Consider the following 56102-nt stretch of genomic DNA (forward strand, 5'->3'; position numbering starts at 1 on the left):
CGCGGGAACGCAGCGCGCCGAACGCAAGCACCAGCGCGAGGCCCACGAGCGCCCACCGTTCGAGGTGACGGCGCAAGAGGAAGAGCGAGATCACGGCCGCGAGCGCGGCGGGAAGTGGCGCGCGTGCCAGGGCGGAACCCGCCGCGAGCGCGAGAGCGGTGAGCAGCAGCTTGTCGGTCACGTACCGCGATGCAGCAATCGCCGGGCCGCCCTCGAATCGGCCGGAATTCCGCGCGATCGCTCACCCAACACCCTGGCGCCGCCATGGCGGGCCCCGGCGCCCGCCACCTTGGCGAAGGCGCGTCACGCGCCCTCTCCCCTACGTGATGCAATCGGATTGCAGGATTCCGCGCCGCGTAAAACGCACGTGTCGCGCTGCATCGACGCACAGAGAACGCGTGCGCGTCCGGAGTCGCCTTCCTACAATGGCGCCTCCTTCGCGCGTGCTCTCCCGATCCGTCGTGGTGCACGCGCCTGCCGCTCCCTGGAGGTCGCCGATGTCCCCGTGTCCGCCCCGCGCTCGTTTTGCCTTGTTGTTTGGCGCTCTCGCGCTCATCGCCGGCTGCGGCGACGTGTCGCAACCTGCGCCCGAGGGCGCCGTCGGAGAAGCGGAGCTCGACATCAGCGGCGGCTATGCGGATGACAAGGACACCGCGGTCGTCGGGATTTACGCGACGAACCTCGGCGGCATCTGCACCGGCTCGCTCCTCGCGCCGAACCTGGTGCTCACGGCGCGCCACTGTGTGTCGCAGATCAACAACAACGAAGGCACCGTCGAGTGCGGCGTCACCAAGTTCGCTCCCCCCGCCGCGCCGAGCAGCTACCTCGTCACGACCGGCCCCGAGCTCTCCCAGGATCCCTCCGCTTACCGGGCCACGAAGGAGGTCGTGCTCCTTCCCGCAGGCGACGACTTCTGCGGTCAGGACCAGGCGATCCTGATCCTCGCGGAGAACATCCCCGAGGCGGAAGCGAAGCCGCTCGTGCCCCGCGTCGACGAGCCGCTCGTCAACGGCGAAAAATACTCCGCGATCGGGTTCGGCGCGACGGACGGCGCGGGCAACGGCGCGGGCGCGCGTCGCCGCCGCGACGACCTCACCGTCACCTGCGTCGCCGACGAGTGCCCCGATTTCCAGGTCAAAACGACCGAGTGGATGGGCAACGCCGGCGTCTGCCAGGGTGACTCCGGCGGACCCGCGATCGACGCGAAAAACCGCGTGATCGGCGTGACCTCGCGCGGCGGCTTCAACTGCTCGACCCCGATCTACGGCTACGTGAAGGCGTGGGATCAGTGGATCAAGGACACGGCGATCAAGGCCGCGGAGATGGGCGGTTATCCCGTCCCGGCGTGGGCGAACGGCGCCCCCACGAACCCCGACTACTCGTACACGCCCGGCGACGCCTGCAATGAGCCCTCCGACTGCGCCTCGGGCCGCTGCGTGAACGACGGCAACGAGCAGTACTGCACGCGCCTCTGCAACGAGCAGGCGCCGTGCCCCGAGGGCTGGTACTGCGACAGCGACAGCAACGGCCAGGGCGTCTGCTTCAAGAAAGAAGGCTCGGCGTCGGGCGGCTGGGGCGAGGAGGAGGAGGGCCCGCAGCTCTCGAACGAGAGCTCCTGCAGCGTGAACGCCGATCCGACGAAGCCCGTGCCCTGGCGCGGCGGCATCTTCGCGCTCGCGCTCGTCGCGCTCGGTCTGCGGCGCCGCACGCGGTGAAGCGCCGCTCGTTCCATCTCGCGCTCGTCGCGCTCGCCTTCTCCGCGTGCTCACGCGGCTCCGGCAAGGACAAACCTCTTCGCGTCGTGTCGCTCTCGCCGAGCACGACGGAGACGATGTTCGCGATCGGGGCCGGAGGCTTGCTCGTCGGGCGCTCGCGGTACTGCGACTACCCGAAAGAAGCCGAGGCACTGCCCGTCGTCGGTGGCTACGCCGATCCGAACGTCGAGGCGATCGTCGCGCTCGCGCCCACGCTCGTCGTCGGCGCGCGTGGCCCCGCCGGGCCCGTGCTCGAAGAGGGGCTGCGCGCGCACGGCATCGACACGTTTTTCCCCGAGACCGAGTCGCTCGACGGCATCACGCGCATGATCGAAGAGCTCGGCCGCCGCGTGGGCCACGAGGCCGAGGCGAAACGTGTCGCGCAAGGCATCGAGGACAAACGCAAGGCGCTCGCCGCGCTCGTCGCCGGAAGGCCCAAGAAACGCGTGCTCTTCGTGTTCGACGCGTCGCCCATCGTCGTCGCCGGCCCCGGCAGTTTTCCCGACGAGCTCGTGCGCCTCGCGGGCGGCGAAAACGTCATCACCCGCGGCGGCGCCTACCCGACGATCGGACTCGAGCATCTGCTCGCGCTCGATCCGGATGTCCTGCTCGACGGCGCCTCCGACATGCGCTCCACCAAGACGCTGCGCGAACGCGTCGAGAACGCCCCCGGCTGGCGCGAGCTCCGCGCCGTCCAGAAAGGCCAGATCCGCGTCGTCGGCTCTGACGTCTTGCGCCCCGGCCCCCGCATCGGTGATGGACTCTTCGCCGTCGCCCGCGCCATCCACGGCGAGGACCTCGCGCCACCCCCATGACCCGTTCGCCCGCCCGCGTCCGCGCCGATGCCCTCCTCGTCACCCTCGGCCTCGCCGAGAGCCGCGCCCAAGCGCAGGCCCTCATCATGGCCGGCAAGGTGACTTGTAGCGATGCGCGCGTGGACAAACCCGGCTCGCTCCTCGCGCCGGACGCACCTCTCCGCGTCGCCTCCCCGCCGCGCTTCGTCTCCCGCGGCGGCGACAAGCTCGACCACGCGCTCACGTTCTTCGTCGACAAGGGCCTCGACGTCGCCGGCCGCCGTTGCCTCGACGTCGGCGCCTCCACGGGCGGCTTCACCGATTGCCTGCTCCAGCGCGGCGCCGCGCTCGTCGTGGCCGTCGACGTCGGCTACGGACAGCTCGCCGAGAAGCTCCGTGCCGATCCACGCGTCGACGTCCGCGAGCGCGTGAACGCGCGCGAGCTCAGTCGCAGCGACTTGCCCGCGGGCGTCGACCTCGTCGTCGTCGACGCCTCGTTCATCGGCATCGGCAAGCTCATCGGCGCGATCGCGGCTTTGCTCGAGCCGGGCGCGGATCTCGTCGCCCTCGTAAAGCCGCAGTTCGAGGCGGGTCGGGAGGCTGTCTCGCGCGGACGGGGCGTCATCCGGGATGAAGAGACGCGGCAGGCCGCGATCGCCGCGGCGCGTCGGGCTGTCGAGGAGGGCGGGTTCGAGGTCGTTGCCGAGGTCGACAGTGCGGTTGCCGGCCCAAAAGGCAACGTGGAGCGGTTCGTCTGGGCGCGCCGTCGCGCCGGCTGATCCCGAGGCCGCGCGTGCTCGGGGCTGACGACATGCGGCGATGATGGTACTCATCGGCGCGGCACGGGCATCGCGCGGTTTTCGCGGCCCTTGCCGGCGAGGAGAGGTCGATGCTCGGACGACGGCGTTGGGTGATGGCGATCGTGGCCCTCGGCGTGAGCGCGCTGGGGCTGGCCGCGTGTTCCACCCAGAAAGACGCGCCGCAGAAGGATGCCGCGGGCAAGGATCCGAGCGTCCCCGCGGCGGCCGAGCCCTGGAAGGTCGGCGCGTACCTGAGCCTGTCGGGCGCCGAGACGCAGTTCGGCATCGAGACCAAGGAAGGCATCGAGCTCGCGGTCGACGAGGTGAACAAGAAGGGCGGCGTGAAGGGCCGGCCCGTGAAGGTCCTCTACGAGGACAACAAGTCGAACCCGCAGGAGACGAACAACAAGGTCCTGCAGCTCATCACGCGGGACAAGGTCGTCGCGCTGCTCGGCGAGGTCGCCTCCTCGCGCTCCACGATCGGCGGCATCGTCGCGAACAAGCACAAGATCCCGATGATCACGTCCTCGGCGACGGCGCCCGAGGTCACGCAGATCGGGCCCTTCGTCTTCCGCGTCTGCTTCACGGACGACACGCAGGGCCAGATGGGCGCCGAGTTCGTGGTGAAGACCATGGGCAAGAAGCGCATCGGGATCCTCTACGCCTCCGACGACGTCTACTCGTCGGGCCTCGCCGCGCAGTTCCGCGACGCGGCGAAGAAGCTCGGCGGCGAGATCGTCGTGGAGAAGAGCTTCATCAAGACCGAGACGAACTTCACCACGTACATCAACGAGATCCGCGACGCGAAGCCGGAGCTCGTCTACGCGCCGATCTACTACAACGCGATGGTCCCGATCGCGCGGCAGGCGAAGGCCGCGGGCATGCCGGGCAGCATGTTCGTCGGCGGCGACGGCTGGGACGCCGAGACGTTGCTCCAGGACGCGGGCGAGGAGATGGAGGGCGCGTACTTCACGAACCACTACGCGCCCGACGTCCCCTGGCCGAACGCGCAGATCTTCCTCAAGGCCTACAAGGAGCGCTTCAAGCGTGATCCGTCGAGCCTCTCGTCGCTCGGCTACGACTCGGCGCTGCTCCTCTTCGACGCCATGGGCCGCGCCAAGGGCGACACGCCCGAGGCCATCCGCGACGCGATCGCCGAGACCAAGAACTTCCAGGGCGCGACGGGCACGATCACCATCGACCCGAACCGCAACGCGGACAAATCCATCGTGATCGTGCAGATCAAGAACAAGAAGTTCACCTACTTCGCGACGGTGAACGACAAGGCGGCTGCGAAGCCCTGAGGCGAGAGGTCGGGTGATTCCATGGCCATGAAGATCCTCAACGCCCTGATCACGGGCCTCGCGCAGGGGTCGATGATCGCGCTCGTGGCCCTCGGCTACACGATGGTCTACGGCATCCTGAAGCTCATCAACTTCGCCCACAGCGAGGTCTTCATGATGGGCGCCTTCCTCGGCTTCTTCGGGATCACGGCGCTCGGCGGCAAGGACTCTCCGCTCGTCGCCGGCGTCGGCGGGACGCTGCTCGCCATGGTGTTCGCAGGTCTGCTCGGCATGCTCGTCGAGCGCATCGCCTACGCCCCGCTCCGCACGCGCGGCAAGGGCAAGGCGAACACCCGCATCACCCCGCTCGTCACGGCGCTCGGCATGAGCGTCCTGCTCCAGAACCTCGCCCAGCTCCTCTTCACCGCGCAGTACCGCGGCTACCCGCAGCTTTTGCCGATCGAGGACACGCGCAAGGTCATCTTCATCTCGGCCTTCTCCGTGATGGTCGCGCTCCAGTTCCTCGTGCACAAAACCTGGATGGGCAAGGCGATGCGCGCGCTCAGCGTGAACATCGAGGCCGCGCGCCTCATGGGCATCCGCACGAGCCGCGTCATTTCGATCACGTTCATCACGGGCTCGGTCCTCGCCGCGCTCGGCGCCGTTCTCTACTGCCTCGATCAGTCGCAGGTCTACCCCACGATGGGCGTCGTCATCGGCACGCGCGCCTTCGTCGCGGCCGTCATCGGCGGCATCGGCAACATCCCGGGCGCGATGCTCGGCGGCCTGCTCATCGGCATCATCGGCGAGATGACCAAGCTCACGGCGTACTCCGGCCTGCAGGATGTCCTGGTCTTCACGGCTCTCATCGCCGTCCTGCTCGTCAAGCCGACGGGGCTGCTCGGAAAAGCCTCGATCGAGAAGGTTTGATGCGCGTCAGGCCCTGACCGACGGGCCGCTTGCGTACTATCCTTGGCCCTGATGATGCGGCGCTTGATCCTCGCCTCCGTCTTCGTGCTCGGCGCCTGCGCGCCAGGCGCTCCGGCCAACTGGGTCCGCGGCGGCGCGATGCTCGACGTGCCCCGCGCACGCTGGGTCGTCGGCACCGCCGTCGTCGACGTCTTCCCCGACGGCCGCGTGACGCTCAACGAAACCGAGGAGCTCACCGTCGACCGCGGCGGGCGCGTCTACGATCCGAACAACGACCCCGTCGCGCTCCTCGAGCCCGGCGGCAAGCTCGTCGGCCCCGGCGACAAACTCCTCGGCAACGTCGGCATCCTGCACGCCTCGCAGGGCGACGAGCCGCACGCGTGGCTCAGCGTCATGCCCACGGGTGAGGTCGTCCGCTACGAGGACGACGGCGGACGCAGCTCGCTCGGCGTCTGGATCGGCTGCAACCAGACCTATCTGCAGCACCAGACGTGCACGCTCGTCAGCCATCTGCTCACGCCGCGCATCGTCGCGCAGTCGCGCAACGCGAATACGCTCATGCCGAATGGCCTGGGATATGGCCCCGGCGGTTATATGCCCGGCATGGGCTTCGGTTTGCCCTACCGTTGATCGCCCAGTTTTCCCGCCTGGAACGTCATCGTTCCGCGCAATCATCCGCGCCCCTGGGCCATCGAATCCGGCGCACGGGTGGAGTCCGGCAGACGTTGGGCTGACCCATCCTCCCAGGACGAACCTGCGACGCAGGCCTGGGAGGCGTGTGGGCATCGGGGGGGTTGTCGGCGCAGGCGGGCGACGCCTCCGGATCAATGGAGGTTCGGATGAACGTTCGTAACATGGTCCTCGCCTCGACTCTGGTGCTGGTCGGCGTGGTCGCCGCGCAGGCCTGCGGCGGGAGCGACGAGGGCGGCGGTGGGACGGGCGGGACCGCGGGCGCGGGCGGTGGAACCGGCGGGACCGCGGGCGCAGGCGGTGGAACCGGCGGAACCGGGGGCACGGGCGGGACCGGCGGGACCGGCGGTGCGGGCGGCGCGGGCGGGGCCGGCGGCATGGGCGGCGCGGGGGGCGCTGGCGGCGCGGGCAGCGGCGACGCGGGCGTGAAGATGATGCCGAGCCTGCGGTTCTCCCACCTCTCGCCGGACGCGTCGGCGGTCGACGTGTGCCTCTTGCCGGCGGGCGGCGCGAACGAGGGCGCCTTCGGTCCGATCTTCAAGCAGCGCTTCAACGACGCTGACGGCATCCGGTTCGGCGAGGTCTCCAAGTACGTCGACGTGCCCGAGGGCGACTACACGCTGCGCGTCGTCGCGCCTGGCGCGCTGAACTGCGACACCGCGCTCCCGGGCACGCAGGACGTCCCCGGGATCGAGGCACGCGGGGGCGAACTCGCCACGGTCGCGGCCGTCGGTCAGCTCGACGCGCCGGCGGGCGTGCACAAGTTCGGCGCGCTGCGCTTCCTGGACGACACGGAGCCGGCGTCGGGGAAGACGCGCGTGCGTTTCATCCACGCCTCGCCGGACACGGACGACCTCGACATCGGCACCGTCGACACGCAGGGCACGTTCGCGCCGCTCTTCACGGGCGTCGGGTATGGCTCGACGGGCCAGTCGAAGACGGGCAACTACGTGACAGGGGCGCCGTTCGACAAGGCCACGATCGCGACGCGCGTCGCGGGCCAGCAGGCGAACCTCTTCACGATCGCGGGCGTGATCATCGAGGCGGACCGCGTCGTCACGATCTTCGCGATCGGCAACCGCGCCGGCCAGCCCGAGCTGCTCCGGCTCCTGGTTTGTCAGGATGAATCACCCCACGCCCAGGGCGCGCCCGGCATGGCGACCTGCCACCTGCTGACGCCGTGAGGCCGGCCTAGCCCCCTCTCCCGCGAGGGAGAGGGGGTTGGGGGTGAGGGAATCGTTCCGCGGGAGAGGGTGAGGGGAGAGGGGAGAGGGCGTCGCTCTACTTGAGCAGCCACCCGAACAGGAGCCGCTTCGTCGCATCTCGCGACACCTGCGCGATCGAATCGACGAGCGGAATCTCCTTCGGACAAACCTCCACGCAGTTCTGCGCCTTCCCGCAGTCCTGCACGCCGCCTTCGCCCATGACCGTCTCCAGCCGCGCGTTCTTGTGCAGCGCGCCCGACGGATGCATGTTGAACAGCCGCACGAGGTTCAGCGCGAACGGCCCGACGAACTGCGTCGAATCGTTGTACTGCGGGCACGCCTCGACGCAGCACCCGCACGTCATGCAGCGCGAAAGCGGATAACGCTCCTGCTGCGCCTCGGGGCTCTCGCGTGGACCCGGGCCGAGCTCGTGCGTCCCGTCGATGTCGATCCACGCTTTGACCTTCTTCATGTCCTGGAACATGCGCTCGCGGTCGACGATCAGGTCACGCACGAGCGGGAACTTCGTCATCGGCTCGACCGTGATCGTCTCGCCGTTCGGCGCGATCTGGTCCACGAGCGCCGAGCACGCCTGACGCACGCGCCCGTTGATCACCATCGTGCAGGCGCCGCAGACCTCTTCGAGGCACGACGACTCCCACACGACCGGCGCGACGTCTTTCCCGTCGACCGTGCGCGGCTCCTTCTGCACCTGCTGCAGCGCGCTGATCACGTTCATCTGCGGCAGGTAGGGGACCTTGAACTCCTCCCACCGCTTCGTCTCCGGGAGATCGGGACCGTCCTGGCGCTTGACGCGCAGATGCACGAGACGCCCGGTGCCCTTCGTCGTGTCGCTGTTCGCCATGGTCAAACGCTCTTCTGCTGCTCCGAGGCAGCCGGTTGCTGGATCTTCCCGGTCGCGGCGGCGCTCGCGGCGCCGGCCTGCTCGTACTTGCGCTCGCGCGGGGCGACGAGGCTCGCGTCGACGGCGTCGGTCACGTGGATCGACTGCCCGGCGCACGTGTAGTCGAACTCCCGCAGGTACTTCACGGCGCCCTTCTGCTCGTGCTTCGCGAGCGTCGTGCGCATCCAGTCCGCGTCGTTCCGCTTCGGGAACGCGGGCTTGTAGTGCGCGCCGCGCGACTCGTCGCGGTTCTTCGCGCCCTGCGCGATCACGCGGGCGAGCACCAGCATGTTCTCGAGGTGCCGCACGAACTGCGCGCCCTGGTTCGCGCGCTGCGAGCCGTCCGGACAGGCGACCTTCTTCACCCGCTCGTCGAGCTCCGAGAGCTTGCCGAGGACCTGCTCGAGCGTCGCGTTCTCGCGCTCGATCGTCACGTCGCGCAGCATCATGTCGCCGAGCTCTTGGTGGAGCTTGTACGGATTCTCGGCGTTCTTTTCGTCCTGGTTCTGCTTGAGGATGCGCGTGTAGTCGTCCTGGCAGCGCTTCTCGGCCTTCTCGAAGATCGACTTCGGCAGGTCGAACGCGCTCTTCGCGAGGCTCTTCTGGTAGCTCGCGACCGACGGGCCCGTGACCATGCCGCCGTAGATGCACGAGAGCAGCGAGTTCGCGCCGAGCCGGTTCGCGCCGTGGTACTGGTACTCGACCTCGCCCACCGCGTAGAGCCCGGGGATGCTCGTCGCGTGGTTGCGCGGCGAGCCCGCCTTCAGCGATCCACGCGCGTCCTTCTCGAAGTCGACCCACAGGCCGCCCATCGAGTAGTGCACGGCGGGGAAGACCTTCATCGGGTTGTGATACGGGTCGGTCCCCGCGAACTTCTCGTAGATCTCGAGGATGCCCGCGAGCTTCGCGCGGAGGAACTTCTCGTCCTTGTGCGTGAGGTCGAGGTAAACCTCGTTCTCGTTGCGACCGGTCTTCGGGTTGAAGACGCCGCGCTTCTCGTGGAAACACGTCTTGAAGATCGCGCGTGACGCGATGTCGCGGGGCACGAGGTTGCCGTAGCCCGGGTACATGCGCTCGAGGATGTAGTCGCGCTCCTTCTCGGGGATCTCCTTCGGATTGCGCTGATCCTTCGCGTCCTTCGGCACCCACACGCGGCCGCCCTCGCCGCGCGCGCTCTCCGAGATGAGGCGGAGTTTGTCCGCGCCCGGGATCGCCGTCGGGTGCACCTGGATGAACTCGCCGTTCGCGTAGACCGCGCCCTGCTGGTAGACCGACGAGGCCGCGGTCCCGGTGCAGATCACGCTCATCGTCGAGCGGCCGAAGATGATGCCGCAGCCTCCCGTGGCGAGCACGACGGCGTCGCCCTGGAAGTACTTGATCTGCATCGTCTTGAGGTCCTGCGCGATGCAGCCGACGCACGTGCCGCTGTCGTCGAGCACGGCCTGCAAGAAGTCCCAGAACTCGAACTTGCGGACCATCTTCTCGCCCGGGATCGACACGCCGTGCTCGTCGACGACGTCGGCGATCTCGTAGCGGCGCACCTGCTCGTCGAGGGCGTAGAGGAGCTGCTGCCCCGTCGTCGCGCCCGCGAACGCCGTGCGGTGGAAGAGCGTGCCGCCGAAGCGACGGAAGTCGAGCAGGCCTTCGGGCGTGCGGTTGAAAGGCACGCCCATGCGGTCGAGCATGAACACGATGCCCGGCGCCGCCTCGGCCATGCCCTTGACGGGCGGCTGGTTCGCCAGGAAGTCGCCGCCGTAGGCCGTCTCTTCGAGGTGGATCTGCGGGCTGTCGCCTTCGCCCTTGGTGTTGACGGAGGCGTTGATGCCGCCCTGCGCGCACACCGAGTGCGAGCGCTTCACCGGGACGAGCGAGATCAGGTCCACCGGGACCTTCGCCTCGCAGAGCTTGATCACCGTCATGAGGCCCGCGAGGCCTCCGCCGACGACGACCACCCTTCGAACCTTGCCCCCTTCGCTCCGGATCGTGCTTTTCGCAGCCATGGTGCTTGAAACCTCAATCGATGACCGGCCCGACGGAGGCGGGCTTCTGCGTTTGCTGGAGGATGTCGACGCACGTGCGCGCGTCCGAGCCCCCCTTCTTGCCGAAGATCTTGTCCTGCACGGAGGAGCCCGTGGCGAAGTAGATCGCCGTGTTCGCGCCGAGCAGGAAGATCGCGACGCCGAGCACCCCGAAGACGGCCGCAGCCATCTGCTGCGAGCGGCGCGACACCGTCACGCCCCACGAGAAGCAGAAGCCCCAGAGCCCGTTCGCGAAGTGAAAGACGCTCGCCGCGATGCCGAGCACGTAGAGCAGCCCCACGACCGGGATGCCCTTCACCGTCGCCGACATGTTCTGGCAGAGCGCGGGGTAGAACTGCTCGGGCGCGAGCTTGCCCGCGAGCTTCTTGCCCCAGTACTCGTAGAGGTGGAACGCGATGAACGCGAAGGCCATGAGGCCCGTGACGCGCTGGAGCGTGAAGGCCCAGTTGCGCGTGGTCTTGTACTTCGAGACGTTGTACTTCGCGTCGAGCGCGAGCTTGATCCCGTAGCCCGCGTGGAAGAGCAGCGGCAGGAGGATCAGTCCCCACTCCGCCACCGCGAGGTACGGCGTGTGCGTGATCTCCGAGACCGCCTTGTCAAAGGGCTCCTGTCCCTGGAGCGCCTTGGCGTTCGTCCACAGGTGGAACACCATGAACGCGCCGACGGGCGCGACGCCCGTCAACGAGTGCAGCTTGCGCAGCAGAAACGCGCGGCGGTTCTGCGCGAAGAGTGACTGATCGGCGAGCGCTGCTTCGGACACGAAAGGACCTCGTCGTCTTGCGGGCGACCGGCGATGTATGGGACTCTAGCCAGGACGTCAAGGTGGCGCGATCTTTAGGTAACTCGCTCGGCCGCTCGGCCAGGGTGCTCGCAGGGCTGGGTTTGGCCGCCCTTGGCGCGGGAGCGTGTGGTGGATCGCGTAACGACGCCGTCGCCCCCACGGTGCCGCTGTCGTCGTCGATCGAGGCGCAGACCGAGCTCCGCAACATCGAGGCCTCGTTCGCCCAGTCGAGCCGCGCCGAACGTCAGGCCCTCGAAGACCGCCTGCTCGCCTTCCAGGCGCGTTACCCCAAGGACGCGCTCGGCCCCGTGGCCGACGTGATGCTCGCCTGGATCGCGCTCGAACGTGGCGATCTCAACCGCGCCACCGAGCTCTCGTCCCGCGCCGAGACGCAGACGAAAGCCGTCGGCACGACCGCGGAGCTCGCCCGCATGATCCAGGGCGCCGCGCTCCGCCGCTCGGGCAAGGCCGAGGCCGCGCTCGGCAAACTGCTGCCGCTCCTCGGCAAGCTCATCGACCCGCACGCCCGGACGTTTCTGAACGAGGAGGCGACCGCGAGCGCGATCGGCGCGAAGCACCACGGTCAGGCGATCGAGCTGATGCTCGTGTGGCTGCACGAGGCGTCGCTCGAGGAGCGCGTCGAGGTGCGCTCGAAGCTCGCGGAGCTGCTCGCGAGCATCCCGCCGGCGTCGCTCGCGCCGATCCTCGAAGAGCGGCGCAAGAAGCACCCGGAGCCGTTGAACGAGGAGCTCGAGGTGCAGAAGACGCTCGTCGAGAGGCTCTCGGACGCGGCGATCTCGGCGCGGGACCAGCAGCTCGCGCGGCGGCTGCTCGGCGCGGCGATGCCTCTGCTCGGGACGGGCGCCGACGAGATCGCGGAGCTCGCGGCGGGCGCGGGCGGGGCGCGCGTCGAGGCGCCGACGCTCGGGCTCGTCTTGCCCACGCGCAGCCTCGAAGCGCGGCGGCGGGGCACGCAGGTCGTGAGCGGGGTGATGTTCGGCCTGGGGCTACCAGGATCGCAGGCGCGGCTCGTGACGCGCGACGACCTCGGGCGCGACACGGGCATCGAGGACGCGCTCGAAGGGCTCGGCGCGGACGGCGCGGCGATCATCATCGCGGGCGTCGATCGGGAGGAGGCGACGATCGCGGCGAAGTTCGCGGAGCGCGAGTCGATCCCGGTGGTGCTCCTGCATCCACCCGCGCCGGATGTCGCCGATTCGCCGTTCGTGTTCGTGGTCGGCGAGGAGCCGGAGCGGGTGCGCAAGGCGCTCGTGGGAGCGTTGCCTCCGAAGGGGCAGGTCGTGTGGATCGGCGACAAGGGCAGCGTGGACATGGCGCGGGAGGAGGCGTTCGAGTGCACGCGCCTGCCGCCGTCCTGGCGCGGCATCGGCGGCGTTGCGGTCTACGGGAGCTGCGTGTCCGACGTGCTGCTCGCGACCTCGGGGACGAGCGTGAAGGCCGCGGTGGGGCTCGACCTCGGCGGGGTGAGCTTGCCGAAGGGCACGTTCGCGGCGACGGCGGGGGTGTATCCGATCGATCCGCGGGCGCCGGGGCGGGAGTCGCTTTCGGCGTGGATGCGGGTGCACCCGGATCCGCCGAGCCTGTGGGCGGGGCTCGGGCGGGACGCGGCGGTCCTGGCATGGGTGGGCGTCGAGGGGTTGCCTACGCAGGGGACGCGGGAGCCGAAAGAGGTGAAGCGTCGGCGGGAGCAGGCGGCGACCGCGCTCGCGGCGGCGGAGCGGGAGTTGTGGACGACCGAGGCAAAAGGGTTTGGCGGGGCACGCAAGCTCGCTCGGTCGATCGGGGTACGCGAGGTGCGGTGAGGCCTCCGTCGAGGCACGGACGTCTTCCGTGTCGGGCTGTGCGCGTCAATGCCTTGACGTCTTCCCTATCGATCGGCGCTTTCGTAACGTTGCGGTTTGCTCGTGCAGCGGCTGGGAGGCGTTTGGCCTTCGAGCCTGCAGGGTGCGGGAAGGCGCGCAATGAAGCGATCGTGGACCATCGGTCAGCAGCTCATTCTGGGATTTGCCATTCCGCTGATCGTGCTGGGTGTACTCGGGCTCTCGTCCTACCGCCTGAACCAGCAAATGCGGCAGGCGAGCGCGTGGGCCGCGCACGTGCAAAAGGAGATCGACGCGTTCACCGTGCTGCTCGTCGATTTGCAGGACATCGAGGGCGGGCAGCGGGGATACGTCATCAGCGGGACCGACGAGTTCTACCGGAGCTACGAGGAGGCGCGCGGGCGCTACAAGACGCACCTCCAGCGTGTACGCGAGCTCGTCGGCACCTCGAACCCCGAGCAGGCGCGGCGGCTCGACGCGCTCGAACGCGTCGTCGGCGAGCGCGTCGCCTTCTCCGACCAGAACCTCCAGATCCGCAAGGCCGAGGGCCTCGCGGCCGCCATCGCGCACATCGGGACCGGCAAGGGCAAACGCCTGACCGAGGATGTTCGAGGCATCATGGCCGACATCAGCGCCGCCGAGAACGCGACGCTCGAAGCGCAAACGAACGAGGTGAATCGCGCCTCGATCGCGCTCGATCGAATGCTGGGCGTGGGCACCACCTTGGCGATCGTCGTCGTGGGGTTCGGCGCAATCCTCATCGTTCGCCGGCTCGACCGGCAAATCGGCGACTCGGTGCAGCGCATGCAAAGCGCCGCGGCGGAGCTCGAAGCGGCGGCGACGCAGCAGGTGCGGGGGTCGAAGGAGCAAGCGTCCTCGGCGTCGGAGGTATCGACCACGGTGCGCGAGCTGGCTGTCACGGCGCGGCAGGTCTCGGAGAGCGCACAACGTGTGACGCGCATGGCGAACGACACCGCGCAATCGGCCCGCGGGGGCGATCATGTGCTCGCGACGGCGCAGGAATCGATGGGAATCGTGCAGCGTCAGGTGCAGGAAATCGTGGGGCGCATGCTCGACCTCGGGCGCAAATCGCAAGAAATCGGGACGATCCTCGATATCATCAACGAGCTCAGCGAGCAGACGAACATCCTGGCCATCAATGCGACGATCGAGGCGGTGGGCGCCGGCGACGCGGGTCGTCGATTCGGCGTGGTGGCGAGCGAGATTCGGAAGCTCGCCGATCGCGTGGGGGCCTCGACGAAGGACATTCGCCGGCTGATCGACGACGTGCGCGGCGCGGCGAACACGACGGTGATGGCGACGGAGGACGGCGCAAAGGCGGTCGATTCCTCGACGCGGCGCTTCGGCGAGGTGGCGGAGAGCTTGCGTCGCATCATCGATTACGTGAACAGCACGGCCGAGGCGGCGCGGGAGATCGAGCTGTCGACGAAGCAACAAACGACGGCGATGGAGCAGGTGAGCAGCGCGGTGATGGAGGTGGCGCAGACGGCGCGCGAGACGGAGGCGAGCTCGGCGCAGACACTGCAAACGGCGTCGGAGGTGGTGGCCATTTCGGAGGGGCTGCGGCAGCTCATCGAGCGGGGAGGGGCGGGGGGTGGGGGGATCGTGGCGGCGGTGTGAGGGGATTTCCCGTAATATCCCCCTCGCCCCCCCGCCCGAGCCGCGGTACATCCATCCCTGGCATGCGTCTCCGCGCCCCCGCCTTCTCCCTCGTCCCCTTGCTCCTCCTTTCGGCGGCACCTGCCCTTGCCGATCGTGTCGTCGTCCTTCCTTCGCAGGGCAGCGCGACGCCGGCGGCGCGCCTCGGGCTCGATCAGGAGGTCATGCGGGGGGCGGCATCGCTCCGCCATTCCATCGCGTCCGAGGTCGAGACCCAGGCCGCGCTCGTTCGCATCGCCGACGGCACCGCCGATACGCCCGAGGAGTACGCCTCCATCGCCAATATCCTCCGGGCGAACTGGGTCCTTTCCGCGCGCGTCGAGCCGGCCGCCACCACCACCCGCATCGAGATCGCGGCCTACCTCGCCACCCTCGGCCGCGTCGAGTCCGTCGCCCGCGACGTCGACCCCCAGAAACAAGACGCCCAGGTCCAGGAGATGCTCGCCGTCCTCATGCGCCCCGAGGGCGTCGGCGCCTCTGCTCTTCCTTGGGAGCAAGCCCTCCCGCCGCCTCCGCCGCCGCCCCCCATCCCGCCGCCGCCCTCGGCTCCGCCGCCGCCTCCGCTTCCGCCGTTCGGCACCCCGCAAACCCCCTGGAACATGGGGCAATTCATGCCCCCGCCGCCTCCGCCGCCGCCCCAGCCGGCGCCGAAGAACGAGGTCCTCATGTCGTACCTCGGCGGCTCCCGACAAACCGTTTGGCCTGCCTACACCGCGGGCAAACCCGTCTTCCTCAGCGCGCTCATCGGGTTTTCCGTCGCGGCCTCCTCCGGAGAGCGCGCCACGGGCAGCGCCGCGGCCTTCGTCGGGGCGCTGCGCGGTGGCTACGCGATCGGCGAATCCGGGTTCGAGCTCTTCGCCGGCCTCTCGGGCAACCTCGCCGGACCCTCCGCCTTGTGGATCGACCTCGGCGGCCGATGGCTCTTTTCCCCCACCGTCAAGACCGCGCCCGACGGCCGCAAGGAGGGTTTTTCCTTTCACGTCGGCCCCGAGCTCGTCCTCGGCCCCTTCGTTCGCCTCGGCAGCACCGTCACCGCGCCGAACGGCGTCACCTACGAGGGCCGCAGCAGCACGCATTTTTCCTTCGGCGCGGCCCTCGACCTCGTCCTCGGCATCTCGCCCGCGCTCCGCATCGACGCCCAGCTCGGCAACCTCCGCTTCGTCCCCACGGAGGACGGCACGATCGTGCTGATGGGCGCCACGATCGGCACGACGTACCGGTTCTGAAGCGAGGCGCCTTGGCCACGATCGTCCCGCTCCCCACGCGCCGCGCCACGATTCGCCTCGCGCGGGCTGTCGCCGCCGCGCTCCTGCCGGGCGACCTCTTGATCCTCGCGGGCGACCTCGGCGCGGGGAAAACCTTCTTCACGCGCGCCCTCTGCCGCGCCCTCGGCGTCCCCTCGGCAGAACCCATCACGAGCCCCACCTTCACCCTCGTCCACGAGCACGCGGGCAAGCTCCCGATCGCTCACGCCGACCTCTACCGCATCGCCGATGAGGACGAGCTCGCGCACCTTGGCTTGCGGGATCGGCGTGGCGAGGGCGCGGTCCTCGTCGTCGAGTGGGGCGCGCCGTATGCGGCGGCGCTTGGTGGGGATGCGCTTTCCGTCACGTTCGAGGTTCGGGCGGATGGGACGCGGCGGGCGCGGATCGAGGCGGATGGGGCTCGATCGGCGACGCTCCTCGCGGCCGTCTCGAAGGGGCTCGGCATGTCGGCCTGACGGGCGCCGGACGGCCGTGATAAAGAGGTCCTCGCGTGGACGACTCCGAACCGAAGCTCTTGCAGCGGATCCTCGATCCCGTGCTCGGCTTCTTCGAGAACATCGGGACCACGGTGAGCCTCACCCTCCAGACCGTGGCCTGGCTCTTCCGCCCTCCGTTTCGGATCGGCCAGATGCTCGCGGCGATGGATTTCATCGGCTTCCAGTCGACCTTCCTCGTCGGCTTGACGGGCCTCTTCAGCGGCATGGTCGTCGCGCTCCAGTCGGTCTATGCGCTCAAGCAGTTCAGCGCCGAGGCCAACGTCGGCGGCATCGTGGCGGTTTCGCTCATGCGCGAGGTCTCGCCCGTCTTCTCGGCGCTCATGATCACGGCGCGGGCGGGCAGCGGCATGGCGGCCGAGCTCGGCAACATGCGGGTCACCGAGCAGATCGACGCGATCACCACGATGGGCGTGAGCCCGGTCCAGTACCTCCTCTCGCCGCGGCTGCTTGCGGGCGTCACGATGGGCCCGCTCATGTGCATGCTCTATTCGACGATCGGCATGGTCGGCTGCTACCTCGTGGCCGTCGCCTTGCTCGGCGGCGACTGGGGTTTTTTCTTGCGCAGCATTCACGACTTCGCCCGCCCGCGTGACCTCTTCATGGGCCTCATCAAGGGCTCGGTCTTCGGCTTTTTGATCACCTCGATCGCCTGCCGGCACGGCTACTTCGCGTCGGGCGGCGCGCGCGGCGTGGGCATGGCGACGACGCGCGCGGTCGTCGAGAGTTGCGTGGCGATCCTCGTGGCCAATTACATTCTCACGCAGGTCATGCTGGGAGACATCTAGGAATGGAGAGGACGCACGAGCACGCGACCGAGGGCCTCGACGTCGAGGCGCTGAACGACAAGCTCGCTCGCGAGCACCCGATCGACGCCTACTACGAGCGCTCGATCCTGCCGATCCGGCTCATCGAAAAGGGCCGCCTCGCCATCATCCGGCGCTTCATCGGGCCTGCCGACGGCCTCGACCTCGCCGAGATCGGCTCCGGCGGCGGCCATGTCCTCCGCATGTTCCCGCGCGCTCGCATCACCGCGATCGACGTCTCCGACGTCTTCCTCGACACGGCCCGGAAAAACCTCGCCGGGTACGACGCGCGTTTCTTGAAGGGCGAGGTCGACAAGATGGACCTCCCGCCGCGCTCCTTTGATCGCATCATCTGCACCGAGGTCCTCGAGCATTGCGTCGACCCGCGTGCGATCCTCGGTGCGATCGCGCGTCTTTTGCGACCCGAGGGCGCGGCGGTCATCACGATCCCGAACGATCCGCTCATTCTGGGCTTGAAGGGCTTCGTCCGGCGCACGCCCGTCGGCTGGGCGCTGCGCGACCGCATCGAATGGGGCGGCGACCGCTACCACCTGCATACGTGGACGCCCGGCGAATTCGGCCGCTTGCTCGAGGAGTTTTTCCGGGTCACCCACCGCGCCGCGTCGCCGTCGGATTTGCTCCCGATCCGGGCGTGCTTTCGTTGCGTGCTCCGGTAGCGGAGCGATTCACCCCTTTTCGTCGCGCGCCGTCGCCGCTAGGATCATCTCCATGCTGAAACGCGCGATTTCCTTGGGCTTGATCACCACGACCCTTCTTCTCGCCGCCTGCAGCGACGGCGGCTCGAACACGAGCGGCTCCGGCGCCGGCGGCAGCGGCGCCGCGGGCGGCACCGGGGGCACGGGCGGCACGGGTGGCAGCGGCGGCACGGGCGGCACCGGGGGCAGCGGCGGTGCCGGCGGCGGCGGCGGCAGCGGCGGCGCCGGCGGCGCAATGGAGGTCGATCCGCTCGTCGGGATCGGGACCGTCGAAGAGGTCCAGGGCAATTTCATGTTCACGGAGGGCCCGCAATGGAACCCCGCGACGAAGACCCTCCTCTTCACCGATATCCCCGCGAATCGCATCTACGAGCACACGCCGGGCGGCGACATCACCGTGTTCCGCGAGCCCAGCGCCAACACGAATGGCCTCGCCATCGATCCAAATGGCCTCCTCGTCTCCTGCGAGCACAGCGGACGGCGCGCCTCGCGGGAGCTCGCGAACGGCACGCTCGCCTCCATCGCCGATGCGTACGAGGGCAAGAAGCTGAACAGCCCGAACGACGTCATCGTGCATTCGAACGGCACCGTGTATTTCACGGATCCGCCGTACGGCCTCGCCGATCCGGGCCTCAGCGAGCTCGGCTTCTACGGCGTCTTCCGCGTCTCGCCCGGCGGCGAGATCTCGCTCGTCGCCGACGACATGGAGCGACCGAACGGCATTGCGCTCTCGCCGGACGAGAAGACGCTTTACGTCGCCGATACCGCCACCCGCGAGCTCCGCGCCTGGCCCGTGAATGCCGACGGCTCGCTCGGGACCGGGACCAAGCTCGTCACCACGAGCCCGGGTCCTGACGGAATGGCCGTCGACGCGAAGGGCAACCTCTTCGTCACCACGTCGGTCGGCGTCGAGGTGTACAGCCCCGCGGGCAAGCTTTACGGCGCCATTGCGGTCCCCCAGCAACCCTCGAACTGCGCGTTCGGCGGTGAGGACAAGAAGACGCTCTACATCACGGCCCGGACCGGCCTCTATCGCGTGACGCTCCAGGGCGCCGGCATCTACTGATTCCGCGTCACGTTCGCCCCGCCGCCCAGATCGCCACCGCCACGCCCATCACGCTCTCGCCGGCGACGAACCCCGAGGCCGTCGCGATCGTGTAAAGCTCGTCCCTTTTCGGGAACTTCCACGCCAGGACCGCTGCGATCGCGGCGCCGAGGAAAAGGGTAAAACTCGTCGACGCGGGCAAAATGAACGCGAGCCCGATTCCCAGGGGCGACGGCACCCAGGCGGCGAAACGCTTCGGCCCGAGCTCGCTCGCGATCGTGCAGACCACGGCGAATCCCGCCGCGATCGCCATGGCCAGCGACGCGGGCTCGGGCAGGCCGGCAAACCCTCGCGTCAAGAGCTCCGCCGTCCCTTTGAACATCTGCACGCCCGGAGCGGGGTATTTCGTGCCGAGCAGCTCGAGCGGAAACGCCTTTGCAAAGACCAGCGCCGTGGCGAGCCCGCCCGTCACGAGCCCGAAGAGCTGCGCGAGGAGCTGCTTTTGCGGCGAAGCGCCAAGGAGCCGGCCCGTCTTGAGGTCCTGCATCATGTCGCCGCAGCTATTCGCCCCCGCGTTCGTGAGCCCCGCCGCCATCAGGCTGGCCTGCGTATGGCCGCCCGTGAGCACGGCGAAGAGGAGCTGCGTCACCATGGCCATCGGGCCGATCGGATTGACGTCCGTCTCGCCCATCGTCCGCGTCCCCACGAGCGCGAGCGCGCCCGCGAGCACGATCGCCAGAAGCGTCGTCGCCGGGTGCAGGCCGAACACGAGCCATTGCACCCCGATCGCCAGCATCACCGCCGCGGCGAGGCCCCAGGCGAACCAGCGCCGCGGCACCTCCACGTCCTCCCGGAGCACCTCGCCCGACGCCTTCGCGCCCATCGCACCGCCGAGCGACCGGAACGCCGTCGCGATCGATCCCCCTTTGAGCGCAAACGACACGAGCCCGCCCACGACGAGCATCGCCACGCCCGGCCAAACCGTGAAACCCACCGCGTCGCCATAGAGCGTCGGCGCATTCGGCGTGGGCGTCACGAGGCCGCGCCCGAGGGCCCAGGGGACGACGAAGACCCAGCAAAGCGTCGCGCCGGCGGCCATCCACGCCGTCGTCCGCAGCCCGACGAGCGCGCCCGAGCCGAGCGTCATGAGCGACACGTCGAGCCCCATCGTGAGCCGCGCCAAACCCATTCCGCCGAGGCTCGCGAAGGCGAACGGCACCGCATCCGGGACGAACCCGAGGCCCCCGCGCGCGAGCCCGAGCGCCGCGCCGATCGCGGTCGCGGCGAGCAATGCGACGGCCTTCTGCTTGCCGCCTTCGCCCTCGCCGTGCAGCGCGAGCGTCGTCTGGGCTGCGGCGATGCCCGACGGGAACTTCAGGTTTTCGCGGTTGATCATCTGCCGCTTCAGCGGGATCGCGAAGAGCACCCCGAGTAGGGCGGCGGAGACGAGCCACGTGGCGATCTCGAGGATCGAGAGCCGCCGGTTCGTCACGATCATGAGCGCCGGCACGGCCGTCACCATGCCTGCGCCGGCCATCGCGGCCGCGGCCGAGGCGGCCGTCTGCATGGTGTTGTTCTCCAGCACCGTGAACGCGGGCCCGGATGCGACGGCGCGAAAGAGTCGGAAGACGAGCCACGCCGAGAGCGCCGCGGTGATCGAGGCGCCGTACGTGATGCCGATCGTGAACCCCGTGTACAGGTTCGCGGCGGAGAGGACCGAGCCGATCACGCACCCGCTCACCACGGCTCTCCACGTGAATTGCGGCTCGAGGGGCCGGTAGACCTGCGCATACCAGGCCTCGTCCGAGACCCGCCCGTGCACGTCCGCAGGCTCTTCGCCGTGCGGTTCGTTCGTGACGTCTGCGGGCAGGCTCGACATGGCAAGCATCGTCCCAGCGGGGGAGGGGCGAGGTCAAGGCCAGCAGGGATCCGTCCGGTTTACAACCCTTTCGGATGTGATTTTTCCTGCGGACGTCCTAAACTCTCGGACATGCTTGGAAATAGAACGGCTTCTCTTGCTTCGGTTTTTCTGGTCCTCGCCCTCGCCGCGTGCGCGGGGCAAACCTCGGGCGGCGCCGGCGGTGACGGCGGCGCTGGTGGTAGCGGCGGCAGCGGCGGCACCGGCGGCGTCGGCGGTAGTGGCGGCACCGGCGGCACCGGCGGCACCGGCGGTAGCGGCGGCGCTGGTGGTAGCGGCGGCGCCGGCGGTGGCGGTGGCAATGCGGCCTGCAACGGAGGCGGATCGTCGACGCTGCCCGGCGTTTCCATCGAGTTCACCACGATCGATTGCACGTATACCCTCGCCGAGGCGGCCGCCGGTATCGGCATCCATTACAACATCCAGGTGGCGGCCGACCTCCCGAGCGTTTACCCTACCCCGCAGGACAACGGCTGCGGCGAGCCTGGCCCGAGTGGCCTCATTCCCTTCGAGGTGCTCTCCGGCAACAACAACAAGTATTGCCTCTGCGACGTGGGCATCTGCCCGGCCCCAAACGATACGCCGAACGCCGTCCCCGCGGGCACCTACCCGAGCACGTTCTTGTGGGACGGGGTCAACTGGACCGGGCCGTCCGATTTCAACAACCCCAAAGGTCAGCCCTTCCCGCCCGGCGATTACACGCTCACGGTGAACGCCATCGGCGAGTACGACGAGGCCGGCACGAAGAAACCCTTCACAGTCGAGGGAACGTTCCTCGTGCATCTCGTACCCTGAGCCGAAAGATCGAGGCGGCCGGGAACTTCCGGCCCCGCCCGCGCTCGGATCGGGCATGTCGATCCGCCGGTTCGCTCCCGCCTTTCTCCTCGCCCTCGCTGCTTGCGCCAAGTCCCCTCCGGGCCCCGAGGCCGCCTCGCCCCAGGCGCCCGCGCCCAAGACGATTGCCAAGGCCGCGCCGCCCGTCGACGAACCCCTCACGCCTCCCGTCGTCCAGACCGACGCCCCTCCGCCCGTCGCCGTCGCGCCCGTCCCCGACGAGCCGCTCGAGGCGCCCGTCGATACGCGCCACGGTCCCGCGGTCAGCGCGAAGGGATCGATGTGGGGGGAGGCGGTCATGGACAAGAAAGGAGCCGGTGGCCTCGGTTTGTCGGGGATCGGCGAAGGCGGCGGCGGGCGCGGGGAGGGCATTGGCCTCGGTACGATCGGCACGATTGGACGCGGCGCCGGCACGGGGACGGGCGCGGGGTTCGGATCGGGCCACGGAAGGCTCGGCGGCTCGCATGGCGTGGCGGCGGGCGTGCGTGTGGGACCGGGCGGCCTCGGCGCGTCCGCGCAATCTCCGGGCGGCGTGCGCACGGGGGAATGGGACGACAACGCGAACTACCGCGAATTCGCCCGCTGGCTCGGCAAGGAGCGCGCCCCGGGCGCCGCGACGATCGACCTCTCTTCGCGTCGCTTCCTCGTCGTGCGGGACAACGCGGGCAAACCCGTCCCGAGCTGCCCCGTCGAGGTGCGTGATTCCGCGGGGACGACGCTCTCGCTCCGCACGACCGCGAATGGCCGCGCCCTTCTGTTTCCGCGGGCCGAGGGCCTGAAAGGCCCGGATCTCGTGGCCACGGCGCGTTGCCAGGGTGAATCCGTCGCGAGGACGACCACAATCTCCGCGGGTGACGGCGTCGTCGACCTTGTCCTCGCGGGCGCGCGTGTCTTGCCGGAGGCGCAGACCATCGACGTCGCGTTCGTCCTCGACACGACCGGCTCGATGTCCGAGGAAATCAACGCGCTGCGCGACACGCTGGAAAAGGTGGCCGGCGCGCTCTCCACGATGAACGTCCGCCCGCGCGTGGGCCTCGTCGAGTACCGCGACCGCAGCGACGAATACGTGACCCGCATGCACCAGATGACCACCGACGTCGCCGGTCTGCAGGCGCGGATCGCGACGATCTCCGCGGGCGGCGGCGGCGACACGCCCGAGCACGTGAACGAGGCGCTGCGGGTCGCCGTGCGCAACCTGCGTTTCCGGCCCGAATCGCTCGCGCGCCTCGTCTTCCTGATCGGCGACGCGCCTCCGCACCTCGATTATGCGCAGGACGAGGGGTATGCGGGCGCGATGAAGGAGGCGAGCCACGCGGGGGTGCAGGTGTATTCGATCGCGGCCTCGGGCATGGACAACCTCGGGCAGGTGGTCTTCCGGCAGATCGCGCAATACACGGGCGGCACGCACATGTTCGTCCTGCGCGGCGGGGCCGGGCCGGAATCGGTGGGCGGCGGGGATCCGCGCTCGAGCTGCGGCGGGACGCACACGGATTACACGAGCGGGAACCTGGACGCGCTGATCCTCGGGAAGGTGCGGGGGGCGATCGCGGCGCGGGACGCGGACCCGATGCGGATCGCGGGGCTGCATCAGGATGAGAAGGACCGGCCTTGTGATCAGCGGATCGTGATGGCGCGGTGAGCCGCTTGCGCAGTTCGCGCAAGTTGCGCAATTTGTGCGACTCGCGCAAGATGCCGCCTGCCACCTGAGCGGCGCCACGGCCGCCTGGGGGGGCGCGCTGGGCTGGCCCGGCGCGTGCAAGCAGGGGCGAACCGGTGGATCACGGACACCTGAGCGCTGGCTGGTTGGTCGCGGCGACCGTCGCGCATGTGGTGCTGCTCGGCGCGGGATTCGTCCGCGACGAGAGCGGCGCCATCGTGCGCGACATGCGCGAGGCGATCCGGGCGCAGCTCGTCGCGTTCGAGATCCCGATCGAGGCGCCCCGGCCGACGCCGCCCGAGGAGCCTCCGCCCGAGCCGCCCGCGCCGCCCGCGGAGCCGCCGCCGCCTGCTCCCCAGCCCGTGGCGATACGCGCGCCGGCGCCTCCGCAAAACGATCCCCCCGAGACCCCGCCGAGCGAGGTCCCTGAAGAGCTCCCCACCCCGATGGAGGCGCCGCCGGTGCTGGTGCAGGAGAGCGGTCCGCCCGATCCTTCGGCGGTCACGTTCGTGACCGGCGACGGCGCCGGTACCGGTCTCGTCTCTACGTTTGGCTCCGGGTTTCGTCCGGTGCGCCATACGGGCCTGGGTGGCGGCGCGCCGCCCCGCCGCCCGTCGCCGCCGCCGCCGCCCGATTTGTCCCGGCCGGCGTCGCTCTACGGCGACCGCGCGTGGGACTGCGACTTCCCGCCCGAAGCCGAAGCGGCGGGGATCCGGAATGCGCTGGTGGTGCTCCAGATCGTCGTGCGGGCCGACGGCCGCGCGCAGAAGGTCGAGGTGGTGTCCGATCCGGGATACGGCTTCGGGGCCCAGGCGAGGTACTGCGCGGCGCAGCATCATTATCGGCCGGCGCTGGATCGGGCTGGACAGCCGACCCAGGCGTCGCTCGGTCCGGTCCGGATCCGGTTCGTTCGCTGAGGCGTCGGGCATTTCATCTTCGTGGGCAGGGGGAGGGGCGCGCGGCTCATTTCGACGAGGAGGCCCCTTCGTCTCCCCGCCCCATACGCCCATGCGAGCGGCTCGGAAAAACCTCGTCGAGCACGCTTGTGCCGCCGGAGACGCATCGGCTAGAACATCGATCGGTTTGACAACCGCTCGATGTTCTAGCCTTCTTTCGTCCCGAGGGGGACGCCTCGCGTCCCCCTCTCGTCCGGGCAAAGCCCGGCCGATTCACCCCCCGAGGCGAGCTCGCTTCGCGATCTCGCAGAGCGCCGAACAGTTCGGCGCTCTAGGATGCGCCCCTCCCATGGCCCACTCCCTGGCCACCACCGACAACGAGTTCGAAGGCGCGACGCATGCGGCGACCATCGGCGTCCTCGTCTTCGTCCTCCGTTACGAGGACCTCTGCGCGGGGGACTCCGTGGCTTTGCATCCGCTCACGCACGACGGTGCAGGCTTCGAAATCGGGCGAGCCTCCGAGGTCCGGCCGCCCGCAATGGAGGGAAAAACCTTTCTCCTGCCCGACCGCTTCGTATCGCGCGTGCACGCCCGCGTGGTTCGTCGTGACGGCAAGGGCTTCCTGGAGGACGCCGGAAGCAAGCTCGGCACGTTCGTCCGCGGCGAGCGCATTCAGGGGCCCGTCGCCCTCGCGGACGGGGACGTCGTGGAGATGGGACAGTCGCTCTTCGTGTATCGGCTGGTCGACGAGCCGACGGCCGTTCGCATGATGACCCATCGCGCGGGGTTCGCGTTTGGTCCGACGCGCACGCTTTGCCCCGAGGTCATGCGCCTGGCGGTCGACCTCGATCGCCTTGCGCGCTCCGACCAGCCCATCCTTTTGCTCGCCGAGACCGGCGCCGGCAAGGAGGTCGCGGCGCGGTACGTGCACGACAGGAGCGGCCGCGCGGGGCCCTTCGTGGCCGTGGATTGCGGCGCCATTCCCGAGCACCTCGTCGAGGGAGAGCTTTTTGGTCATCGCCGCGGCGCATTCAGCGGCGCGCACGAGGAGCGCAAGGGCCGCATTCGCAGCGCGGAGGGGGGCACGGTGTTCCTCGACGAGATCGGCAATCTGCCCGGGACCGCGCAGGCGAGTCTGCTCCGCGCCATTCAAGAGAACGAAGTGACCCCCGTGGGCGCCGACCGGGGGCAGAAGGTGGACGTGCGGTGGATGGCCGCGACGAACGTGGACGTGTTCTCCGAGAAGAGCGGCTTTCGCGCGGATCTCCGGGAGCGGCTCGCCGGTTACGTCGGCATGCTGCCGCCGCTGCGAAAGCGCCGCGAGGATCTCGGTGTGCTGGTCGCGCACCTGCTCGCGCGGCGCGGCGTCGAGCGGGCGTCGATCACGCGGGCGGCGGCGCGCGCGCTCTTTTTGGGGGATCTGCCGGGCAACGTGCGCGAGATCGAGCGCAGCCTCGGGAGTGCGTGCCTGCTGATGGGGGATGGGCCGATCGATTTGCAGCACCTGAGCGCCCTTCGAGCGCGCGCGGCGAGCGAGAAGGAGGAGCCGGCATCGGAACCACCGGGCGTCGAGGCGACGGACGAGGTGCGGCGCAACAAGGCGCGCCCGCCGCGGGAGAGGATCGAGGCGGCGCTCTTCCGGGCGAAAGGATCCCAGGTGGAGGCGGCGCGTCTGCTCGGGGTGCACGAGCGGCAGTTCGCGCGGTGGATGGATGCCTACGGGATACCGCGGCCACGGAAGGGCCCTTCCGGCGGGTGAGGCGATGTCCCGCGAGGGCGGGATGGTTCTCCGGAAGGACACAGTCGCTCGCGCGAAGGACACAGCCGCTCGCGCGAAGGACACAGTCGCTCGCGCGGAGGGCACAGCCGCTCGCGCGGAGGGCACAGCCGCTCGCGCGGAGGGCACAGCCGCTCGCGCGAAGGACACAGTCGCTCGCGCGAAGGACACAGTCGCTCGCGTGAAGGACACAGTCGCTCGCGCGAAGGACACAGTCGCTCGCGCGAAGGACACAGTCGCTCGCGCGAAGGACACAGTCGCTCGCGCGAAGGACACGACGACTCGCGTCGACGGCACGGTGGCTTCCCGCTCTGCCGCATAGACTGTCCGGACAGTTCTGGACAGTTCCGGACAGTTCCGGACAAATCCGGACAATTTCCCCCGCGCCGCCGCGTCCCGCCTGGCTCCCGAGCCGCACTCGACGCTTTTCCGCTGGGATTTGCCGCGTCCGTAGCCGCGCCGATGATTGGCATTCCTCGTGCACTCGTGCGGGCCGACCCGACGCCGTATCTCACCCGCGTCGAGGGAGGAATCCTCATGAATATGGCTCTGATCGTGAAGGACACGTTGCCCCGGAAGAACTTCTCTGCCATCAGCCAGCTCGGCCACAAGGCCTTGAACCTCGCGCTCGGGCATGCCGCCGCGCTCGGTCCGCGGCTGTCGCCAGGTTTGGTCGAGGGCCTCGTCGCCGACGTGGAGAAGCTCGGCGACGTCGTTCCCAGCGCGAAGCAGGCGCGGAGCGAGTCGGTCGCCGCGACAAGCGCGCAAAACGTCGCACTCGCGGAGGGGCACACGCGTGTGCGGCAGGTCCGCGCCGCCGTCCGTCGCGCCAAGGCGCCCGCCGATGTGAAGCGCGGGTTTGGGGTCGGCCGGAGGACGAGGCCACATGTCGTGTCCGACGTGAAAGCCGCAATCCAGCAGATCCTCGACCGCGCCAAGGAAAAGCCGGCCGAGGCCGAGGCGCTCGGCATCGTGAAGAAGGACCTCGACGGCCTCGCGCTCTCGCTCGCCGCGATCACGGACGCCGATACGAAGCAGGAGCAAAAACGCGCGAGCGCGCCGCTCACGACGCAGCAGCGGAACCGGATCGGGAATCGGATCCTCGCCGCGGTCGCGCGGATCGAGGGCGCCGGGCGGCTGGAGTTCGCGAACGATCCCGTGAAGCGTGCGACCTTCGAGGCGCTCGGCGCACGGCCGAGGATCAGGCGCAAGGTCGACGCCGGGAGCGGGACGACGGAGGTGGTGGTGTCGGGCTGAGGATTTCGTAGATCCGATCACCGACCCGCCGCGGCGCGTTCAGCCGCGCGCCTGCTCCACCGGCACCCATTCGTCACCCTTCCGGATCCTATAAGGCCGGGAACTCCCGTCCGGCAGGCGCTCATCCAGGGCGCTTGGCGCACCGGCATCGTCTTTCCACAGCAGATACACGTCGCCGCACCCACAGACCAAGGCATCTTTGCCATCACGGACGGCGGGGTTGTATTCGTCTGCCGTGCACCGACCGGTTTTGCAGCGAGGAAACCGGTTTCGGAAACGCTTGCGTGCCCGGAGTGCGCGCGGGGCGATCCACAGGATGGCCATCCCTGCTGCGAGGCCCACCAGCATTCCGGGTGGGCCACCGTCCCTGCCAGCCACGACGAACCCGACCCCTCCGCCGATGCATCCGCACAGCTGGAGCCAGATCAGAACGGCGAAGTGCACCAAGGTCATGAGGTCGGCTCCAAAAGCGGACGGCGCCCGGCTCGACACACCGAGCCTGACGCAAGACAACGCGCCCGCAAGTCAGCCCGAACCATCGAGAACAGTCGTGACTGATCGCCGAGCCCAGGGCCGGATCCACGCCTCCCTGCCAAGCCCGCACGCCCCCCCGACCGCCTCGCCACCCAGCTAAAACCACCCTCCAGTGCAGCGCGATGGCCATCGACGCCGCCGAGCTTCGTAGGGTCCTCGGGAGATTCAACGTGCCGGCATTACACACCGTTGCGCTCGGGGGTCATGCACGCAACGAGGTTTGTCGGCGGGCTTGCGCACCGCGATGTTGCCGTGTAACGTCGAGGTCATGGTTCGTCTCGGCAAATTTTTTGTTTGTCTCGGTTCTGTGATATTGGGCGTCTCTGCGGCGATCGCGGGGTGCGAGGGCGGCGACATTTTCATCGGCAGCAACTGCATGCACGACGGCGAGCAGCTCCTCGATCCTGCTTGTTGCCCCTGTCCTCTGCCGGAAGATTGTCCCGACGGCCCCAAGCCCATCCCTGCGGGTTGCCCGAACGCGCCCGCTCCGGATGGAGGAACGGACGGCGGCGACGGCGGGATGTTCGAAGACGCAATGGTTATACTGTGGGACGGACCAATGCGAGCTTGACTGAGCCAGTGAAGCATTCGGGGTTGAGCATGCGACATCGACTCAGGGGGCGCCCTCGCACGCATCGAAGAAATGGGGCCGCAGCGTGTCGCAGAGCAAGCGCTGATCACGACAGCATCCGATGCAGGTGATGCTCGCCTTTCGTTTTTCGCAACTCTGGTAGCAGCTCTCCGCGGGCGTGTTGCACTCTTCACGGAGAGGCGGGATACCGCCATCGAACCCGTCGAAGCGTCCCTTTCGCTTTTCTCCAGAAGGGCAGCCGGCTCCGAACACCAGAATAAGCCCTGCGGTCAGGATCGTATGAATTGTCTTCATCACGTAAATCGTGCGACCAGCCATTGCCTGGTTCATCCGTCGGACCGGTTCACTCCTTGTTCAGGCATTCGTAGAAGCTGTAGTCTTCCCTGTTGTCGCACGACCTGGCGGCGCTCTCGCAGCAGAGGGTGCAACCCAGCCCCATATCGGCCTCGTAACAACTGTTACGGCAAGCAGAAAGCTTGTAAGTGCAGTGTTCCCGTTGCGGGCCTGCGTCGTCGGCGTCGGGGGTGGTACGTGAGCAACCGCTAAGGGCCCCCCACCGTGCTCATGGCGACCAGCAGGAGTAGGGCGTAGATGTTCCTTGCGCTCATTCGCGTCATATACCTACTGCTCCGGCAGGCGACAAGATTCAGGAGCAGTCTACGGTGCCGGAGCAGCCGCGAGCGCGGCGGCTCTACCTGCCGAGGCACCCTGACCCTTGACAAACCCGCGACGGTTTGCTGCAGCCTGGCCACAAGCTAAACCACGCGTCTCCCGCTCAATCGAAGAGCGGCTTGCGCCCGTGGTCGTGGCCGAGCGTGTAGAATAGGTGGAGACCCACGCTCCCGACGAGCGGGCTCACCTGCCAGAGGGGCGCGCCGCCGCCGTGCAAACTCGGCTGCGAGATCGTCTTCAGCACGTCGAGGTACGCGCGCATGTAGATGCTCGTGGTCAGCCGTAACTCGTAGCCGGCGCGTACCCCGGCGGTCGAGAACCAGCTTTCGTTATCGGCCGGGTAGGTCAGCGTGCTCGTGGCCTCCCGATCGGCACGGTACCCCTGCGCTTCGAGTCTCGCGGATGCGTACACGCCGCAGCCCATGAAGCCGCGGCGCTCGTAGCAAAGCGCGATCGGTACGATGAAGCCGTTCCATTCGACCAGCGTGAACCTCCGCCGGCTTTCGCCAACCGCCCCAGAGGATTTGCGTCTCGAACAGGAAGACGAACGGCGAGCGGCGGATGCCCACCGAGATCGCTGTCATCCCCGTCAATCCAGGGCCCACGCCGTACGATGCGCCCGCGCCGGCTCCGATGAAGAAGTTCGTGAACAGACGGGTCTCGGACGGGGGTTCTCCGGCTGCACTCGATGAGCCCTGCGGCTGGGGCGCAGGCGGCGATGGTTCCGCGTTTGCCAGCGAGGGCCCGGCTGCGCTGCATGTCGCGATGAGAACCAGCATCGCCCCGAGGTGCCGCGGATAGGAGCTCATGTCTCGTTTATATCCTGCGCACGACGGCTCAGGTTTCGAAATCGGGCGAGCCTCCGAGGTCCGGCCGCCCGCAATGGAGGGAAAAACCTTTCTCTTGCCCGACCGCTTCGTATCGCGCGTGCACGCCCGCGTGGCGAGGCTCCCGGCAACTCCCGCACTGCGCTCGGCGTCCTGTTTTGGCGCAGCCTGACACATGGCTTACATCCGCGGCAGGGCGAGCAAGGCTCAACGCGCCTTTGGCGAAGGGCACAAACCTTGCCAGCGCTCAGCGCTACGCGCGGAGAGGCACCGTTCGGTGGTGGAGGTCGTCGATGATGCAGCGAAGCATTCAGGCCGTATGGGTAACTCTGTTGGCGATTGCCAGCGTGGCATGCGAAGCGAGCGTCGTTGGGGGCGGCTCTGGGGCCGAAAGGAGCGTCGATTTGGGCACCCCTGGGGCCGGGGGTTCCGCTGGTGGCGGGGGGATGGGCGGCACAGGGGGAATCGGTGGGACCGGCGGCGGGATCATCGAGGAATGCGATGACGCTGGTCACTGCCTGGAGATCCTGGCCACTGGACTCAACTCCCCAGATGCGATTGCCGTGGATTCCGCCAACGTATACTGGACGTCGTTCTTCGATAACACGGTGATGAAATGCGCCGTCACCGGGTGTGGAGGCGCTCCGACGGTGCTGGCCAGCGGACAGCCGCATCCGAAGGTCATCGCGCTGGACGATACCAGCGTGTACTGGGGGACCCTTGGAAATCCTGGCGGGGACGGCTCGGTGATGAAGTGCGGGCTCGAGGGGTGCGCAGGTGCACCGGAGTCCCTCCTGACGAATGTGAACGTGGGCGATATCGCGGTGCAGAATGCGCAACTCTATTTGACCGAAATCACGCCGCAGCCTGGCGGGGCCGGCCTGCTCCTGCGCTGTCCCACGAGCGGCTGCGCCAACACGCCCATCGAGCTCGCCCAGGTGCAGGGCGTGCCCTCCGGACTTGCTGTCAGCGGAACGAAGCTGGTGTGGGGCGCGATCGCCATCGCCATGGAGGCCGAAGTTCCGAGCACCGTGATGACCTGCGATTCCAACGCCTGTACGCCAGCAGCTCTCGCCTCGACATCGGCAATCCACGTGCGCCACATGGCCATGGACGCGGTGAACGTCTATTGGACCAACGCGGACTTTTCCGTCATGAAATGTCCCCTCACCGGATGTGGCAGCCAGATGCCCATCACGATGGCCTCTTTTGACGGGCTCGACATCCCGCACGCGATCGCCACCGACGGTGTGAACGTATACTGGACCGTGGTCGCCATGGGCGGCACGCCGGCCGTGATGAAGTGTCCTGTGGGCGGCTGCGAGAACGGGCCTATCACGCTCGCAGTCGGTCCCAAGATCCAAGGGCCCGCCGGCATTGCCGTGGACGCGACGCACGTTTACTGGACGGACTCCGAGGCTGGTACGGTGATGAGGACCCTGAAGTGACCGCCCGTTGTGCGTGCTCATAGCCCGCGCCGCGCGCCTCGCGCGGCATCGGCGCAGAGCTCACCCAGGCAGCACGCAGCCCGAACCATCGAGAACCGTCGTGACCGATCGCCGAGCCCAGGGCCGGATCCACGCCTCCCCGCCAAGCCCGCACGCCCCCGAACCGCCTCGCCACCCAACAAAAACCACCCTACAGTGCAGTGCGATGGCCATCGACGCCGCCGAGCTTCGCAGGGTCTTCGGGCAGTTCGCGACCGGCGTCACGGTCGTCACCACCCGCCACGAGGGCGTGCCCCAGGGCATGACCGCGAACTCCTTCACCTCCGTCTCCCTCGACCCGCCGCTCGTCCTCTTCTGCGCCGACAGACGCGCTCGCTCCGGCATGCTCGTCGGCACGGCCGGCTGCTTTGCCATCAACGTCCTCGCCGAGGAGCAGCGTCACCTCTCCGACCTCTTCGCCGGCAAGGGCACCGACGAGCAGCGCCGGGCCCTGCTCGACGAGATCGGGCAAGGCGCCGTCACCGGCGCGCCCATCCTGCAAGGCGCCCTCGGCTGGCTCGATTGCCGCCTCGAACGCGCCATCGACGCCGGCGATCACATCGTCTACTTCGGCGAGGTCGTGGCCGCGGGCGCAGGCGATCCCGCTTCGCCCTTGCTCTACTTCCGCAGCGGCTACCGCCGCCTCGACCAGCTCTGACCCCTTCGCGCCCGTCGCGGTCGCACCTCGTTTGTCCCCGACGAACGCGGCGCGCGGGGCGGGCGGCATGGCCTCGCTCGCTCTCGCGAGCGACCTCGTCGACCTGGAAAGGTGGCCGTTGAACAGCGCCGGCCGACCCTCTAAGGTACCCGCGGATCCGGCAAGGAGAGCGCATGGCCCTGGGTGATGTGGTCTTGGTGGCGACGGACCTGAGCGAGTCCGCCGACGAGGCGATCAAACTCGGACACGAGCACGCGCAGCGAGCGGGCGGCAAGCTCGTCGTCTGTCACGTCGTGCACGAGGTGTTGCGCTCCGCGCCCCTCTTCCCGCAGGCGATCCAGGCCGACATGGAGGCCGTGATCCACGCCGAGAGTCACGCCGCCGCGGCGGTCGAGGATCGCGTCAAGGACCTGACCGGCCGTCCGAGCAACGGCTTCGAGGTGCGCATCGAGAGCGGCGGCGCCGACGCCTCGATCCTCCGCGTCGCCGAGGACGTCGGCGCCACGCTCGTCGTCACCGGCAGCCGCGGCCTCACCGGCATCGCGCGGCTCCTGCTCGGCAACGTCGCCGAGCGGATCGTGCGGTACGCGCACTGCCCCGTGCTCGTCGCGCGCCCGCACAAGCGGACGAACAAGATCCTCGCAACGACCGACCTCTCCGAGCTCTCCCAGCCCGGCGTCGCGCTTGCCGGTCAGGTCGCCGCGGAGCAGCGCGGCGCGCTCACGGTGCTGCACGCGCTCGACATCCTGCCGTCGCCCGCGTTCGGCTTCACCGTGCCCTTCGGCGGCGCGCCCGTCATTCCCCCGCCCGAGCTCATCGAGCAGATGCGCGGTGCGGCGGACGGCGTGCTCGTGGGCATGACCGAGCGGCTCGGGATCAAGGCCGAGCGACGCGTGATCGAGGGAGATGCCGCCACGGTGGTGATCCGGACCGCCGAGGAGCTCGACGCGGAGCTCGTGGTGGTCGCGACCCATGGCCGCACGGGCCTTGCGCGCGTGGCGCTCGGCAGCGTGGCCGAGAAGATCGTAAGGGGAGCTCACTGCTCCGTCCTCGTTGCTCGCTCACACTGACGTCCGCGGTTGACGCAGCGTCGCGCCGGTGTCACGGATGGGACCGCGCCGGCGCCCGCCGGCCGCGTCTGGGAGGCATCATGGCGACCGATTCATCGAACGAGAAGGCCCCGACCGAGGACTGGAGCGTGCCCATGCTCCTCGGGCTCGCGGTCGTGGTCCTCGGCGGCTTCTTCGTGTTCATCAACGCGATCTCGCCCTGAAGAGCGGGTGTTCCCCGCTCTCCGGGGAGACCGTCATTTCAAGAAAAACCCGACCGACAGCTCCGCGTTCCAGCGGATGTCGCCGATGATCCCCACCTCGCCGGTGACGGACGCGAAGAACCACTTGCGCACGTGCGCCCGCGCGCCCGCGCGACCCGAGAACGCGAAGGTCATCGCTCCGTAATCGGCCTTGTAGCCGTCGATCGCGAGCTCGGTGTCCACCCAGTGGATCCCGCCGAGCAGGTCCGCGAAGATCGCGACCTTCGTCCACGCGTACTCGCCGCCGATCCCGAACCGCAGCTCCTTCGCCGACAGCGACTGCACCGTCACCGTGCGCGGCGTGCCGCTCACGTTGTAGACCGCCGTCGAGTCGCTCACCTTGTAGGTCGGGAACGGCACGTCGAAGCCCACCGTCATCCGGATGTGGCTCATCACCAGGCGCAGGTCGTAGCGGAGCCCGAGCACGGTCGCGGCGTCGAAGGGCGCCTTGACGAACGGCTCGACGAGCCCGCCGCCGCCGATGCCCTCGGCCGTGCCTTCCTCGAACTTGAACGACGTCTTCGAGTAGGAGCGCTGTCCCGCGAGGAAGCCCATCGTGAACTCGAAATGGTCGCCGTTGGCCCAGCCGTCCTCCTCGGAGTCTTCCTCGACCGAGGGGGGCGGCGGCGTGGGGCGCTCCGGCACCTCGAGCTGCCTCTGGGGCGGCGGCGTGGGCGGGGGCGGCGCGGCCACCTCCAGCGGGTCGGCCTTCTTCTCGCCCGGCGGCAGCGGCTCCGGCGAGGACTCCTGCGCGAACGCGGGCGCGGCGAGGCCGACGAGGACGAAGGTGGTGAGGGACAGGACGAACGTAGAAGAGCGGCGCATGCGGAGCGGTTCCTTCCAGGGCGCATCGTACCCGAGTTTTCGAAGACGCAACACCATCGAGGGACACGGCGTGAGGCCGCCCATGCAGGAAGATTCCCATGCTGGGTCGCCGAGCGATTGCCATTTGCTACCAAAGTCGCATTGACTCGGTCGCACGCGTGCTCGATCATCGATAGTCCCCGCTACAGAAACGGAGGGACCATGATGACCCAGCAAGACCCATGGATGCGGCTCGCGGACGAGGCGCTGGCAGGGCAGGGCGCGATGGAGGCGGAGCAACGGTTCCACGACCTCCTCGAGCGCCTCCCGGCCGCGGCCTATACCTGCGATTCGCAGGGGCTCATCACGTTCTTCAATCGGCCCGCCGAGAAGGTCTGGGGGCGCGCCCCGAGGCTCCGTCACGAGCGGGATCGTTTTTGCGGCTCGTTCCGCCTGTTCACCCCCGAAGGAAAGCCCATCCCCCACGACGAGTGCTGGATGGCTCGGGCGCTCAAAACAGGCGAGCCGCACAACGGCTTCGAGATCGTCATCGAGCAGCCGTCCGGCGCGCAGGTCGTCGCGCTGGCGCACGCCAATCCGCTGCGGGATCGTCAGGGCCATTTGATCGGCGCCGTCAATGTCCTGGTCGACATCACCGATCGAAAACGCGCCGAGCAGGAGCGCCGCGAGCTCGAGACCCGGGTGTTCCACGCGCAAAAGCTCGAGAGCCTCGGCGTCCTCGCGGGCGGGGTCGCGCACGATTTCAACAACCTGCTGACGGTCATCACCGCGCAGGCGACGCTCGCCCTCGCCGAGGCTTCGCACCCGTCGCCGCTTTCGTCGATGCTTCAGGAGATCATCATCGCCTCGGAGCGCGCCGCCGATCTGGCCCGTCAAATGCTGGCGTATTCCGGCCGGGGCACGTTCGTGAACCAGCATGTGCGGCTCGATGCCGTCGTGCGCGAAATGGCCGTGCTCCTCCGGACCATCGTTTCCAAGGGCGCGACGCTGGAGCTCGATCTGTCGCGGGCATGCGTCGACGGAGACGCGACCCATTTGCGGCAGGTCGTGATGAACCTGATCACGAATGCCTCGGACGCGCTCGCGGGAAAGCCCGGCGTCATCCGGATCCGCACCGGCGTGCAAAAGCTCTCGGCGCCCATGCAATCGGCCTGCATGGCCGAGCCCATTCCACCCGGCGATTATGCCGTCGTCGAAGTCGAGGATTCGGGCGAGGGGATGAGCGAGTCGGTCCTCGCCCGGATCTTCGATCCGTTTTTCACGACGAAGGTGGGGGGCCGGGGCCTCGGCCTCGCCGCCGTGCTCGGCATCGTCCGCGCGCATCACGGCCTCGTCGACGTGACGAGCCAGCCGGGGCACGGCACGCGGTTCACCTTGCTCCTTCCGAGCGCCGTCGCTCACGCGTCCGTCATGCCCCGCGCGAACGACGCACCTTCGTCCTGCAGCAATGGTTCGTGCGGGACGATCCTCGTCGTCGACGACGAGGACGCCGTGCGTCGCGTCGCGCTGCGCGTGCTCGAGCGCGCCGGCTACCGCGTCCTGCTCGCCGCCGGCGGTCGCGAGGCGCAACGGCTCTTCCGCGAGCATCGCCACGAGATCAGCGCCGTCGTCGCCGACCTGACGATGGGCGAGATCGGCGGGATCGAGCTCATCCGCTCGCTCCGCGCGGTCGACCCGACCGTGCCCGCGCTCCTCATGAGCGGCTACAGCAGCGAGGACGCGGCCTCGATCTCGGCGCTCGGCGTGCCGTTTCTCGCGAAGCCGTTCACCGCGAACATGCTTGCGACCACCGTACGCGAGGTGCTCGCGGAGCGAGGCGGGGGCGGTATTTCGGCGGCGTAAGGATCGCGATCACGCCTTCCGGCCAGGCACCGTCGCGCGCGCCCGCGCCGCGGCCTCGCGTTGCGCGACGACCGCCGCCGACTCCTCCACGCGGTAGGTCGCCGGCGCGCGCAGGTACGTCACGGCCTCGGGCAAGGTCGCGCGGGCCGCGATCGATCGATCACGCCCGAGCGACGGCGCCTCCGGCCGCTCCAGCGCGCGGCCTTGCCGCACCCGCGGACGCGACAGCGGCGCGAGCGTCGTCGCCCCGAGATCCTGCGGCGAACGCATCCGCTCCGCCATCAGGTGCACGACATCCGCGACGAGCCTCCCCGCGTTATCCGTGTACCGCACGACCATCTTCCGGCCCGGCCGCGGCGCCGCCTCGTCGCCGAGATCCGCGGGCGGAATGGCCCACGCGCCGCCTTGCTCGAGCGCCACGAGCTCGCACCGCATCGGCAGCGCCCGCGCCTCCGCGTCGTCGAGCCCCCGCGCGATCCACCCGCCCGCGCGCCGTCCGCGCCGCTTCGCCTCGATCAGCATCGCCTCCTCGTCGTCGCCCGCGCCGAGGTCGGCGAGGTCGTCCGTATCGAGCGCGCCCCAGCCATCGACCGAGGTCGTCTCGAGCGACGGCCCCGTCGGCCCGAGCACGAGCCCCGGGCTCGCGCGGAAGGGCACGCCAAGCGCCATCGCCGCGATCACGTTCGTCGTGGCGCTCGCTCCGCCCACGTACGCCGCGCGCGCGACCCGCATCGACGCCTCGGACCCGGGTGCGTGCGCGCTCGACCCATCGATCACCGGATCACCCGCGGCCGCCTGGTGCAGCCGCGCCGTGCGTGTGGCGATGGCCGTCGCGCGCCGCGCCGCCGCGCGGAGGAGCGAGGCGAGCAGCGACGCTTCGAGGAAGGGCCCTTCCACCGTGGCGATCGGCGCGCCGGGGAAGGCGATCGTGCCGTCGGGGACCGCGTCGAGATCGATCGCGGGCACGAGGTGCGCGAGCCTCTGCGCGAGCGCGTCCGAGAAGCCGACGAGGCTTTGCGCGGCGGCGACGGCGGCGGGATCGACGAGCGGCCGACCGAAGAGCTCGAGCGAGCTTTCCAGCCCGGAGACCACGAGGAAGCCTGTGTGGGGCGGCGCGGCGCGAAACGAGAGCTCGAAGCTCGCGCGGCGATCGGCGAGCTTGGCGGCGAGCAGACGATCGGCGTCGAGCAGCGCGCGGCCATCGAGGAGCAGGGGACTGCGGTGCGGCATCCCTCCAAAAGGCCGCGCTCGTCCGCTCTTGTCAACCTTCGCCCTTGCTTTGCCTGGCCTCGCGGTCGAGGTCGTGACGCGGGTCCCGGGGCGACGTCCAGCCCCGCGCCATGCAAGGAGGCGTCGTACCAGCCTGGGTTCTGCTCTCGTGGGATGCCCTACGCCGGTCCACGGCGGACCTGAAAGGCTGCAATCCGCATGCCTTTCACAACTGCAAGGATCACTCCGGTAGGTTGGTGCAAAGCGACGAAAATTCGTCACGAAGGGCTTGGCCCATAGGTTGCTCTATCTACGGACAGAGCGCCTGCTCCGGTCCCCCCCCCCGCCGTTGAGTAGGCGCTCTTTTTTTTGTCTCGCGGCATCGTTGCTCCGCGAGGGCTTCGCTCTGTCGCGACGCGCTATGTTCGGCTCTGGAGACGGAGGAGCAGATGCGCGACGCGTGGACGGGGTGGAGAGGCGTGGCCGTGCTGGTCCTGGCCCAGGCCGCCGGGTGTCTCTCGCTCTCGACGGGTGACGGCGGAACGGGCGGCACGGGCGGGCAAGGCGGCGGCACGGGTGGCCTCGACGGCGTGCCAGGCGGCGGCGGCGCCGGCGGCACGGGCGGCGACGAGAGCGGGGCGGTCACCGCGTCGTCGTCGAGCGGAGGCTCGTCGAGCAGCGGCGGCAGCGGCCTCGGCCAGGCGTGTATCGAGGCGTCCGAGTGCCTGAGCGGCATTTGCGCCGACGGCGTGTGCTGCGACGTGGCCTGCGATGGCGTCTGCATGTCGTGCGCTCGGCCGAGCAGCATCGGCACCTGCACGAAGCTGCCCGCGCAGGAGGAAGATCAGGACGGGTCCTGCGCGATCACGAGCGCCTGCGACGGCAATGGCGCCTGCAAGCTCAAGAACGGGCAGCCGTGTACGCAAAACGGCGAGTGCCTGAGCAACAACTGCGGCGGCGGTAGCCCGAAGACCTGCGTGCCCTGAGAGGGTGTTCCACGGGCGTTGTCGGCCCCCCCAGAACCTCACCCCCCGACCCCCTCTCCGCGCTGCGGAGAGGGGGCGAATAGCGCTGGATCGAGCCGGAAACTCCCTCCCTCTCCACACAGTGGAGAGGGAGGGTTGGGGTGGGTGAGGTCCGGAAGTCGAGCGGATACCTGTGGAACACCCTCTGAGGGCTTTTTCCTTCGGCGAGGTCGTTACCTCGGTCCCGCAGCGGGCACGGCGTCGCCTTCGCGCGCCTTGAGCCGACGTCGGAAAGCGCCGGGCGTCTCGCCCAGGTGTCGCTTGAAGGCCTTCACGAAGGCGCTGTCGGTCTCGTAGCCGACCGCTTGCGCGATGGCGGTCGTGGACCTGTCGCCGCCCGCCATGAGCTGCGTCGCCCTGTGCATGCGCCAGCGCGTCAGGTAGGTCAGCGGCCCCTCGCCGACGACGGCCTTGAAGCGCGCCGCGAACACCGAGCGCGACATGCTCGCCAGATGCGCGAGGCTCTCGACCGTCCAGGGTTTTTCCGGGTTCTCGTGCAGGCGTTGCAGTACGACGCCAATCTGCGCGTCGGTCAGGGCGCGCAGCCAACTCGCTTGCTCGATGGGCAAGGACGCCACGTGCGTGCGTAGCGCCTGGACGAACAAGACCTCCGAGAGCCGGCTCGCCACCGTCTCGTAGCCTGGCTGCTCGGCCTCCATCTCCGAGGCCACGAATTGCAACGTGGATTCGAGCCACCGCGCGGCGACACCTCCGTCGCCCTTCACGTGGATCAGCGGCGGCAAGCTCGCGATGAGCGGGTCGAGCGACGTGCCTTCGAAGAGGAAACAGCCGGAGACGAGCGTGGTCGGCGCGCCCGCGCCGCCATGATGCACGAGCCCGCCACAACGCCCGCCGCGTATCGCATAGATCTCGGCGACCGGCATGGGCCGCGTCCCCGGACAATCCCGGAGGACGTGGGAGCTTCCGCCGAGAAGAAACACAAAATCCCCTCCCGAGAGCGGGATGCGCGCGCCGTCGACCTCGAGCAGGCAGCTGCCGCGCGAGACCGCATAAAACAGAGCGTGCCCGGGCTTGTCGACGCGCATGCCCCACGGCGCGCGCATCTCCAGCCGTCCGTACACCTTCGTCCGCAAGTGAAGCCCGCGCAGCACGTCCGCGAGAACGTCCATCGTCCCTCCGTGACGGACGATCGAACCACAAAAACGGACGTGGCGCCAATGATCGTCCGCGCCTTTGGGATTACGGTCCCTCCCAGGCCATTCGATGCGAGAGGGGGCGGACGAGCGCTCGGTCCCCGGGCACGGGTGCGCCCGAAAGAAGGGATGGAGAGATCATGAGCAAGACGGGGACGTCGAACAAGATTCGCGTGGGTATCGTGGGAGCAAACCCGGACCGGGGCTGGGCATCCCACGCGCACCTGCCCGCGCTCAAAGCGTTATCCGCTTTCGAGGTCACCGCGGTGAGCACCACCCGGCAAGCGAGCGCGAACGAGGCCGCGCGCCGCTTCGGCGTGCCCCACGCCTTCGACCGCGTCGAGCCCCTGATCGAGCACCCGGACGTGGATCTCGTGGTCGTCTCCGTCCGCGCGCCCTTGCACGCGGGGGTCGTGCGCGCCGCGTATGCCGCGAAGAAGCACGTCTTCTGCGAATGGCCCCTCGGCGTCTCTCTGGCCGAGACCGCCGATCTCGCGCGCCGCGCGGAGTCCGCCGGCGTCCGTACGTTCATCGGCGTGCAGCGGCGCTTCGCTCCGGGCGTGCGTTACCTCCGCGATCTCCTGGCCGAGGGGTACATCGGCAAGCTCCGCTCCGTCACGCTCCACATTTCGGTGCCCCACCTCGGCCCGCGGGTCCCCGAGGCCCTCGCGTATACGACCGACGCGAAGAACGGCGCGAACGTGCTGTCGATCATGACCGCGCATTACCTCGATACGGTGTTCGCCGCGGTGGGCGACGTAAAGAGCGTCTCCGCGGTGGTCGCGCGCCAATTCGACCAGGCGACGGTGATCGAGACGGGCGAGACGCTGCCCATTACGGTGCCGGACCAGGTGCTCCTCAGCGGGACGCTGCAGAACGGCGCGGTTCTGTCCGCGCACATCGAAGCCGGCAAGCGCAATGGCGGGGAGATCTGGGCGACCTTCACGGGCACCGAGGGCGACCTGCGTTGGTCCCACGATTTCACCGTCTCCGGCGCGCGCGGCGACGGCCAGCCGCTCGAGCCGCTGCCGATCCCCGAGCGATATCGATCGCCCGCCCAGGGGGATCTGAACGACGACGCCTATCAAACGGCGCATCTCTACACGGCCCTCGCGAAGGATCTCGCGGAAGGGACCGAGGTCGTCCCGACGTTCCGGGATGCCTGGAAGCTCTACCGGTTGCTCGACGGCCTCGCGGAATCCTCCGCGACGGGCCAGCGCTTCGATTGGAAGGGTTAGAGCAGCTTCGCGAGGAGCTTCGTCCCCTCGACCGTCGAGGCCTCGTCGAAGAGGTGCGGCAGGTTGATCTGCGGCAGGTCGATCTCCTTCGCGAGCCGCGAAAGGCTCTCGGCCTGCACCTTCTCCCGCACCGCCCGCCGCGCCCCCGCCACGAGCGCGCTTTCCGCCGTCCCATCCGTCCGGTTCGGCGCGTCGATCTCGAGCAAGGACACCTCCCGCGCGAGCCGGTCCCGCTCGTCGGCCGAAAAGAGCGGCGGGAGGACCGCGTTCACCACGAGGCGCAGGACGGGCAGGGTGAGGTCCTTTTTGATCGCGTCGACGAGCTCGATCGTCTCCTGCGCCGGCATCTCCTCCGGCAGCGTGACGACCACGATCCCGCTCCGCGTCGGGTCCTGGAACATCGCCCACGCCTCCTCGGCGTCGCGGCGCAAGACGCCCGGCGGCACGACGTCGAGGATCACCTTTGGCACGCGCATCATGTCGAGCCCGTGGCCCGTCGCCGGTGCGTCGAGCAGGACCACGTCGAAGCGCGGCCGCCCGTCGGGGCCGAGCTCCGTCGTGTGAAACCACGCCTTGCCGAGCATCGCCCACTCGTAGAGGCCGGGCACCGCGCGGAAGAAGGTCTTCGTGTAGCGGTTGTCGAAGACGGCGTGCGCCACGGTGCGCACCTTGAGGACCATCTCCCCGTACTCGGTGAGCGCCTTCTCGGGCGAGATGTTCACGGCCCACACGCCCTCGGCGACGGGCATGATCTCGTCGCCGATCGGCTTCGTCCCGAGGATCGCCGAGAGCCGCTCCTTGGTGTTGCAGAGAGCGACGAGGACCCGCTTGCCTTCCCGCGCGAGCGCTACCGCGAGGGCCGCGGAGAACGTCGTTTTGCCCACGCCTCCTTTGCCCGTGACGAAGAGGAAGCGGCGCCGCCCGAGGTCATCGACGAGCCGCCCCGGCGCGCGGCCTTGCGAGGGAGAAGAAGGGGGCATGCGATCCGGCGATCCTCTAGGCGACGAGGAACGGAAAGGCAACCGGCTTCTGCACGCCGGAGGCCGGCGACCCGAGCCGCGCTCTGCTACCACGAGGGACATGCGCGTCACCGAAGCGGGCCTCGAGGCCCTGAACGGGCGCCTCGCCGGCGCCGCGCCGCTCGATGTCCTGCGTTTCGTGCACCAAACGTTCGGCCCGCGGGCCGCGATCCTGACGAGCATGCAGCGCGCCGGCACGTGGCTCTGCCGGCTCGCCGACCAGGCCGGGCTCGATTTCGACGTGCTCTTCGTGGACACGGGCCTCCTGCACGAGCAGACGCGCTCTGCGCGGGACGAGCTCGCGCGGACGCACCGGAACCTCCGGGTGATCACGCTCTCGCCCGCCCGTACGTTCGCCGAGCAGACGGCCGAGGAGGGGCTTTTGTACCTCTCGGTCGAGGGCCAGGAGCGCTGCTGCGACCTGCGCAAGACGGCGCCGCTCCACGCGCTCCGGGGCCGCTACGACGCGCTCGTCTCGGCACTCCGGCAGGGCGAGGGCGGGGCGCGCAGCAAGGTGCGCTCGGTGGGGCTCGACCTCGCGATGGGCGCCCTCCGCGTCCACCCGCTCGCGCACGTGACGAACGAGGAGCTCGATCGGGCCATCGCCGCCGATCCCGGCGTCGTCGTGAACCCGCTCCACGCCATGGGTTTTCGGACGATCGGCTGTTTTCCCTGCACGACGCCGGTCCTGCCCGACGAAAGCGAGCGCGCCGGCCGCTGGCGGCATTTGGCGAGCGTGCAGTATTGCGGGATCAATCCAGTGGACCGCGGCGCGGCCGAGGGCGCGATCGAATTGGACGATCGTTATGCCGAGGCGCTGTCCGGGCCGGCGACGTAGGCGGACAAACACTTCCTGCGCCGCCGATCCGCCAACTCGGCCTCCCTGTCAAGAGCCTCCATGGTGTGGGATTACGCTCCTTGCTGGGTCGCGAAAGCACGAGGAGAGGGCCGAGCGGACCGAGAAGTTCGGCGCGAAGCTTCTTTCGCGCCACCTTGTACTTGACGAGAGGCCTTCCAGAGGTGATTCCGGGACGCAAATGGCAGCGAGCTACTTCGACGTGGACGGCACGCTGATCCGCACGAACCTCGTCCACCCCACGCTCTATTACGTCCTGAACCAGAACACGCCGCTGCACAGCCTCGCGAAGCTCGGCGGGGCGCTGGTGAAGGCCCCGTGGCTGGCGTGGGCGGAGACGCGGGACCGACGCATCTTCAACGAGCTGCTCTTCACGTCCTACGGCGGGATGAGCGAGGACCGGCTCGTGGGGCTCGCGGTCGAGACGTTCGAGCGCGTGATCAAGCCCAACATCTACCCCGGCGCGCGGGACCTCGTGCAGACGAGCCTCGACAAGGGGCACGACGTGGTGATCGTCTCGGGCGCGCTCGACTTCCTGATGCGCCTGCTCGCCGAGCACCTCGGCGCGACGGACGTCATTGCAAACCGCCTCGAGATCAAGGACCGCTTTGCCACGGGCAAGCTGCTCCGCCCCGTGGTCGCGGGCCCCGAGAAGTCGCGGCTCATTCGCGAGCACGCCAAAAGCCGCGGCCACGACCTCGACGAGTGCTTCGCTTACTCCGACAGCTACTCGGACGTCCCCATGCTCAGCATCGTCGGCCACCCGGCCGCCGTGAACCCGGACAGGAAGCTGTCCCTGCTCGCGAACGCCTACCACTGGCCCATCATCCACGTCGACTGAAGCGGGCGGGATTGCCGCCGAATACGAGAATGCCATGAGCCATCCCTGTGTCGTGACGATCGACAGCCGCAGCGCACCCCGCGTCCTCTTCTCGGGCGACAGGCTGGTCGAGGTCGACCTGCCGACGGGCAGCCGCGTCGTCTACCCGAAGCCCCCGCTCAAGCCCCTGAAGGACGTGGACGCGGCCATCCGGTACGCGATCAACCACCCGTACAACTCCGAGCCGCTCTACGCGAAGCTCCGGCCGGGGATGAAGGTGACGATCGCGATGGACGACATCTCGCTGCCGCTGCCGCCGATGAAGCGGCCGGACATTCGCGAGCGCGTGCTGACGATCGTGCTCGACCTGCTCGCCGATTACGGGGTCGACGACATCGAGATCATCATCGCGACGAGCGTGCATCGCCGCATGAAGGACTGGGAGATCCGGCACGTCGTCGGCGACAAGATCTTCAACGCGTTCTGGCCGAAGAAGCTCTACAACCACGACGCCGAGAACCTCGCCAACATGAAATACCTCGGCACGACCGAGGAGGGCGAGGACGTCGAGCTCAACCGGCGCGCCGTGGAGAGCGACCTCATCATCTACGTGAACCTGAACCTCGTGCCCATGGACGGCGGCCACAAATCGGTCGCCGTGGGCCTGTGCGGATACCGGAGCCTGCGCGCGCACCACAACCCGCGCGTGATGCGGCAATGTTATTCGTACATGGACCCGAAATCGTCGGCGCTGAACACGAGCGTCGTGCGTATGGGGCGGCTCGCGAACAAGAAGCTCAACGTCTTCACGATCGAGACGACGATCAACAATCGGATGTTCGATACGCCGCTCGAGTTCCTCGCGAAAAACGAGGATGATCTCTCGCGGACCGAGCGAAACGCGCTCCAGGCGCTCCGGTTCACCCTCGACAAGCTGCCGCAGCCCGCGCGTCAGGCGATCTTCCAGCGCGTGCCCTCGCCGTTCGGCGTGACGGGCGTCTTCGCTGGCGAGACCGAGGCCGTGCACGAGCACACGCTGCGGAAGAGCTTCGAGCAATACTGCGTGCCGGTCGTGGGGCAGAGCGACATTCTCATCACGGGCATTCCGTTCATCAGCCCGTACAACGTGAATTCGTTCCTGAACCCGCTGCTCGTGCAGGTGATGGCGAACGGGTATCTCTTCAACCTGTATCGCGGCGCGCCGATGGTGAAGAAGGGCGGCACGATGATCATCATGCATCCGTGCACGGACCTCTTCGACAACGAGCACCACGCGCCGTACATCGAGTTCGTGCACCGCGTCCTGCCCGAGACGCGCGACGCGATGGAGCTGCACAAGATCTGGGAGCCGAAATTCGCGAAGAACCCGGCCTACATCGAGATGTACCGGTACGGCCACGCCTATCACCCGACGCACCCGTTCTTCATGTGGTACTGGGGCGAGGCGGGGCGGCAGCACCTCGGTCGGGTGATCGTCGTCGGCGCGGACAACGAATACATCCCGCAATTGCTCGGCTGGGAGACGGCGCGGACGATGGACGAGGCGCTGCGAATGGCGAAGCAGACCGCGCCGCCGAACCCGGACATCATGGCGCTGCATTGCCCGCCGATCTTCATGGCGGATATGTCCGTGGAGAAGCAGCGCGCGCCGCTTTCGGCATTGCCCGAAGGGCAAGGCTGAGAGACGCCCTCCCCCCCGATCTCCCTCTCCGACCGACCATCGCAGAGCCGGCCCGGCGGCACGGGCTCGACCATGACCCGCCTCCGCCGGCGCCCGCCAAGCCGCGATCTGCGCTAGGGTGACGCATGCTCGAGGTCCTCCGTGCTGCCGTCTTCGATATGGATGGCACGCTCGTCGACAACATGGCCTTCCACAATCGCGCGTGGGAGATCGTCTCGGAGCGACTCGGCGTGCCGACCAAGGCCGAGCGTTTTCAGCGGGAATTTGCGGGAAAGAAGAATGAGGAGATCTTTCCCGAGCTCCTCGGGCGGGCGGTGCCGCCGGACGAGCTCGCGCGGCTCGCCGAGGAGAAGGAGGGGCTTTACCGCGCCACGTACCGCCCGCACCTCGCGCTCACGCGCGGGGCTGATGCCTTCCTCGAACGGCTGCGCCGCCGCGGCGTGCGGCTCGCGATTGCGACGGCGGCACCGCTCGGCAATCGCGATTTCGTGCTCGATGGGCTCCGTCTCCGCGAGCGCTTCGAGCGCGTGGTGGGCGCCGAGGAGGTAACGCGCGGCAAGCCGTCGCCCGACATTTTCCTCCGCGCAGCGCAGGATCTCGGCGTCGCGCCGGCGGCGTGTGTCGTATTCGAGGATGCGGCGAACGGCGTGCGCGCCGCAAAGGCGGCGGGGATGGTGGCGGTCGGGATCACCACCGCGACGACGGCCGAGGAGCTACGCGACGCCGGCGCCGACTGGACGTCCGCGGATTTCGCGTCGCTCCCGGCGGCGCTGCTGGAACGGCTCGGGATCGTGTAGCCCGAGCGGGCGAGGAGGCTTCTTCAGCGCGGGCGCGTCACGGCAGGCAGGTCGATGTCGTCTGCGCGATCGCCGTAGATGATGCCGCGAATGCGGGGCGAGCCCAGGAAGTCGTGCGGGAAGCCGAGGTCGATCCGGCTGACGTCGTTCAGGCGGCGGAGCTGGTCGTCATTGAGCGTGAAATCGAGGCCGGCGAGGACGTCCTTGATCTGCGACGCCTTGCGCGCGCCCACGATGGGCACGACGTTCGCCCCGCGCTGACGCACCCAGTTCGTCGCGACCTGGGCCGACGTCTTGCCGAGCTCGTCCGCGATGGCGTCCACGGTCTTCGCGATGGCGAGGTTTTTCGGCGAGAGACGCTGCTCGTTGCCGGCGGCGCGCTTCGTATCCTCGGGCGCGCCGCCGCTGCGTGAATACTTGCCCGTGAGCACGCCGCCGCCGAGCGGCGCCCACGGCGTCAGCGTGATGCCGAACGCCTCGGCCATCGGGATGAGCTCGCGCTCCACCGTCCGCTCGATCAGGCTGTATTCGATCTGGAGCGCCGCGAACGGCGAAAGACCCCGCAGGATCGCCACCGTGTTCGCCTGCGAGACGACCCACGCGGGCGCGTCCGAGATGCCGATCGAGAGGACCTTGCCCGCGCGAACGAGGTCGTCGAGGCCCCGCATGACCTCCTCCACGCCCGTCGTGAAATCCCAGGCGTGCACCCAGAGCAGGTCGATGTAATCGGTCCCAAGCCGTCCGAGGCTCTTGTGGACCGCCTGGACCATGTTTTTGCGCGAATTGCCCGAGGCGTTCGGATCCCCGTTCGCCGTCGTGAGTGTGAACTTCGTGGCGAGCACCCAGCGGTCGCGATTGCTGGCGATGATCTTGCCGCAGATCTCCTCGGTATGGCCCTCGTGATACTTGTTCGCCGTGTCGAGGAAATTGCCTCCGGCCTCGGCGTATGCGGCCGCGACCTCGATCGACGTCGCCTCGTCCGCCCCGAACCCCCACCTGTCGCCGAAGCTCATCGTGCCCAGGCACAGCTCCGACACCTTGATCCCCGTTCGACCCAAGAGCTTGTAACGCATGCTTCCTCCCGCGGATAGCGGATCGGGACGTGCGTACGCAGGCCCGAGGGCGAAATCAAGGGGGCAGCCGGTTTTTGGCTTCCCGTCGTTCCTTCGCGTACCCGATCCCCACGCGGACCCCCACGAGGGCGATCGCCGCGAGGCCCGCGCCGGCCATTCGCATCGAATCGAGCGCGAGCCCGAAGATGAAGAGGAGCAGGCCGAGCGCCACGCCGAGCAGCGGACCCTTGATGCGTAATGCGCGCTCGGCCTTCACCATCGCCGTGCTTGCCGTCTCGAAGCACGCCTTGCAGCGCACGCCGTCGACCGCGACACACGAATCGCACAGCGGGACGCGGCAGATTCCGCAGGCGAGCTTCGCGTCGGCCGCCGCCCCCGGGTCACGATAGCCACCCCTGCCGCCCGGATGCACCTCGCAGACCGTGTCCTTCTTCGGCTTTCGCTGCGGGATCGGCTCCTCCGAGGGCGGCACCTTCACGCCGTCGATCCAGAGCTCGCTCCGCGCGACGTCGAGGTTCCGCACGCGCCGGAGGAGCACGCCCCGCTTGCCGATCTTCAGGGGAAAATCGCCGAGCTCGTGCGTCGGGATCTCATTTTCGCGCGTCTTCTCCTCGTCGACGAAGATCGTCAGGAAAGGCTCGCGGACGTCGACTTGTACCCGATGTTTCCCGATGGACCAGCCGGACATGCGCTCCTGCTTACCACGCCGCTGCCGCGGAATGAAGCGGCGCGCCGCGCGCCTTCTTGCTTGTCGCCCCGCACCCTCCTCGCCCACAATGGCGCCGTGTCTCCTGCCCTCGCCACGCGCCCGATCGAGCCTCCCGAGGACCTCACGATTCCGGCGTCGGGGTCGGAGACCGCAAAAGGCGTCCTCTCGCGTGCGCTCGGTCGCCTCGTGCCCGAGCTTCTCGGCGTGGGGCAGGGTCTCGCGCTCTCGGCCGAGGCGCGCGCCGATCTCGCGATTTTTCAGGCGCTCACACGCGAGGTCGCGCGGAAGAACCCTGGCTCGCTCCCGAGCGTCCTCCGCCGCACGGCGATGGGAACGCTCGTCCGGTGCCTGCGCACGCCGCGGCCCGATTCCGAGGCGCTCCTCCGCGAGCTCATCGGGGTCTTTCTCTTGCACCTCGCGCGCGCCTCCGCGCTCCCGCGGGCCATTCGGCAAAAAGCGCCTCCGAGGCAGCTCGTCTCCACCACGGCAGGTATTTCGATCGGTTTGCCCGAGGAAACGCGCGCCGTCGTGTTCGAGAACGAGGGAAAGATCGTCGTCGAGCGCGCGGACGGCGCCAAAACGCTGAGCCTTCAGGCGCTCGAGGCGCAGCCGCCGGGATATTCCGAGACGCGCGCGGGCGTGACCGTATCGCGGCCGTTTTTTCCGATCGATGGGGGCACGCTGCTCGCGCTCGTGGACACGAATCCGCTCGCCATGGTCGAGGCGCACCCCGACAAGGAGGGCAATGCGATCGATCTCGGCGGCAAGAGCGTGACGGAATGGACGCGATCACTCTCCGAGGCGCTCGGTCTCGTGCGGGAACACCTGCCGGACCTGCGGGGCGAGATCGATCTTTTCGTGCAGCAGATTGTGCCCGTCGGATACCACGACGAAAAACATCTATCCGCGTCGTACCAGGAGGCGATCGGGACGATTTATATGTCCCTGCATCCGAGCCTCATGACGATGGCGGAGGCGGTGATCCACGAATTTTCGCACAACAAGATCAATGCGCTCTTCGAGATCGATCCCGTGCTCGAAAATGCGTTTTCCCCGCTCTACACGTCGCCCGTGCGGCCCGATCCGCGGCCGCTCCACGGCGTCCTGCTCGCGGTCCACGCGTTCTTGCCCGTCGCGCGGCTCTACGAGCGCATGATCGAGGCGGGGCACCCGCTCGCGAAGGCGCCGGGCTTCGTGGAGCGATTCGCGCGCGTCCGGCAGATCAACGCGGAGGGCGCGGAGGTGATCCTCGAAAACGGAAAGCCAACCCGCGTGGGGAAAGCGGTGCTCGACGAGATCCGGCGCTGGCACGATCACTACAAGAAAATGGACGCCTGAGAGGCCGCGTGCGTCCCGACGAACGCTTCCTCCGCGATACGTTCCGGGAGCAACTCGCGCGCCTGCGTTCCTTGCGGGTCGATCTGCGCACACTCGGGCCGCGGGCCACCGAGGAGCACGCGGCGCGCCTCGCCGAGGAGTTCGTCGAGCCAGACCGGAGCTTTGCGTTTCGGCGGGCGCTCGAAGGGAAAGGCGGGGCGGTCGACTTCGAAAAATGGCTGCGGCAGGACCGGCTCTCGCCGCGGGAGATGCGTGGCTGCCTCGAATGGCTCGCGGCCGGCGCCGAGGAGCTCGTTTGCGTGCGGTTCGATCGGCGCGCCGGGTTTCCGGCCGTGACGCTTTTGGTGCGCACGCTCGACGAGACCTGGGCGTGCTCGTGGCCCGGCGTGTACGTGCATTTCGCGGCGGGACGAGCGCTCGCCGTGACGGTGCATTACGAGCTGTTCCAGTGTGATCTGCGCATCGCGATGGGATCGCCTTATCGGTAGGAGCGCCTCGACCCCACGTCGACCGCTGTTCCTTTTCGCTTCCGCTTCGCATACGATCACGAAATGAAAAAGGATCTCCTCCTCGCCCTCGTTCTTTCGCTCATCGGGTGCGGCACGAGCTCCGACCCGATGACCCCCATCGACGGCGGCGTCGGCGACGCGGAGACCGGCGGTGACGCGGGCGGTGACGCGGGCGACCCGTGCTGGGCGAATCAACCCGGGCCCGACAATACCGGCGTTCCCAAGGGAACGATCCTCACCCCGAGCGGATCGATCCAGGTGACGACCAACGGCGCGATCGTCGAGGACCTCGACATCCAGGGCGAGGTCCAGATCCTCGCCGACGACGTCACGATCCGGCGATGTCGGATCACGAGCGGCGACTACTACCCGATTCGCTACTTCGACAACGACAACAAAGGTCTCGTCGTCGAGGACACCGAGATCATAGGGACGAGCGCAGACGTCACCGCCGGGCTGTCTTTCTCGAACTACACCGCGCGCCGGGTCAACGTCCACGGAAGCGCCGACGGCTTCAAGGCGGACGAGAACGTGCTGATCGAGGATTCGTGGATTCACGACCTCGGCAATTATCCAGACCAGCACAACGACGGCGTCCAGTCGACCCATGGGCTGAACGTCCATCTCCGCCACAACCGGATCGAGGGCGCGAGCAACGCCTGCGTCCAGACCGGCGACGAGAGCGGCGATACGACGGACCTCCTGATCGAGTGCAACTGGCTCTCCGGCGGCGGCTATTCGCTCAACCTGCGGGGCAAGATGCCGACCGGGATCAAGGTCCTCCGCAACCGTTTCAAAGGCGACTGGGGGTACGGGCCGTGGACGATCGACGATCCGAATCCGACTGTCGTTGGCAATGTCAACGACGCCGACGGGACGCCGATCGAATATCCGTGAAATCCACCGGCGAGGGGGGCCGGGACAGCCTCGTCAGGGCGCCGCGATCGCGCGGTCGACGATGCCGGAGACGTGCGAGAGCGCGTGTTCGAGGTCGAAGCATCGATCGAGCTCGGCCGCCGAGAGGCGCGCGCTCACGTCCGGATCGGCCCCGAGGAGATCGCGGAACGTGCCCTCGCCGGCGAGCGCCTTCATCGCGTTGCGCTGCACGAGCACGTAGGCCTCCTGTCGCGGCAGGCCGTACGAGACGAGCGCGAGCAGCACGGCCTCGCTGAAGAAGAGCCCGCCCGAGAGCTCGAGGTTCTTCCGGAGGTTCTCCTCGCGCACGACGAGGCCGTCGACGAGCGAGCTCGTGCGCTCCAGCATGAAGCCGAGCGTGGTCGTCGCGTCGGGCGCGATCATGCGCTCGACCGAGGAGTGCGAGATGTCGCGCTCGTGCCAGAGGACGACGTCTTCGAGCGCGGGCATGGCCGCGGCGCGTACGATGCGGGCGAGACCGCAGAGGTTCTCGCTCAAGATGGGGTTTCGCTTGTGGGGCATCGCGGACGAGCCCTTTTGCCCCTGGGTGAAGCGCTCCTCGGCCTCGGCGACCTCGGTGCGTTGCCAGTGCCGCACGTTCGTCGCGAGCCGCTCGATGCCCGCGGCGACGAGCGCGAGCGCGTTGAAGAACGCGGCGTGACGATCCCGCGGGACGACCTGCGTGGCCACGGTTTCGGGGCGCAAGCCGAGCGCGGCGAGGGCCTGGGCTTCGATCTTCGGCGAGAGGTGCGCGTAGGTGCCGACCGCGCCGGAGATCTTGCCGACCGCGATCTCGCTGCGCGCTTCACGCAGGCGCGTGCGGCCGCGCTTCATCTCGGCGAGGTGGCCCGCGAGCGCGAGGCCGAAGGTGATGGGCTCGGCGTGGATGCCGTGGCTCCGGCCGATCATGGGCGTGCGGCGATGCTCGTCGGCGCGGCGCGAGAGCGCGACGATGAGGCCGTCGAGCCGCTCGAGCAAAAGGTCGGCGGCGCGGACGAGCAGCACGGCGAGGCTCGTGTCGAGCACGTCGCTCGATGTCATCCCGCGGTGCAGCCACCGCGCGTCGGGCCCGGCGAGCTCCTCGACGTGCGTGAGGAACGCGATGACGTCGTGCTTGACCGTGCGCTCGATTTCCTCGATGCGCGCCGGATCGAGCTTGAGGTTTTTGTCACGAAGCGCTCGGGCCACGCCGACGGGCACGAGGCCTTCGGCTTCCATCGCCTCGCAGGCGGCGAGCTCGACGTCGAGCCACACGGCATAACGAGTCTCGGACGACCAGAGCGCGGCGAACGCGGGCGGGGTGTATCGCGGGATCATTCGCCGCGAAAGCTGGGAGAAGTCGCGCGCGCCGTCAAGCGGGCCGGGCCCGAGCGGCGCGGCAGGAAAGGCGACGGGCTCGGCCGGGCCGTGCTAGGCTCGGCTTGTACTTTTCAGGGGGCCATCGCTCCATGAGCACCGAGAAAATCCAGCCCGGCCTCGTGATCGCTGGCCGCTACCGCGTGGTCAAGCAGCTCGGCGAAGGCGGCGTGGGGGCCGTGTATCTCGTGCAGCACGTCCACACCGACGAGCGCCTCGCGCTGAAGGTGCTGCACAACGAGACGCTCTCCGATCCGAGCACGATCGAGCGGTTCCGCACCGAGGCGCGCGCGCCGGCGCGCATCGACAGCGACCACATCGTGCGCGTGACCGACGCCGACGTCGCGCCGGAACTGAACGGCGCGCCGTTCCTCGTGATGGAGTTCCTCCGCGGGAAAGACCTCTCCGGCGAGGCGGAAGCGCGGCAGAAGCTGCATCCGAAGGAGGTCGTGCTCTACCTGCGGCAGGCCGCGCGCGCGCTCGACAAGGCCCACGCGATCGGCATCGTGCACCGCGATCTCAAACCGGAGAACATCTTCCTCACGGTGCGCGAGGACGGCACGCCTTGCGTAAAACTGCTCGACTTCGGCATCGCGAAGCTCACGGGCGCCGCGTCGAGCGCGATGGGTGCGCACTCGAAGACGAAGACCGGCGCCGTGTTCGGCACGCCGCTCTACATGGCGCCCGAGCAGGCGCGGGCCCAGGCGCAGCTCATTGGACCTCATACGGATGTCTGGGCCATCGGCCTCATCGCCGCCCGGCTCCTCCTCGGCTTCGATTACTGGCAGGCCGAGACGATCAGCGATCTCGTCGTGCAGATCGTGGTCGACCCGATCCCGCCGCCGTCGCAGAAAGGCAGCCCCTTCGGCGCGGCGTTCGACGCGTGGTTCTTGCGTTGCTGCAGCCGTGACGCCTCGCAGCGCTTCCGCACGGCCGGCGAGACGATCACGCAGCTCGCGGCCGCGCTCGGCGTCGTCGAGGGGCCCGCGCTCGTGCTCGAAGTGACGGAGATCCTGCAGCAGGCGCGCGCGGCCGAGGGGGCGCCGACGAACACGGTCGCCGGCGCGCCGATGCCGATCGCGCCGCAGCCCGAGAACCCGCGGGCCCTGACCCCGATGGGCGGCGACGCCATCTCGCCGCAGACGGCCATGGGCGCGACCGTGCTCGCCGCGTCGACGGCGGTTCCCGTCGCGCAAACGGGGCGCCCGCCGAATGCGTCGAGCAGCAAGGCCCCGATCTTCGCGGCGATCGCCATTGCGCTGATCGGTATCGTCGGGGCCGCGGTGATGTTTGGCGCGAAGAACAGCGGCCAAGATCCAAAACCGGAAGCGGCCGCCGCCGAGGCCGCGCCTTTGCCCTTGCCCACGCCGACCCCGAAGGCCCCCGTGGCCGCCGATCCGCAGGCGTTGGTCGAGCCGGCCGCGGCGGTGTCGGTCGAACCCGCGGCCGCGCTGCCCGCGGTCTCCGCGAAGCCCGCCGCGCCCCCCTTGCCCCCCGGCCCGGGCCGCACGAAGCCGGTGCCGACCGTAACCACCAAAAAGAAGCCGAACGATGACGACCTCATGTCCGGTCGCCGCTGACTTCGAGCGGCGTCGCTCTTTTCGTTTCGTCGCCCCGGTCCTCGCCTTCGCGGCGCTCTCGCTCGGCTCGGCGCCGGTGCTCGCCAATGATCCGGCCGCGGCCGAGGCGCTTTTCCGGGTGGCCAAGGGCCTCATGGAGAAGAAGAACTACGCCGAGGCCTGCCCGAAATTCGAGGGAAGCTACAAGCTCGATCCGGCCATCGGCACGAAGCTGAACTGGGCCGATTGTGTTGAAAAACAGGGCCAGCTCGCGCGCGCGTGGGCCCTGTGGGGCGAGGCGCGGGATCAGGCCAAGCGCGAAGGCGACAAACCCCGGGCGGACCTCGCCACGCGCCGGCAAAAGGAGCTCGATCCACGCCTGCCGCACTTGACGGTGCAGGTGAAAGGCAGCGTCGAGGGGCTCGGTGTGTATCGCGACGAGGTGAAGCTCGACCCCGTCACGTTCGGGGTGCCGCTGCCGGTCGACCCGGGCAAACACGTGGTGACGCTCCGGCGCGGGAACGACGTGCTCAAAGAGGCGGCCGTCGAATCGAAGGAGAAGGCCACGGACGAGGTCACGCTCGACGCGACGGACGTGCCGCCGCCGCCGCCCGAGCAGGTCACGCAACCGCAGACGATGCCGGGGCAGGGGGACAAACCCAAATACCGGATCGCCACGGTCCGCCGCAGCACGGGCATGCTCGCCGGCGGGGTCGTCCTCGGTGTCGTCGGTGGAATCGTGGGGCTCGTGGGCGCGGGCACGGTCGGGCTTTCGAGAGGCGGATCGCCTGGGGGCTGGGCGACGCTCGGCGTGGGCGCCGTGATGTTCGGCGGCGGCATCGCGCTGGGCGTCATCGGCAACCAGAAGATTCAGCGCAAGCTCGAGGTGACGTACATGCCCGAGGTCTTCATCGGGCCGAGCTCGGTCATGGTGCGCGGGGTGTTCTGAGCGGGAGGGGGCGGCATGCACCGGGGCATTTCGACGTTTTGCCTTCTCGCGCTCACGAGCGTGCTCCCCGCGTGCATCGCCTTTCCCTTCGCGACGCCGCCGCTCGCCATTTCCGGGGGCGGCGGCGTTCGTTATGGGACGCCGAGCACCAAGCAGACGGGCCCCTCGATGGGGCACGTCGACGTGGGGGTGAAGCCGCTCCAGCTCATGCGTGACTGGCAGAAGCGGCGTGCGGACGTCGGCTTGGGCTACACGTTCGAGGCGGGCGCCGGGCCCTCCCGGCACGGCGCCTTTTTCGAAGGGACGGTCTTTCCCGTCGTGGATCAAATCGCCCGTATCGGCGTCGCGGCCCAGCCGCGGCTCTGGTACGAGCCGGAGACGGACAAGATGGGGTTTGGCATGGCCGCTCGCGTCACGGCCGAGGTCCGCGCGTTCGAGGCGACCACGTTCTCGGGGACGAGCTCCAGCGGCGGCGCTATAGGGTATGCGTACGGCGAGGCAGGGCTTGGCCTTTACCTCGAAGGCGCGTATGCGAAGATCGGGGAGCGGCCGAACGCGACGCTGGGGTTCGGTCTGACCGGCCGCATTCCCGCCACGGTCGGCCTCGCGATTGCGTTCTTGCGCTGAGGCCGTGCGCGCCCGCCCGCGGCGGCCGGGCCCGTCCGCCCGCGCCGCGCGGTCGTTTCGGAATGCTTCCGCTCGAAGAAGTAGCGAAAGGGACTTGCGACCACGCGACGCGATCCAAACATTCGCTGGCAATGGTCGCAATTGCTCCGTCCACGGTAGAGCCCGGCCCCGATTCACCCGCCCCGGACAGCGAAGAAACGACGCAGCCGAGGCTGCGCGCTGTCTCGGCTTCCCCACCGGACTCGGCCGTTCGCAGGGTGATGCCGCCCGCGGAGCGCAAAAAGGACCCGTACATCGTGCTCGTGGGGCTCGACCTCTCGGAGCCCGGCGGCCGGGCTTGGCGGTTCGCTTTTGATCTGGCGGAGCTCCGGGGCGAAGAGACCGAGATTCACGCGGTGGTGATCGGGGCGCGCGGCATGGCGCCGCGAATCAAGGACGTGGCGACGCCGCGGGTGTCGACCTCGCACGCGAGCGAGGCGAAGCTGCCGACTTTGAAGGTGCTCGAACATCGCTCCGCGGGCGGGCAAGCGCGGCTCATGGCCATGCATTACCGTGACGGACGGCCGGACAAGGCCATCGTGAACCTGGCGCACGAAATCGGGGCCGACCTCATCGTCGTGGCGAGCCACCCGCCGAGCCGCCTGGAGCGTCTTTTCGGCGGCCCGCTCGCCGATCGCATCGCGCGCAATGCGCCATGCCCCGTCGTGATCGTCCGCCCGAAGCGCGACGAGGACGACCCGGGCGTCGATCAATACGATCCGCGCCTTCGTTAAGGACGGGCGTCCTTCGCCTTTTCCATGTCCGAACGGGAAATCCCCTCGGCCGTGCCTCCCTCGCGGGGATCGGCGAAGCCGTAGGCAAAGCCCGTCTGCGGGTCGACGAGGATGTCGTTCGCGTCGCCTTGCGTGAGGTTGCTCTGCTCGATCGTGTGCCCGCGCCGCGTGAGCTCGGCGAGCACCTCGCGCGGCGGCGGGCGCTGCTTCTCCACGCGCAGTTTGTCCGGCTGGAACTGGTGGTGCAGGCGGCCGGTCGCGATGGCCTCGTCGATCGTCATGCCCCAGTCGACGAGGTTGCGGAAGACCTGGGCCACGGTGTTCGGGATCGTGTCGCCGCCCGGCGAGCCGAGCACGAGCGCGAGCCGTCCGTTCTGCGT

At 68.9% G+C, this 56102-nt stretch carries 53 protein-coding genes (2 of these 53 running past the window's edge); 37 read left to right on the forward strand and 16 right to left on the reverse strand.

The window, feature by feature from the left end; translation table 11 throughout:
- A protein-coding gene (locus tag KEG57_RS09665) for a DNA internalization-related competence protein ComEC/Rec2 (protein WP_272458398.1) crosses the window boundary here: on the reverse strand, positions 1-181 show its start. It extends 2201 nt beyond the left edge of the window; 181 of the gene's 2382 nt are visible here — the first part of the coding sequence; the start codon lies at positions 179-181; its stop codon lies off the left edge, out of view.
- 349 nt (positions 182-530) lie between these two features.
- On the opposite strand from KEG57_RS09665, the gene KEG57_RS09670 reads away from it, so the two are divergent.
- From KEG57_RS09670 to KEG57_RS09700, 7 genes are all read left to right on the forward strand, one after another.
- Complete coding sequence (locus KEG57_RS09670; protein WP_272458399.1) at positions 531-1715, forward strand: S1 family peptidase; 1185 nt, start codon at positions 531-533, stop codon at positions 1713-1715.
- Positions 1712-2569, forward strand: a complete 858-nt coding sequence (locus tag KEG57_RS09675) for an ABC transporter substrate-binding protein (protein ID WP_272458400.1) — start codon at positions 1712-1714, stop codon at positions 2567-2569. The genes KEG57_RS09670 and KEG57_RS09675 overlap by 4 nt, the downstream gene beginning before the upstream one ends.
- Complete coding sequence (locus tag KEG57_RS09680; protein ID WP_272419372.1) at positions 2566-3327, forward strand: TlyA family RNA methyltransferase; 762 nt, start codon at positions 2566-2568, stop codon at positions 3325-3327. The genes KEG57_RS09675 and KEG57_RS09680 overlap by 4 nt, the downstream gene beginning before the upstream one ends.
- A 110-nt stretch (positions 3328-3437) precedes the next feature.
- Positions 3438-4652, forward strand: a complete 1215-nt coding sequence (locus KEG57_RS09685; protein ID WP_272419373.1) for an ABC transporter substrate-binding protein — start codon at positions 3438-3440, stop codon at positions 4650-4652.
- 21 nt (positions 4653-4673) lie between these two features.
- Complete coding sequence (locus tag KEG57_RS09690) at positions 4674-5561, forward strand: branched-chain amino acid ABC transporter permease (RefSeq protein ID WP_272419374.1); 888 nt, start codon at positions 4674-4676, stop codon at positions 5559-5561.
- Positions 5562-5612: 51 nt separating this feature from the next.
- A complete protein-coding gene (locus tag KEG57_RS09695; RefSeq protein WP_272419375.1) occupies positions 5613-6191 on the forward strand; it encodes a hypothetical protein in 579 nt (192 codons plus the stop codon).
- Positions 6192-6400: 209 nt separating this feature from the next.
- Positions 6401-7435 (forward strand): DUF4397 domain-containing protein, encoded by a 1035-nt coding sequence (locus KEG57_RS09700; RefSeq protein WP_272419377.1) that lies wholly within the window; start codon positions 6401-6403, stop codon positions 7433-7435.
- Between the two features lie 97 nt (positions 7436-7532).
- Here KEG57_RS09700 and sdhB read toward each other — a convergent pair whose 3' ends face one another.
- From sdhB to KEG57_RS09715, 3 genes are read right to left on the reverse strand one after another with little or no spacing between them, the layout of a single operon-like run.
- On the reverse strand, positions 7533-8321 hold the full coding sequence (sdhB, locus tag KEG57_RS09705) for a succinate dehydrogenase iron-sulfur subunit (protein WP_272419378.1): 789 nt from the start codon (positions 8319-8321) through the stop codon (positions 7533-7535).
- A 2-nt stretch (positions 8322-8323) separates the two neighbouring features.
- Positions 8324-10360: a succinate dehydrogenase flavoprotein subunit gene (gene sdhA, locus KEG57_RS09710; protein WP_272419379.1), complete on the reverse strand. Its 2037-nt coding sequence runs from the start codon at positions 10358-10360 to the stop codon at positions 8324-8326.
- Positions 10361-10373: 13 nt separating this feature from the next.
- Complete coding sequence (locus KEG57_RS09715; protein ID WP_272419380.1) at positions 10374-11159, reverse strand: succinate dehydrogenase/fumarate reductase transmembrane subunit; 786 nt, start codon at positions 11157-11159, stop codon at positions 10374-10376.
- 182 nt (positions 11160-11341) lie between these two features.
- On the opposite strand from KEG57_RS09715, the gene KEG57_RS09720 reads away from it, so the two are divergent.
- From KEG57_RS09720 to KEG57_RS09750, 7 genes are all read left to right on the forward strand, one after another.
- The gene (locus KEG57_RS09720; protein ID WP_272458401.1) at positions 11342-13003 is read left to right on the forward strand and encodes a type 1 periplasmic-binding domain-containing protein; all 1662 of its coding nucleotides are present in this window, start codon (positions 11342-11344) and stop codon (positions 13001-13003) included.
- A 159-nt stretch (positions 13004-13162) separates the two neighbouring features.
- A complete protein-coding gene (locus tag KEG57_RS09725; protein WP_272419382.1) occupies positions 13163-14662 on the forward strand; it encodes a methyl-accepting chemotaxis protein in 1500 nt (499 codons plus the stop codon).
- A gap of 62 nt (positions 14663-14724) precedes the next feature.
- Positions 14725-15927, forward strand: a complete 1203-nt coding sequence (locus KEG57_RS09730; protein ID WP_272419383.1) for a hypothetical protein — start codon at positions 14725-14727, stop codon at positions 15925-15927.
- Between the two features lie 11 nt (positions 15928-15938).
- Positions 15939-16421 (forward strand): tRNA (adenosine(37)-N6)-threonylcarbamoyltransferase complex ATPase subunit type 1 TsaE, encoded by a 483-nt coding sequence (gene tsaE, locus KEG57_RS09735; RefSeq protein WP_272419384.1) that lies wholly within the window; start codon positions 15939-15941, stop codon positions 16419-16421.
- Positions 16422-16456: 35 nt separating this feature from the next.
- The gene (locus KEG57_RS09740) at positions 16457-17248 is read left to right on the forward strand and encodes an MlaE family ABC transporter permease (RefSeq protein WP_272419385.1); all 792 of its coding nucleotides are present in this window, start codon (positions 16457-16459) and stop codon (positions 17246-17248) included.
- A 2-nt stretch (positions 17249-17250) separates the two neighbouring features.
- Positions 17251-17943 carry a class I SAM-dependent methyltransferase gene (locus KEG57_RS09745; protein WP_272419386.1) on the forward strand — a complete coding sequence of 231 codons (693 nt, stop codon included), beginning with the start codon at positions 17251-17253 and terminating at the stop codon, positions 17941-17943.
- 52 nt (positions 17944-17995) lie between these two features.
- Complete coding sequence (locus tag KEG57_RS09750; RefSeq protein ID WP_272419387.1) at positions 17996-19048, forward strand: SMP-30/gluconolactonase/LRE family protein; 1053 nt, start codon at positions 17996-17998, stop codon at positions 19046-19048.
- 7 nt (positions 19049-19055) lie between these two features.
- Here the strand turns inward: KEG57_RS09750 and KEG57_RS09755 are convergent, their stop codons facing one another.
- Positions 19056-20906: an OPT family oligopeptide transporter gene (locus KEG57_RS09755; RefSeq protein WP_272419388.1), complete on the reverse strand. Its 1851-nt coding sequence runs from the start codon at positions 20904-20906 to the stop codon at positions 19056-19058.
- 111 nt (positions 20907-21017) lie between these two features.
- Here KEG57_RS09755 and KEG57_RS09760 point away from each other — a divergent pair, with 111 nt between their 5' ends.
- The 5 genes from KEG57_RS09760 (at position 21018) to KEG57_RS09780 (ending at position 27366) form a co-directional block, all read left to right on the forward strand.
- Positions 21018-21740: a hypothetical protein gene (locus tag KEG57_RS09760; RefSeq protein ID WP_272419389.1), complete on the forward strand. Its 723-nt coding sequence runs from the start codon at positions 21018-21020 to the stop codon at positions 21738-21740.
- 55 nt (positions 21741-21795) lie between these two features.
- The gene (locus KEG57_RS09765) at positions 21796-23418 is read left to right on the forward strand and encodes a vWA domain-containing protein (protein ID WP_272419390.1); all 1623 of its coding nucleotides are present in this window, start codon (positions 21796-21798) and stop codon (positions 23416-23418) included.
- Between the two features lie 134 nt (positions 23419-23552).
- Positions 23553-24353, forward strand: a complete 801-nt coding sequence (locus KEG57_RS55540) for an energy transducer TonB (RefSeq protein WP_272419391.1) — start codon at positions 23553-23555, stop codon at positions 24351-24353.
- 328 nt (positions 24354-24681) lie between these two features.
- Positions 24682-26091 (forward strand): FHA and sigma-54 interaction domain-containing protein, encoded by a 1410-nt coding sequence (locus tag KEG57_RS09775; RefSeq protein ID WP_272419392.1) that lies wholly within the window; start codon positions 24682-24684, stop codon positions 26089-26091.
- Between the two features lie 555 nt (positions 26092-26646).
- The gene (locus KEG57_RS09780) at positions 26647-27366 is read left to right on the forward strand and encodes a hypothetical protein (protein WP_272419393.1); all 720 of its coding nucleotides are present in this window, start codon (positions 26647-26649) and stop codon (positions 27364-27366) included.
- Between the two features lie 39 nt (positions 27367-27405).
- On the opposite strand, the gene KEG57_RS09785 is transcribed toward KEG57_RS09780, so the two are convergent.
- The 3 genes from KEG57_RS09785 to KEG57_RS09795 form a co-directional block, all read right to left on the reverse strand.
- Entirely contained in the window at positions 27406-27819 is a 414-nt protein-coding gene (locus KEG57_RS09785) for a hypothetical protein (protein ID WP_272419394.1), read from the reverse strand.
- Between the two features lie 694 nt (positions 27820-28513).
- A complete protein-coding gene (locus KEG57_RS09790; protein ID WP_272458402.1) occupies positions 28514-28786 on the reverse strand; it encodes a hypothetical protein in 273 nt (90 codons plus the stop codon).
- 481 nt (positions 28787-29267) lie between these two features.
- Positions 29268-29576, reverse strand: coding sequence for a hypothetical protein (locus KEG57_RS09795; RefSeq protein ID WP_272419396.1), 309 nt, complete (start codon positions 29574-29576; stop codon positions 29268-29270).
- 708 nt (positions 29577-30284) lie between these two features.
- Here KEG57_RS09795 and KEG57_RS09800 point away from each other — a divergent pair.
- The 4 genes from KEG57_RS09800 to KEG57_RS09815 all read left to right on the forward strand — a co-directional run bounded on the left by KEG57_RS09800 (position 30285) and on the right by KEG57_RS09815 (position 33409).
- Positions 30285-31439: an NHL repeat-containing protein gene (locus KEG57_RS09800; protein ID WP_272419397.1), complete on the forward strand. Its 1155-nt coding sequence runs from the start codon at positions 30285-30287 to the stop codon at positions 31437-31439.
- A 205-nt stretch (positions 31440-31644) separates the two neighbouring features.
- Entirely contained in the window at positions 31645-32136 is a 492-nt protein-coding gene (locus tag KEG57_RS09805) for a flavin reductase family protein (RefSeq protein ID WP_272419398.1), read from the forward strand.
- A gap of 173 nt (positions 32137-32309) precedes the next feature.
- Positions 32310-33206, forward strand: coding sequence for a universal stress protein (locus tag KEG57_RS09810; protein ID WP_272419399.1), 897 nt, complete (start codon positions 32310-32312; stop codon positions 33204-33206).
- Between the two features lie 80 nt (positions 33207-33286).
- Positions 33287-33409, forward strand: coding sequence for a hypothetical protein (locus KEG57_RS09815; protein ID WP_271929603.1), 123 nt, complete (start codon positions 33287-33289; stop codon positions 33407-33409).
- Between the two features lie 33 nt (positions 33410-33442).
- On the opposite strand, the gene KEG57_RS09820 is transcribed toward KEG57_RS09815, so the two are convergent.
- Positions 33443-34273: a hypothetical protein gene (locus tag KEG57_RS09820; protein WP_272419400.1), complete on the reverse strand. Its 831-nt coding sequence runs from the start codon at positions 34271-34273 to the stop codon at positions 33443-33445.
- A gap of 201 nt (positions 34274-34474) precedes the next feature.
- Between KEG57_RS09820 and KEG57_RS09825 the strand changes: the two genes are divergently transcribed.
- On the forward strand, positions 34475-36115 hold the full coding sequence (locus KEG57_RS09825; protein ID WP_272419401.1) for an ATP-binding protein: 1641 nt from the start codon (positions 34475-34477) through the stop codon (positions 36113-36115).
- 9 nt (positions 36116-36124) lie between these two features.
- Here KEG57_RS09825 and KEG57_RS09830 read toward each other — a convergent pair whose 3' ends face one another.
- On the reverse strand, positions 36125-37345 hold the full coding sequence (locus KEG57_RS09830) for a beta/alpha barrel domain-containing protein (RefSeq protein ID WP_272419402.1): 1221 nt from the start codon (positions 37343-37345) through the stop codon (positions 36125-36127).
- A gap of 428 nt (positions 37346-37773) precedes the next feature.
- Here KEG57_RS09830 and KEG57_RS09835 point away from each other — a divergent pair, with 428 nt between their 5' ends.
- Complete coding sequence (locus KEG57_RS09835; protein WP_272419403.1) at positions 37774-38310, forward strand: hypothetical protein; 537 nt, start codon at positions 37774-37776, stop codon at positions 38308-38310.
- A gap of 212 nt (positions 38311-38522) precedes the next feature.
- Here the strand turns inward: KEG57_RS09835 and KEG57_RS09840 are convergent, their stop codons facing one another.
- Positions 38523-39479 (reverse strand): AraC family transcriptional regulator, encoded by a 957-nt coding sequence (locus tag KEG57_RS09840; protein WP_272419404.1) that lies wholly within the window; start codon positions 39477-39479, stop codon positions 38523-38525.
- 164 nt (positions 39480-39643) lie between these two features.
- Between KEG57_RS09840 and KEG57_RS09845 the strand changes: the two genes are divergently transcribed.
- Positions 39644-40741, forward strand: coding sequence for a Gfo/Idh/MocA family protein (locus tag KEG57_RS09845; protein ID WP_272419405.1), 1098 nt, complete (start codon positions 39644-39646; stop codon positions 40739-40741).
- On the opposite strand, the gene KEG57_RS09850 is transcribed toward KEG57_RS09845, so the two are convergent.
- Entirely contained in the window at positions 40738-41721 is a 984-nt protein-coding gene (locus tag KEG57_RS09850) for an ArsA family ATPase (RefSeq protein ID WP_272419406.1), read from the reverse strand. The genes KEG57_RS09845 and KEG57_RS09850 overlap by 4 nt on opposite strands.
- A gap of 100 nt (positions 41722-41821) precedes the next feature.
- Between KEG57_RS09850 and KEG57_RS09855 the strand changes: the two genes are divergently transcribed.
- From KEG57_RS09855 to KEG57_RS09870, 4 genes are all read left to right on the forward strand, one after another.
- A complete protein-coding gene (locus KEG57_RS09855; protein ID WP_272419407.1) occupies positions 41822-42598 on the forward strand; it encodes a phosphoadenosine phosphosulfate reductase family protein in 777 nt (258 codons plus the stop codon).
- 199 nt (positions 42599-42797) lie between these two features.
- Positions 42798-43457 (forward strand): HAD family hydrolase, encoded by a 660-nt coding sequence (locus tag KEG57_RS09860; RefSeq protein WP_272419408.1) that lies wholly within the window; start codon positions 42798-42800, stop codon positions 43455-43457.
- Positions 43458-43491: 34 nt separating this feature from the next.
- Entirely contained in the window at positions 43492-45117 is a 1626-nt protein-coding gene (gene larAH / locus KEG57_RS09865) for an NPN-dependent hydroxyacid isomerase, LarAH14/15/16 family (RefSeq protein ID WP_272419409.1), read from the forward strand.
- 125 nt (positions 45118-45242) lie between these two features.
- Positions 45243-45914, forward strand: coding sequence for an HAD family hydrolase (locus KEG57_RS09870; protein ID WP_272419410.1), 672 nt, complete (start codon positions 45243-45245; stop codon positions 45912-45914).
- 23 nt (positions 45915-45937) lie between these two features.
- Here the strand turns inward: KEG57_RS09870 and KEG57_RS09875 are convergent, their stop codons facing one another.
- Complete coding sequence (locus tag KEG57_RS09875) at positions 45938-46987, reverse strand: aldo/keto reductase (protein ID WP_272419411.1); 1050 nt, start codon at positions 46985-46987, stop codon at positions 45938-45940.
- A 55-nt stretch (positions 46988-47042) separates the two neighbouring features.
- Entirely contained in the window at positions 47043-47675 is a 633-nt protein-coding gene (locus KEG57_RS09880) for a hypothetical protein (protein WP_272419413.1), read from the reverse strand.
- Positions 47676-47771: 96 nt separating this feature from the next.
- Here KEG57_RS09880 and KEG57_RS55545 point away from each other — a divergent pair, with 96 nt between their 5' ends.
- The 3 genes from KEG57_RS55545 to KEG57_RS09895 all read left to right on the forward strand — a co-directional run bounded on the left by KEG57_RS55545 (position 47772) and on the right by KEG57_RS09895 (position 50440).
- The gene (locus KEG57_RS55545) at positions 47772-49034 is read left to right on the forward strand and encodes an aKG-HExxH-type peptide beta-hydroxylase (RefSeq protein WP_272419414.1); all 1263 of its coding nucleotides are present in this window, start codon (positions 47772-47774) and stop codon (positions 49032-49034) included.
- An 8-nt stretch (positions 49035-49042) separates the two neighbouring features.
- The gene (locus tag KEG57_RS09890) at positions 49043-49522 is read left to right on the forward strand and encodes a hypothetical protein (protein WP_272419415.1); all 480 of its coding nucleotides are present in this window, start codon (positions 49043-49045) and stop codon (positions 49520-49522) included.
- 63 nt (positions 49523-49585) lie between these two features.
- The gene (locus tag KEG57_RS09895) at positions 49586-50440 is read left to right on the forward strand and encodes a hypothetical protein (protein ID WP_272419416.1); all 855 of its coding nucleotides are present in this window, start codon (positions 49586-49588) and stop codon (positions 50438-50440) included.
- A 33-nt stretch (positions 50441-50473) separates the two neighbouring features.
- Here KEG57_RS09895 and purB read toward each other — a convergent pair whose 3' ends face one another.
- On the reverse strand, positions 50474-51775 hold the full coding sequence (purB, locus tag KEG57_RS09900; protein ID WP_272419417.1) for an adenylosuccinate lyase: 1302 nt from the start codon (positions 51773-51775) through the stop codon (positions 50474-50476).
- Between the two features lie 131 nt (positions 51776-51906).
- Between purB and KEG57_RS09905 the strand changes: the two genes are divergently transcribed.
- From KEG57_RS09905 to KEG57_RS09920, 4 genes are all read left to right on the forward strand, one after another.
- Positions 51907-53394, forward strand: a complete 1488-nt coding sequence (locus KEG57_RS09905) for a serine/threonine protein kinase (protein WP_272419418.1) — start codon at positions 51907-51909, stop codon at positions 53392-53394.
- On the forward strand, positions 53366-54322 hold the full coding sequence (locus KEG57_RS09910) for a tetratricopeptide repeat protein (protein WP_272419419.1): 957 nt from the start codon (positions 53366-53368) through the stop codon (positions 54320-54322). The genes KEG57_RS09905 and KEG57_RS09910 overlap by 29 nt, the downstream gene beginning before the upstream one ends.
- A gap of 15 nt (positions 54323-54337) precedes the next feature.
- A complete protein-coding gene (locus KEG57_RS09915; protein WP_272419420.1) occupies positions 54338-54949 on the forward strand; it encodes a hypothetical protein in 612 nt (203 codons plus the stop codon).
- Positions 54950-55209: 260 nt separating this feature from the next.
- A complete protein-coding gene (locus tag KEG57_RS09920; RefSeq protein ID WP_272419736.1) occupies positions 55210-55722 on the forward strand; it encodes a universal stress protein in 513 nt (170 codons plus the stop codon).
- On the opposite strand, the gene ggt is transcribed toward KEG57_RS09920, so the two are convergent.
- Positions 55719-56102, reverse strand: partial view of a gamma-glutamyltransferase gene (gene ggt, locus KEG57_RS09925; protein WP_272419421.1) — the 3' end only. 1506 nt of this gene lie beyond the right edge of the window; 384 of the gene's 1890 nt are visible here — the last part of the coding sequence; the start codon falls outside the window, past its right edge; it ends in the stop codon at positions 55719-55721. The genes KEG57_RS09920 and ggt overlap by 4 nt on opposite strands.

It is taken from the genome of Polyangium jinanense (assembly GCF_028435365.1).

Excerpts from the sequence above, each read along its gene's own strand:
- KEG57_RS09830 (WP_272419402.1), bottom strand. The coding sequence starts at position 37,345 with ATGCCGCACCGCAGTCCCCTGCTCCTCGATGGCCGCGCGCTGCTCGAC.
- sdhB (WP_272419378.1), bottom strand. The coding sequence starts at position 8,321 with ATGGCGAACAGCGACACGACGAAGGGCACCGGGCGTCTCGTGCATCTG.
- KEG57_RS09855 (WP_272419407.1), top strand. The coding sequence starts at position 41,822 with ATGCGCGTCACCGAAGCGGGCCTCGAGGCCCTGAACGGGCGCCTCGCC.
- KEG57_RS09845 (WP_272419405.1), top strand. The coding sequence starts at position 39,644 with ATGAGCAAGACGGGGACGTCGAACAAGATTCGCGTGGGTATCGTGGGA.
- KEG57_RS09725 (WP_272419382.1), top strand. The coding sequence starts at position 13,163 with ATGAAGCGATCGTGGACCATCGGTCAGCAGCTCATTCTGGGATTTGCC.
- KEG57_RS09745 (WP_272419386.1), top strand. The coding sequence starts at position 17,251 with ATGGAGAGGACGCACGAGCACGCGACCGAGGGCCTCGACGTCGAGGCG.
- KEG57_RS09730 (WP_272419383.1), top strand. The coding sequence starts at position 14,725 with ATGCGTCTCCGCGCCCCCGCCTTCTCCCTCGTCCCCTTGCTCCTCCTT.
- KEG57_RS09775 (WP_272419392.1), top strand. The coding sequence starts at position 24,682 with ATGGCCCACTCCCTGGCCACCACCGACAACGAGTTCGAAGGCGCGACG.
- KEG57_RS09790 (WP_272458402.1), bottom strand. The coding sequence starts at position 28,786 with ATGAAGACAATTCATACGATCCTGACCGCAGGGCTTATTCTGGTGTTC.
- KEG57_RS09695 (WP_272419375.1), top strand. The coding sequence starts at position 5,613 with ATGATGCGGCGCTTGATCCTCGCCTCCGTCTTCGTGCTCGGCGCCTGC.
- KEG57_RS09835 (WP_272419403.1), top strand. The coding sequence starts at position 37,774 with ATGCGCGACGCGTGGACGGGGTGGAGAGGCGTGGCCGTGCTGGTCCTG.
- sdhA (WP_272419379.1), bottom strand. The coding sequence starts at position 10,360 with ATGGCTGCGAAAAGCACGATCCGGAGCGAAGGGGGCAAGGTTCGAAGG.
- KEG57_RS09820 (WP_272419400.1), bottom strand. The coding sequence starts at position 34,273 with ATGCGCCGCTCTTCTACGTTCGTCCTGTCCCTCACCACCTTCGTCCTC.
- KEG57_RS09895 (WP_272419416.1), top strand. The coding sequence starts at position 49,586 with ATGAAAAAGGATCTCCTCCTCGCCCTCGTTCTTTCGCTCATCGGGTGC.
- KEG57_RS09915 (WP_272419420.1), top strand. The coding sequence starts at position 54,338 with ATGCACCGGGGCATTTCGACGTTTTGCCTTCTCGCGCTCACGAGCGTG.
- larAH (WP_272419409.1), top strand. The coding sequence starts at position 43,492 with ATGAGCCATCCCTGTGTCGTGACGATCGACAGCCGCAGCGCACCCCGC.
- KEG57_RS09780 (WP_272419393.1), top strand. The coding sequence starts at position 26,647 with ATGAATATGGCTCTGATCGTGAAGGACACGTTGCCCCGGAAGAACTTC.
- KEG57_RS09840 (WP_272419404.1), bottom strand. The coding sequence starts at position 39,479 with ATGGACGTTCTCGCGGACGTGCTGCGCGGGCTTCACTTGCGGACGAAG.
- KEG57_RS09860 (WP_272419408.1), top strand. The coding sequence starts at position 42,798 with ATGGCAGCGAGCTACTTCGACGTGGACGGCACGCTGATCCGCACGAAC.
- purB (WP_272419417.1), bottom strand. The coding sequence starts at position 51,775 with ATGATCCCGCGATACACCCCGCCCGCGTTCGCCGCGCTCTGGTCGTCC.
- KEG57_RS09785 (WP_272419394.1), bottom strand. The coding sequence starts at position 27,819 with ATGACCTTGGTGCACTTCGCCGTTCTGATCTGGCTCCAGCTGTGCGGA.
- KEG57_RS09870 (WP_272419410.1), top strand. The coding sequence starts at position 45,243 with ATGCTCGAGGTCCTCCGTGCTGCCGTCTTCGATATGGATGGCACGCTC.
- KEG57_RS09810 (WP_272419399.1), top strand. The coding sequence starts at position 32,310 with ATGGCCCTGGGTGATGTGGTCTTGGTGGCGACGGACCTGAGCGAGTCC.
- KEG57_RS09880 (WP_272419413.1), bottom strand. The coding sequence starts at position 47,675 with ATGTCCGGCTGGTCCATCGGGAAACATCGGGTACAAGTCGACGTCCGC.
- KEG57_RS09750 (WP_272419387.1), top strand. The coding sequence starts at position 17,996 with ATGCTGAAACGCGCGATTTCCTTGGGCTTGATCACCACGACCCTTCTT.
- KEG57_RS09800 (WP_272419397.1), top strand. The coding sequence starts at position 30,285 with ATGATGCAGCGAAGCATTCAGGCCGTATGGGTAACTCTGTTGGCGATT.
- KEG57_RS09805 (WP_272419398.1), top strand. The coding sequence starts at position 31,645 with ATGGCCATCGACGCCGCCGAGCTTCGCAGGGTCTTCGGGCAGTTCGCG.
- KEG57_RS09685 (WP_272419373.1), top strand. The coding sequence starts at position 3,438 with ATGCTCGGACGACGGCGTTGGGTGATGGCGATCGTGGCCCTCGGCGTG.
- KEG57_RS09875 (WP_272419411.1), bottom strand. The coding sequence starts at position 46,987 with ATGCGTTACAAGCTCTTGGGTCGAACGGGGATCAAGGTGTCGGAGCTG.
- KEG57_RS09815 (WP_271929603.1), top strand. The coding sequence starts at position 33,287 with ATGGCGACCGATTCATCGAACGAGAAGGCCCCGACCGAGGACTGGAGC.
- KEG57_RS09765 (WP_272419390.1), top strand. The coding sequence starts at position 21,796 with ATGTCGATCCGCCGGTTCGCTCCCGCCTTTCTCCTCGCCCTCGCTGCT.
- KEG57_RS09905 (WP_272419418.1), top strand. The coding sequence starts at position 51,907 with ATGAGCACCGAGAAAATCCAGCCCGGCCTCGTGATCGCTGGCCGCTAC.
- KEG57_RS09760 (WP_272419389.1), top strand. The coding sequence starts at position 21,018 with ATGCTTGGAAATAGAACGGCTTCTCTTGCTTCGGTTTTTCTGGTCCTC.
- KEG57_RS09755 (WP_272419388.1), bottom strand. The coding sequence starts at position 20,906 with ATGTCGAGCCTGCCCGCAGACGTCACGAACGAACCGCACGGCGAAGAG.
- KEG57_RS09920 (WP_272419736.1), top strand. The coding sequence starts at position 55,210 with ATGCCGCCCGCGGAGCGCAAAAAGGACCCGTACATCGTGCTCGTGGGG.
- KEG57_RS09680 (WP_272419372.1), top strand. The coding sequence starts at position 2,566 with ATGACCCGTTCGCCCGCCCGCGTCCGCGCCGATGCCCTCCTCGTCACC.
- KEG57_RS09910 (WP_272419419.1), top strand. The coding sequence starts at position 53,366 with ATGACGACCTCATGTCCGGTCGCCGCTGACTTCGAGCGGCGTCGCTCT.
- KEG57_RS09700 (WP_272419377.1), top strand. The coding sequence starts at position 6,401 with ATGAACGTTCGTAACATGGTCCTCGCCTCGACTCTGGTGCTGGTCGGC.
- KEG57_RS09825 (WP_272419401.1), top strand. The coding sequence starts at position 34,475 with ATGATGACCCAGCAAGACCCATGGATGCGGCTCGCGGACGAGGCGCTG.
- KEG57_RS09850 (WP_272419406.1), bottom strand. The coding sequence starts at position 41,721 with ATGCCCCCTTCTTCTCCCTCGCAAGGCCGCGCGCCGGGGCGGCTCGTC.
- KEG57_RS09690 (WP_272419374.1), top strand. The coding sequence starts at position 4,674 with ATGGCCATGAAGATCCTCAACGCCCTGATCACGGGCCTCGCGCAGGGG.